At 59.8% G+C, this 57,671-nt stretch carries 54 protein-coding genes and 1 tRNA gene (1 of these 55 running past the window's edge); 31 read left to right on the top strand and 24 right to left on the bottom strand.

Annotation, left to right across the window (positions count from 1 at the left end):
• A partial coding sequence (locus tag ICY20_RS28145) for a hypothetical protein (RefSeq protein ID WP_228758336.1) occupies positions 1–228 on the top strand: 228 nt, incomplete at its 5' end.
• A gap of 36 nt (positions 229–264) precedes the next feature.
• On the opposite strand, the gene tyrS is transcribed toward ICY20_RS28145, so the two are convergent.
• Positions 265–1,464, bottom strand: a complete 1,200-nt coding sequence (gene tyrS, locus ICY20_RS05645; protein ID WP_017739632.1) for a tyrosine--tRNA ligase — start codon at positions 1,462–1,464, stop codon at positions 265–267.
• Between the two features lie 209 nt (positions 1,465–1,673).
• Between tyrS and ICY20_RS05650 the strand changes: the two genes are divergently transcribed.
• Together ICY20_RS05650 and ICY20_RS05655 are read left to right on the top strand one after the other, a co-directional pair.
• The gene (locus tag ICY20_RS05650) at positions 1,674–3,092 is read left to right on the top strand and encodes a peptidoglycan DD-metalloendopeptidase family protein (RefSeq protein WP_159961171.1); all 1,419 of its coding nucleotides are present in this window, start codon (positions 1,674–1,676) and stop codon (positions 3,090–3,092) included.
• Between the two features lie 3 nt (positions 3,093–3,095).
• Complete coding sequence (locus ICY20_RS05655; protein ID WP_194937104.1) at positions 3,096–4,187, top strand: anhydro-N-acetylmuramic acid kinase; 1,092 nt, start codon at positions 3,096–3,098, stop codon at positions 4,185–4,187.
• 65 nt (positions 4,188–4,252) lie between these two features.
• Here ICY20_RS05655 and erpA read toward each other — a convergent pair whose 3' ends face one another.
• Both erpA and argC read right to left on the bottom strand, forming a co-directional pair.
• On the bottom strand, positions 4,253–4,603 hold the full coding sequence (erpA, locus tag ICY20_RS05660; protein ID WP_003176443.1) for an iron-sulfur cluster insertion protein ErpA: 351 nt from the start codon (positions 4,601–4,603) through the stop codon (positions 4,253–4,255).
• 166 nt (positions 4,604–4,769) lie between these two features.
• Entirely contained in the window at positions 4,770–5,804 is a 1,035-nt protein-coding gene (gene argC / locus ICY20_RS05665) for an N-acetyl-gamma-glutamyl-phosphate reductase (protein WP_010206935.1), read from the bottom strand.
• A gap of 135 nt (positions 5,805–5,939) precedes the next feature.
• Here argC and hemJ point away from each other — a divergent pair, with 135 nt between their 5' ends.
• The 6 genes from hemJ (at position 5,940) to coq7 (ending at position 10,365) form a co-directional block, all read left to right on the top strand.
• A complete protein-coding gene (gene hemJ, locus ICY20_RS05670; RefSeq protein ID WP_159961175.1) occupies positions 5,940–6,368 on the top strand; it encodes a protoporphyrinogen oxidase HemJ in 429 nt (142 codons plus the stop codon).
• A gap of 24 nt (positions 6,369–6,392) precedes the next feature.
• Complete coding sequence (locus ICY20_RS05675) at positions 6,393–7,355, top strand: NAD(P)H-dependent flavin oxidoreductase (protein ID WP_194937105.1); 963 nt, start codon at positions 6,393–6,395, stop codon at positions 7,353–7,355.
• A gap of 68 nt (positions 7,356–7,423) precedes the next feature.
• Entirely contained in the window at positions 7,424–8,386 is a 963-nt protein-coding gene (locus ICY20_RS05680; RefSeq protein ID WP_194937106.1) for a DUF805 domain-containing protein, read from the top strand.
• Positions 8,387–8,447: 61 nt separating this feature from the next.
• Entirely contained in the window at positions 8,448–9,236 is a 789-nt protein-coding gene (locus tag ICY20_RS05685; RefSeq protein WP_159961181.1) for an SDR family NAD(P)-dependent oxidoreductase, read from the top strand.
• Positions 9,237–9,282: 46 nt separating this feature from the next.
• Positions 9,283–9,621 (top strand): histidine triad nucleotide-binding protein, encoded by a 339-nt coding sequence (locus ICY20_RS05690; protein ID WP_122487311.1) that lies wholly within the window; start codon positions 9,283–9,285, stop codon positions 9,619–9,621.
• A gap of 96 nt (positions 9,622–9,717) precedes the next feature.
• Positions 9,718–10,365, top strand: coding sequence for a 2-polyprenyl-3-methyl-6-methoxy-1,4-benzoquinone monooxygenase (coq7, locus tag ICY20_RS05695; protein ID WP_017138087.1), 648 nt, complete (start codon positions 9,718–9,720; stop codon positions 10,363–10,365).
• 56 nt (positions 10,366–10,421) lie between these two features.
• Here the strand turns inward: coq7 and ICY20_RS05700 are convergent, their stop codons facing one another.
• Positions 10,422–10,844: an OsmC family protein gene (locus ICY20_RS05700; RefSeq protein ID WP_124364628.1), complete on the bottom strand. Its 423-nt coding sequence runs from the start codon at positions 10,842–10,844 to the stop codon at positions 10,422–10,424.
• Between the two features lie 246 nt (positions 10,845–11,090).
• Here ICY20_RS05700 and crp point away from each other — a divergent pair, with 246 nt between their 5' ends.
• Positions 11,091–11,735: a cAMP-activated global transcriptional regulator CRP gene (gene crp, locus ICY20_RS05705; protein WP_159961185.1), complete on the top strand. Its 645-nt coding sequence runs from the start codon at positions 11,091–11,093 to the stop codon at positions 11,733–11,735.
• Here crp and ICY20_RS05710 read toward each other — a convergent pair.
• From ICY20_RS05710 to ICY20_RS05770, 13 genes are all read right to left on the bottom strand, one after another.
• Positions 11,732–12,427, bottom strand: a complete 696-nt coding sequence (locus tag ICY20_RS05710) for a lipoate--protein ligase family protein (protein ID WP_159961187.1) — start codon at positions 12,425–12,427, stop codon at positions 11,732–11,734. The genes crp and ICY20_RS05710 overlap by 4 nt on opposite strands.
• Positions 12,428–12,587: 160 nt before the next feature.
• Positions 12,588–13,427 carry an indole-3-glycerol phosphate synthase TrpC gene (trpC, locus tag ICY20_RS05715; RefSeq protein ID WP_159961189.1) on the bottom strand — a complete coding sequence of 280 codons (840 nt, stop codon included), beginning with the start codon at positions 13,425–13,427 and terminating at the stop codon, positions 12,588–12,590.
• Positions 13,424–14,473: an anthranilate phosphoribosyltransferase gene (gene trpD, locus ICY20_RS05720; RefSeq protein WP_159961191.1), complete on the bottom strand. Its 1,050-nt coding sequence runs from the start codon at positions 14,471–14,473 to the stop codon at positions 13,424–13,426. Before trpD ends, trpC begins: the two co-directional genes overlap by 4 nt.
• Before the next feature lie 9 nt (positions 14,474–14,482).
• Positions 14,483–15,076, bottom strand: coding sequence for an aminodeoxychorismate/anthranilate synthase component II (locus ICY20_RS05725; RefSeq protein ID WP_194937107.1), 594 nt, complete (start codon positions 15,074–15,076; stop codon positions 14,483–14,485).
• A gap of 10 nt (positions 15,077–15,086) precedes the next feature.
• On the bottom strand, positions 15,087–16,568 hold the full coding sequence (gene trpE / locus ICY20_RS05730; RefSeq protein ID WP_194937108.1) for an anthranilate synthase component I: 1,482 nt from the start codon (positions 16,566–16,568) through the stop codon (positions 15,087–15,089).
• Positions 16,569–16,635: 67 nt separating this feature from the next.
• Positions 16,636–17,454 (bottom strand): phosphoglycolate phosphatase, encoded by an 819-nt coding sequence (locus ICY20_RS05735; protein ID WP_194937109.1) that lies wholly within the window; start codon positions 17,452–17,454, stop codon positions 16,636–16,638.
• On the bottom strand, positions 17,451–18,125 hold the full coding sequence (gene rpe / locus ICY20_RS05740) for a ribulose-phosphate 3-epimerase (protein ID WP_159961199.1): 675 nt from the start codon (positions 18,123–18,125) through the stop codon (positions 17,451–17,453). Before rpe ends, ICY20_RS05735 begins: the two co-directional genes overlap by 4 nt.
• A gap of 242 nt (positions 18,126–18,367) precedes the next feature.
• Positions 18,368–19,192, bottom strand: a complete 825-nt coding sequence (locus tag ICY20_RS05745; protein ID WP_159961201.1) for an ABC transporter permease — start codon at positions 19,190–19,192, stop codon at positions 18,368–18,370.
• Positions 19,193–19,205: 13 nt separating this feature from the next.
• A complete protein-coding gene (locus tag ICY20_RS05750; RefSeq protein ID WP_194937110.1) occupies positions 19,206–20,438 on the bottom strand; it encodes an ABC transporter permease in 1,233 nt (410 codons plus the stop codon).
• Between the two features lie 180 nt (positions 20,439–20,618).
• Positions 20,619–21,659, bottom strand: coding sequence for an ABC transporter substrate-binding protein (locus tag ICY20_RS05755; RefSeq protein WP_194937111.1), 1,041 nt, complete (start codon positions 21,657–21,659; stop codon positions 20,619–20,621).
• A 44-nt stretch (positions 21,660–21,703) separates the two neighbouring features.
• Complete coding sequence (locus ICY20_RS05760; RefSeq protein WP_159961205.1) at positions 21,704–22,816, bottom strand: ABC transporter ATP-binding protein; 1,113 nt, start codon at positions 22,814–22,816, stop codon at positions 21,704–21,706.
• A 225-nt stretch (positions 22,817–23,041) separates the two neighbouring features.
• Entirely contained in the window at positions 23,042–23,671 is a 630-nt protein-coding gene (locus ICY20_RS05765) for a response regulator (protein ID WP_159961207.1), read from the bottom strand.
• An 18-nt stretch (positions 23,672–23,689) separates the two neighbouring features.
• The gene (locus ICY20_RS05770) at positions 23,690–25,684 is read right to left on the bottom strand and encodes a PAS domain-containing sensor histidine kinase (protein ID WP_159961209.1); all 1,995 of its coding nucleotides are present in this window, start codon (positions 25,682–25,684) and stop codon (positions 23,690–23,692) included.
• 77 nt (positions 25,685–25,761) lie between these two features.
• On the opposite strand from ICY20_RS05770, the gene ICY20_RS05775 reads away from it, so the two are divergent.
• Entirely contained in the window at positions 25,762–26,736 is a 975-nt protein-coding gene (locus tag ICY20_RS05775; protein WP_159961211.1) for an alpha/beta hydrolase family protein, read from the top strand.
• A 135-nt stretch (positions 26,737–26,871) separates the two neighbouring features.
• On the opposite strand, the gene ICY20_RS05780 is transcribed toward ICY20_RS05775, so the two are convergent.
• From ICY20_RS05780 to ICY20_RS05790, 3 genes are read right to left on the bottom strand one after another with little or no spacing between them, the layout of a single operon-like run.
• Positions 26,872–27,639 (bottom strand): TerB family tellurite resistance protein, encoded by a 768-nt coding sequence (locus ICY20_RS05780; protein WP_194937112.1) that lies wholly within the window; start codon positions 27,637–27,639, stop codon positions 26,872–26,874.
• Position 27,640: 1 nt separating this feature from the next.
• The gene (murU, locus tag ICY20_RS05785) at positions 27,641–28,324 is read right to left on the bottom strand and encodes an N-acetylmuramate alpha-1-phosphate uridylyltransferase MurU (RefSeq protein ID WP_159961215.1); all 684 of its coding nucleotides are present in this window, start codon (positions 28,322–28,324) and stop codon (positions 27,641–27,643) included.
• Positions 28,321–29,346 carry an aminoglycoside phosphotransferase family protein gene (locus ICY20_RS05790; RefSeq protein WP_194937113.1) on the bottom strand — a complete coding sequence of 342 codons (1,026 nt, stop codon included), beginning with the start codon at positions 29,344–29,346 and terminating at the stop codon, positions 28,321–28,323. The genes murU and ICY20_RS05790 overlap by 4 nt, the downstream gene beginning before the upstream one ends.
• Positions 29,347–29,476: 130 nt before the next feature.
• Between ICY20_RS05790 and ICY20_RS05795 the strand changes: the two genes are divergently transcribed.
• From ICY20_RS05795 to ICY20_RS05845, 11 genes are all read left to right on the top strand, one after another.
• The gene (locus ICY20_RS05795) at positions 29,477–32,293 is read left to right on the top strand and encodes an LPS-assembly protein LptD (RefSeq protein ID WP_194937114.1); all 2,817 of its coding nucleotides are present in this window, start codon (positions 29,477–29,479) and stop codon (positions 32,291–32,293) included.
• Positions 32,268–33,608, top strand: a complete 1,341-nt coding sequence (locus ICY20_RS05800; protein WP_159961230.1) for a peptidylprolyl isomerase — start codon at positions 32,268–32,270, stop codon at positions 33,606–33,608. Before ICY20_RS05795 ends, ICY20_RS05800 begins: the two co-directional genes overlap by 26 nt.
• Positions 33,605–34,594 (top strand): 4-hydroxythreonine-4-phosphate dehydrogenase PdxA, encoded by a 990-nt coding sequence (gene pdxA / locus ICY20_RS05805; protein ID WP_194937115.1) that lies wholly within the window; start codon positions 33,605–33,607, stop codon positions 34,592–34,594. Before ICY20_RS05800 ends, pdxA begins: the two co-directional genes overlap by 4 nt.
• Entirely contained in the window at positions 34,591–35,403 is an 813-nt protein-coding gene (gene rsmA, locus ICY20_RS05810) for a 16S rRNA (adenine(1518)-N(6)/adenine(1519)-N(6))-dimethyltransferase RsmA (protein WP_017739504.1), read from the top strand. The genes pdxA and rsmA overlap by 4 nt, the downstream gene beginning before the upstream one ends.
• 97 nt (positions 35,404–35,500) lie before the next feature.
• Positions 35,501–35,881 carry a Co2+/Mg2+ efflux protein ApaG gene (gene apaG, locus ICY20_RS05815; protein WP_010206973.1) on the top strand — a complete coding sequence of 127 codons (381 nt, stop codon included), beginning with the start codon at positions 35,501–35,503 and terminating at the stop codon, positions 35,879–35,881.
• Positions 35,881–36,729, top strand: coding sequence for a symmetrical bis(5'-nucleosyl)-tetraphosphatase (locus tag ICY20_RS05820; protein WP_194937116.1), 849 nt, complete (start codon positions 35,881–35,883; stop codon positions 36,727–36,729). The genes apaG and ICY20_RS05820 overlap by 1 nt, the downstream gene beginning before the upstream one ends.
• An 8-nt stretch (positions 36,730–36,737) precedes the next feature.
• Entirely contained in the window at positions 36,738–37,067 is a 330-nt protein-coding gene (gene glpE, locus ICY20_RS05825) for a thiosulfate sulfurtransferase GlpE (protein WP_159961236.1), read from the top strand.
• A gap of 285 nt (positions 37,068–37,352) precedes the next feature.
• Entirely contained in the window at positions 37,353–39,275 is a 1,923-nt protein-coding gene (locus tag ICY20_RS05830) for a PrkA family serine protein kinase (RefSeq protein ID WP_105698153.1), read from the top strand.
• Positions 39,276–39,389: 114 nt separating this feature from the next.
• A complete protein-coding gene (locus ICY20_RS05835; protein ID WP_016977872.1) occupies positions 39,390–40,661 on the top strand; it encodes a YeaH/YhbH family protein in 1,272 nt (423 codons plus the stop codon).
• On the top strand, positions 40,658–42,223 hold the full coding sequence (locus ICY20_RS05840; RefSeq protein WP_194937117.1) for a SpoVR family protein: 1,566 nt from the start codon (positions 40,658–40,660) through the stop codon (positions 42,221–42,223). Before ICY20_RS05835 ends, ICY20_RS05840 begins: the two co-directional genes overlap by 4 nt.
• A gap of 63 nt (positions 42,224–42,286) precedes the next feature.
• A complete protein-coding gene (locus tag ICY20_RS05845) occupies positions 42,287–43,516 on the top strand; it encodes a multifunctional CCA addition/repair protein (RefSeq protein WP_194937118.1) in 1,230 nt (409 codons plus the stop codon).
• Positions 43,517–43,559: 43 nt separating this feature from the next.
• Here ICY20_RS05845 and folK read toward each other — a convergent pair whose 3' ends face one another.
• A complete protein-coding gene (gene folK, locus ICY20_RS05850) occupies positions 43,560–44,078 on the bottom strand; it encodes a 2-amino-4-hydroxy-6-hydroxymethyldihydropteridine diphosphokinase (RefSeq protein ID WP_159961244.1) in 519 nt (172 codons plus the stop codon).
• The gene (gene folB, locus ICY20_RS05855; protein ID WP_015886183.1) at positions 44,069–44,422 is read right to left on the bottom strand and encodes a dihydroneopterin aldolase; all 354 of its coding nucleotides are present in this window, start codon (positions 44,420–44,422) and stop codon (positions 44,069–44,071) included. Before folB ends, folK begins: the two co-directional genes overlap by 10 nt.
• A 74-nt stretch (positions 44,423–44,496) precedes the next feature.
• Between folB and plsY the strand changes: the two genes are divergently transcribed.
• Positions 44,497–45,066, top strand: coding sequence for a glycerol-3-phosphate 1-O-acyltransferase PlsY (plsY, locus tag ICY20_RS05860; protein ID WP_122513974.1), 570 nt, complete (start codon positions 44,497–44,499; stop codon positions 45,064–45,066).
• 43 nt (positions 45,067–45,109) lie between these two features.
• Here plsY and tsaD read toward each other — a convergent pair whose 3' ends face one another.
• Positions 45,110–46,135 (bottom strand): tRNA (adenosine(37)-N6)-threonylcarbamoyltransferase complex transferase subunit TsaD, encoded by a 1,026-nt coding sequence (tsaD, locus tag ICY20_RS05865; RefSeq protein WP_159961246.1) that lies wholly within the window; start codon positions 46,133–46,135, stop codon positions 45,110–45,112.
• Between the two features lie 202 nt (positions 46,136–46,337).
• On the opposite strand from tsaD, the gene rpsU reads away from it, so the two are divergent.
• The 5 genes from rpsU to ICY20_RS05890 all read left to right on the top strand — a co-directional run bounded on the left by rpsU (position 46,338) and on the right by ICY20_RS05890 (position 54,780).
• Positions 46,338–46,553: a 30S ribosomal protein S21 gene (rpsU, locus tag ICY20_RS05870; protein WP_002551877.1), complete on the top strand. Its 216-nt coding sequence runs from the start codon at positions 46,338–46,340 to the stop codon at positions 46,551–46,553.
• A gap of 361 nt (positions 46,554–46,914) precedes the next feature.
• Entirely contained in the window at positions 46,915–48,888 is a 1,974-nt protein-coding gene (dnaG, locus tag ICY20_RS05875) for a DNA primase (protein ID WP_194937119.1), read from the top strand.
• Between the two features lie 67 nt (positions 48,889–48,955).
• Positions 48,956–50,806, top strand: a complete 1,851-nt coding sequence (rpoD, locus tag ICY20_RS05880) for an RNA polymerase sigma factor RpoD (protein WP_159961250.1) — start codon at positions 48,956–48,958, stop codon at positions 50,804–50,806.
• A 138-nt stretch (positions 50,807–50,944) separates the two neighbouring features.
• On the top strand, positions 50,945–54,688 hold the full coding sequence (locus ICY20_RS05885) for an EAL domain-containing protein (protein ID WP_194937120.1): 3,744 nt from the start codon (positions 50,945–50,947) through the stop codon (positions 54,686–54,688).
• Positions 54,689–54,703: 15 nt separating this feature from the next.
• Positions 54,704–54,780 (top strand) — tRNA-Ile (locus tag ICY20_RS05890).
• A gap of 45 nt (positions 54,781–54,825) precedes the next feature.
• Here the strand turns inward: ICY20_RS05890 and ICY20_RS05895 are convergent.
• Positions 54,826–55,251: a VOC family protein gene (locus tag ICY20_RS05895; RefSeq protein ID WP_159961254.1), complete on the bottom strand. Its 426-nt coding sequence runs from the start codon at positions 55,249–55,251 to the stop codon at positions 54,826–54,828.
• A 112-nt stretch (positions 55,252–55,363) separates the two neighbouring features.
• On the opposite strand from ICY20_RS05895, the gene ICY20_RS05900 reads away from it, so the two are divergent.
• The 3 genes from ICY20_RS05900 to ICY20_RS05910 form a co-directional block, all read left to right on the top strand.
• Entirely contained in the window at positions 55,364–56,233 is an 870-nt protein-coding gene (locus ICY20_RS05900; RefSeq protein WP_194937121.1) for a LysR family transcriptional regulator, read from the top strand.
• Positions 56,234–56,269: 36 nt separating this feature from the next.
• Positions 56,270–56,716: an Lrp/AsnC family transcriptional regulator gene (locus tag ICY20_RS05905; RefSeq protein ID WP_017138047.1), complete on the top strand. Its 447-nt coding sequence runs from the start codon at positions 56,270–56,272 to the stop codon at positions 56,714–56,716.
• 146 nt (positions 56,717–56,862) lie between these two features.
• A protein-coding gene (locus tag ICY20_RS05910; protein WP_159961258.1) for a flavin monoamine oxidase family protein crosses the window boundary here: on the top strand, positions 56,863–57,671 show its 5' end (the start). Its footprint extends 883 nt past the window's final position; the window shows 809 of its 1,692 coding nt (coding positions 1–809); the start codon lies at positions 56,863–56,865; the stop codon falls past the right edge of the window.

Here is a 57,671-nt window from a genome sequence, read left to right on the forward strand (position 1 = left end):
TTTTCAGAAGCTTTCGAAGATTTCTTCAACAACTTCAACCACTTGCGCTTCAGATCTCTCATCAGCGGGAGGCGAATTCTACAGCGTTACACGCTGCTGTCAACACCTCTTTTTCAACTTCCTGACCACTTCGATGAACTGAAGCAACCTGCTGCCGAAAACCGCGTAACTCATTGTTTACCAAGGAGTTTTCCGTTTCGACTGCGCCGGAAGTGGGGCGAATTATAGACAGATATAATTCGCCGTCAACACCTAATTTCAGACTTATTCGGATTTGAGCGTAATACGCGCAAATGCCTTCTTGCCTGCCTGACAAACGTGGGTAGCGCCCAGCTCGTATATAAAGGTGCGATCCACAACCTCACCATCAATACGCACACCACCTGAACCCAGCAGATCACGCGCAACCGCAGAGTTCTTCACCAGGCCTGCCTTATTGAGGACGGCGGCGATCGGCATGGCCTCTGCTGCAGTAAGCTCAACCTCAGGCAGATCGTCCGGCAGTTCGCCATCCTTCATACGATTGCCCGCAGCACGGTGAGCGCTGGCCGCAGCCTCTTCACCGTGGAAGCGCGCAACAATCTCTTCAGCCAGCTTGATCTTCACGTCACGCGGATTGGCACCCGCTTCGACATCAGCGCGCAACGCATTGATCTCATCCATCGAGCGGAAGCTCAGCAACTCGAAATAACGCCACATCAAGGCATCAGGAATCGAAACCAGCTTGCCGTACATCACGCCCGGCGCTTCCTGGATGCCTACATAGTTACCCAGGGACTTGGACATCTTCTTGACGCCATCCAACCCTTCCAGCAAAGGCATGGTCAGGATGCACTGAGCTTCTTGACCATAGGCACGCTGCAACTCACGCCCCATCAGCAAGTTGAACTTCTGGTCAGTACCGCCCAACTCAACGTCCGCACGCAGGGCCACCGAGTCATAACCCTGAACCAGCGGATAGAGAAACTCGTGAATCGCAATAGGCTGGTTGGTGGAGTAACGCTTGTCGAAGTCGTCGCGCTCAAGCATGCGCGCCACGGTGTATTGCGAGGTCAGGCGAATGAAGTCCGCAGGCCCCATCTGATCCATCCACGTGGAGTTGAACGCCACTTCGGTCTTGGCCGGATCAAGAATCTTGAACACCTGAGTCTTGTAGGTCTCGGCATTATCGAGCACCTGCTCACGGGTCAGCGGCGGACGCGTTGCGCTCTTGCCGCTCGGATCACCGATCATCCCGGTGAAGTCACCTATAAGGAAGATGACCTGATGCCCCAACTCCTGGAACTGGCGCAGCTTATTAATAAGCACGGTGTGACCCAGGTGCAGATCCGGCGCCGTCGGATCAAAGCCGGCTTTAATACGCAGGGGCTGGCCACGCTTGAGCTTCTCAATCAGCTCAGCTTCGACCAACAGTTCTTCCGCACCACGTTTTATCAGCGCTAGCTGCTCTTCAACCGACTTCATAACAGACCCGCAAGGCTCAGATTCAAAAGGGAACCAACCATACAAGATCAGGGACTAATTACAAGTTTTGCCCTGCGCACGGACACCGTTCAGCAAGCCCAGCGTTCGCGAGCTTGCACCACAGATGATTTGGTTATATTTTATACAGTTATTTCATCTTCATCATGTCATTCATCTTTTCCATTTCATCTTCAAAGTCAAAATTACCTATGACCACAGAACCGTCTAAAGCGCCGCCGCTTTACCCGAAGACCCACCTGCTCGCCGCAAGTGGTATCGCCGCTCTTCTCAGCCTGGCACTCCTGGTATTCCCTTCCAGTGACGTAGAAGCCAAACGAACATCCCTGAGCCTTGACCTGGAAAGCCCAGTTGAACAACTGACACAAGATCAAGACGCCTCCGACGCACAACAAGCCACAAATGCACTGACCGAATCGCCGTTCGCACAGATAGAAAGCAGCCCAGAAGACACGCAACAAGCCGCCAAACCCCAAGTGGCACCTGTTGCCGACGCAGCCAAGAACCCTCAGCACCGCGAAGTGATTGTGGCTAAAGGCGATACGCTGTCGACCCTGTTCGAAAAGGTAGGCCTGCCCGCCGCCACGGTTAACGAAGTGTTGGCCAGCGACAAGCAAGCCAAGCAGTTCACGCAACTCAAACACGGCCAGAAACTTGAGTTTGAGCTCACCCCTGACGGCCAACTGCACAACCTGCACAGCAATACCAGCGACCTCGAAAGCATTACCCTGACCAAGGGCGCAAAAGGCTTTGCCTTTAACCGCATCACTACCAAACCGGTGATGCGCTCTGCCTATGTACACGGCGTAATCAACAGCTCCCTGTCGCAATCCGCCGCCCGCGCAGGCTTGTCCCACAGCATGACCATGGACATGGCCAGCGTATTTGGCTACGACATCGACTTCGCCCAGGACATCCGCCAAGGCGACGAATTCGATGTGATCTACGAGCAGAAGGTCGCCAACGGCAAAGTGGTCGGCACCGGCAACATTCTCTCCGCGCGTTTCACCAACCGCGGCAAGACCTACACCGCCGTGCGCTACACCAACAAACAAGGCAACAGTAGCTACTACACCGCCGACGGCAATAGCATGCGCAAAGCGTTCATCCGTACGCCGGTGGACTTCGCCCGTATTAGCTCCCGTTTCTCCATGGGCCGCAAGCACCCAATTCTGAACAAAATTCGCGCCCACAAAGGTGTCGACTACGCAGCCCCTCGTGGCACGCCGATCAAGGCTGCCGGGGACGGGAAGGTACTGCTGGCTGGACGTCGCGGCGGTTACGGCAATACCGTGATCATCCAACACGGCAACACCTACCGTACGCTGTATGGCCACATGCAAGGCTTCGCCAAGGGCGTGCAGACTGGCGGTACCGTGAAGCAAGGCCAAGTGATCGGTTATATCGGCACTACCGGCTTGTCCACTGGCCCACACCTGCATTATGAATTCCAGGTGAATGGTGTACACGTCGACCCATTGGGCCAAAAGCTGCCGATGGCCGACCCAATCGCCAAGGCCGAGCGCGCACGTTTCATGCAACAAAGCCAGCCGCTGATGGCACGCATGGACCAAGAGCGTTCCACCCTGCTGGCCTCGGCGAAGCGCTAAGGGATGCCGCTCTATATAGGTGTGATGTCCGGGACCAGCCTCGATGGCCTGGACATCGCCTTGATCGAACAAGACTCGGCGATCAAGCTGATCGCCACTCACTACATTCCCATGCCTGATGCACTGCGCACCGAATTGCTCGGCCTCTGCGCCAGCGGCCCGGATGAAATCGCCCGTTCGGCCATCGCCCAACAGCATTGGGTGACACTAGCCGCCCAGGGTATTCATGCACTGCTGAACCAGCAAAACTTCAAGCCTCAAGACATCCGCGCGATCGGCAGCCATGGCCAGACCATCCGCCATGAGCCCGCTCGGGGCTTTACCGTACAGATCGGCAACCCCGCCTTACTGGCTGAGCTGACAGGAATTACCGTGGTCAGCGACTTCCGTAGCCGCGATGTTGCAGCTGGTGGCCAGGGCGCCCCGCTGGTTCCCGCCTTTCATGAAGCGCTATTTGGCGAAAGCAACGGTAACCGAGCGGTATTGAATGTTGGAGGTTTCAGCAATCTGAGCCTGATCGAGACCGGAAAACCGGTAGCCGGATTCGACTGTGGCCCAGGCAATGTCCTGCTCGATGCCTGGATCCACCAGCAACGCGACGAACACTTTGATCGTGGTGGCCAGTGGGCGGCCTGTGGCAAGGTCCAGTTACCCCTACTCAATACCTTGCTCAGTGACCCGTTTTTTGTAACCCAGGGCCCTAAAAGCACCGGGCGCGAAGTGTTCAACCTGGGCTGGCTGCAACACCACCTTGGCCGCCTAAGCGCATTCGAACCTCAAGACGTCCAGGCCACACTGCTGGAACTGACCGCCCTGACCATCGTCGAGTCCCTGCAAAGCGCACAACCCCAGACCGAAACGCTGCTGGTCTGCGGCGGCGGCGCCCATAACGCGACACTGATGAAGCGGCTGTCTGCGTTGCTACCCGCGACTCAAGTCGCCAGCACCGCCAGCCACGGCGTAGACCCCGACTGGGTAGAAGCCATGGCCTTCGCGTGGCTGGCCCATTGTTGCCTGGAAGGCATCGCAGCCAACCGCCCCAGCGTCACCGGCGCGCGCGGGCTACGGGTACTGGGCGCAATTTACCCCGCTTAAACCCCAGACAGCAAAACGCCGCTTGGCCTATCAAAGCCAAGCGGCGTTTTTGTATCCGAAATCGATCAGATCGAGAACGAAGACCCGCAACCACACGTGGTAGTAGCGTTAGGATTCTTGATCACAAAGCGCGAACCTTCCAGACCTTCCTGGTAATCCACCTCGGCACCCGCCAGGTATTGGAAGCTCATCGGGTCTACGACCAGGCTCACACCCTCGCGTTCGACGATGGTGTCGTCATCGGCCACATCTTCATCGAAGGTAAAACCGTACTGAAACCCTGAACAACCGCCGCCCGTAACGAATACGCGCAGCTTCAAGCGATCATTACCCTCTTCATCGACCAGGCTCTTCACCTTGTGCGCAGCACCGTGGGTGAATTGCAAAGCCGTGGGGGTGAAGGACTCAACGCTCATGCTGATAATCTCCCGGCGTAGCGCCGCCATATGCGTAATGGCGGGCATTATCCGCTTCTCCTAGAAAAGCGGTCAACTATTGTTACGGTATATCAATCTGCGCTGCCGCCATTAAAAACACAAAAGGCCCGATCAACGGGCCTTTTGCTTAACGGCGCTAACTGCCTTAAGGCAGCATGCCTGCATGGGACAAGCCCAGCTTCTCATCCAGCCCAAACAGGATGTTCATGTTCTGCACCGCCTGGCCCGACGCGCCCTTGACCAGGTTATCGATCACCGACAACACCACCACCAGGTCGCCATCCTGCGGACGGTGCACAGCAATACGGCAGACGTTGGCACCGCGCACGCTGCGGGTTTCCGGATGGCTGCCCGCAGGCATAACGTCGACGAACGGTTCATTGGCGTAGCGCTTCTCGAACAACGCCTGCAGGTCTACCGAGCGATCCACCACGGTTGCGTACAGCGTGGAGTGAATGCCACGAATCATCGGCGTCAGATGCGGCACAAACGTCAGGCCCACATCCTTGCCGGCGGCACGACGCAGCCCCTGGCGAATTTCCGGCAAGTGACGATGCCCTTTTACCGCGTAGGCCTTCATGCTTTCCGACGTTTCGGAGTACAGCGAACCTACCGCAGCGCCACGACCGGCGCCGCTGACGCCCGACTTGCAGTCCGCGATCAGCCGCGAAGCGTCCGCCAGCCCTGCTTCAAGCAGTGGCAAGAAACCCAGTTGCGTAGCGGTTGGATAGCAACCTGGCACAGCAATCAGGCGCGCTTGCTTGATCTGCTCACGATTGACTTCCGGCAGGCCGTAGACCGCCTCTTCCAACAACTCTGGCGCACCATGAGGCTGGCCATACCACTTGGCCCACTCATCAGCGTCCTGCAGACGGAAGTCAGCCGACAGGTCGATGACCTTGGTACCGGCGGCCAGCAACTCACCCGCCAGCGCGTGGGCAACGCCGTGAGGCGTGGCGAAGAACACCACATCACAGGCGCCCAGGGTCTTGATGTCCGGAACGCTGAACGCCAGGCCGTCATAGTGGCCTCGCAGGTTCGGGTACATATCGGCCACGGCCAACCCGGCCTCGGATCGGGAAGTGATCACCACCACCTCAGCTTGCGGATGCTGAGCCAACAGACGCAGCAATTCGACACCGGTGTAACCCGTGCCGCCGACGATACCGACCTTGACCATAAACCTGCCCTCAACGAACCCACTGGAAAGCCGTCGATAATAGGGGCCGTATCGTCCTGCGACAACCGTCAACGTGACGTACGGGCGCATGAGCCACTACTATCTCGGCTACCGTGAACCTGGGAATAACTAAAAATGCTTTATCTATGGGTCAAAGCCTTCCACATCATCAGCATCGTCTGCTGGTTTGCCGGGCTGTTCTATCTTCCGCGCCTGTTCGTCTACCACGCTCAAAGCGAGGACACCGTCAGCAAGGAGCGCTTCAGTCTCATGGAGCGCAAGCTGTACCGCGGCATCATGGGGCCGGCGATGATTGCCTCCCTGGCGTTTGGCATTTGGCTGATCTACCTCAACCCAAGCATCTTTCAATCGGGCGGCTGGATTCACGCTAAATTGACCCTGGTAGTTCTACTGATCGGCTACCACCACATGTGCGGCGCACAGGTAAAACGCTTCGCCCGTGGCGAAAACACCCGCAGCCATGTCTTTTATCGCTGGTTCAATGAAGTCCCGGTTCTGCTATTGCTGGCTATCGTAATTTTGGTCGTGGTCAAACCGTTCTAACTTCAATCACACGGGGTACCTCCAATGTCGCTGCCCGCTTTGCTTGAACAACGTCTGCGCTTGCCGGTAGTGGCGGCGCCGATGTTCCTGATTTCCAACCCGCAACTGGTGCTGGCGTGCTGCCGCAACGGGGTAGTCGGGAGTTTCCCGGCGCTCAACCAGCGCGAAAGCAGTGGCTTCAAGGCCTGGCTGGAAGAAATCGAGGCGGGCCTGGCGCAGTTGGACAACCCCGCGCCGTATGCCGTCAACCTGATCGTGCACAACAGTAACCCTCGGCTTGAGGCTGACCTGGCGATCTGCGTCGAGCACAAAGTGCCCATCGTCATCACCAGCCTGGGCGCTGTGAAAGAGCTGGTCGATGCTGTGCACAGCTACGGCGGCCTGGTGTTTCACGATGTCACCACTCGGCGCCATGCCGAGAAAGCCGCCGAAGCGGGTGTGGATGGCTTGATCGCCGTGGCCGCCGGCGCCGGTGGTCACGCCGGCACCTGGAGCCCCTTCGCTCTGATCGCCGAGATTCGCCAGTTTTTCGATAAGACCCTTCTGCTCGCCGGCTGCCTCAACCACGGGCACGAGATTCTCGCCGCCCAACTGCTGGGGGCAGACTTGGCCTATTTCGGCACACGTTTTATCGGCACCACCGAAAGCCACGCCCCGGATGCGTATAAAGAGATGCTGCTCACATCGCGCGCCGCCGACATCGTGCACACTCCCGCTGTCTCCGGCGTGCCCGCCAGCTTTATGCGCCAGAGCCTGGAAAACGCCGGTTTCGACCTCGCCGCCTTGCAAGGCAAAGGCGAAGTCAACTTCGGTTCCAAGCTCAAGCCATTGAGCGATGAAGCCAAGGCCTGGAAGACTGTCTGGTCTGCCGGCCAGGGCGTGGGCGAGATCAATGATTTGCTCAGTGTTGATGAACTCATTGCCCGTCTGGATGCCGAATACCGCGCGGCTCGCGAGCAGGCCACACAGCTTCGCTGGCCACGCTGACCCACCGCAAGGCCTGCCAATTGAGCAGGCCTTTACCCCTTCCCTGATTAAGTGACAAGGATGCCCGCATGAGCGACAGCCGTTTCAAGATTGTGTTTGATGGAGCCTTGCTCCCGGGGGTCGAAAGCACCACTGCCAAACTGAACCTCGCCGAGTTGTTCAAGAGCGATGTCGAAGCCATCGAAAAGCTATTCACCGGCCGCACGGTCGCGCTCAAACGCGATCTGTCCCGCCCGGATGCCGAAACCTACCTGTCTGCGCTGAAAAACGCCGGTGTAGACGCACGTATCGAAGCCGAACAACCCGTGGCCTTCAGCCTTGCCGAAACCCACGAGACGGGCTCCAGCAACGCTGGCTTCTCCCAGCCTGCAACCTCCCCTTACGCGCCACCGCGCGCACTGGTGGGCGATAACTTGCCCGAGTACGCAACGCTTAACGTCTTTACGATCAACGGGCGCATCGGGCGCCTGCGCTACCTGGCCTGGACACTGGTACTGACCGTCGCGATGCTCGTCGCCGGCGGCATCATTGCCACAGCCGGTTTTGCTGTAGCCACCGCATCGCCAACCGCAGGCATTATTCTCGGCTCACTGCTGGGTTTTGCGCTGTGTATTGCGATCGTCGTGGTCAGCGTGCAAATCGGCGTACAGCGCCTGCACGACCTGGGCTGGTCGGGCTGGCTCTACTTGCTGAACCTGGTCCCGCTGGTGAACAGCATTTTCCCGCTGCTGCTTCTGGTGATGCCAGGTAACCCGGGCGCCAACCAATACGGCGCCCCACCGCCACGCAACTCCACGGCGGTGAAGGTTCTGGCCTCTATGTGGCTGGCCTTCATTCCACTGATGCTGATCATCGTGGTCACCCTGGGCATGAATGGCTATCTCAACCAGCTCGAAGCCAACGTCGACAGCAGTTACGAAAGCAGCTCCATGACCTCCGATGACACCACCGACCAAGGTGTAAGCGTTGATGAAGACGAAGCGCAAAGTGCTGACGAGGCAGCCGAACCTGTAGACTCTCCAGAACAGTAAAGAAACGCCCGCCGCCTGTGATGCACTGTCGCAGGCAGGCGGCGTTGCGATGGAGAAAGGCATGACCCGTTACGCTCTGATCACCGGCGCCTCCAGCGGCATCGGCCTGGCCATGGCCGAAGCACTGGCCCGGCGCGGCCGCAGCTTGATTCTGGTGGCCCGTCAGCGTGATCAGTTGGAAAGCATTGCAATCGAATTGACTCAACGCTTCGGCGTCGAGGTGCTTTTTCGTGCCTGCGACCTGGGCGAGCCGCTGCGTTTGTCCGGGTTTCTGCTGGAGCTTGAAGAAGGCGAACGGCAGATCGACCTGCTGGTCAACTGCGCCGGCATTGGCACCAGCGGGCCGTTCCTGGCCCAGGACTGGATGACCGAACAAGACCTGATCGAGGTCAATATCCTGGCCCTGACCCGTATGTGCCACGCCCTTGGCAACGCCATGGCGCTGCACGGCGGCGGGCAGATCCTCAATGTCGCATCGGTGGCCGCCTTCCAGCCCGGCCCATGGATGAGCAGCTACTACGCCAGCAAGGCCTATGTGCTGCACTTCTCCGAAGGTTTGCGCGAAGAACTGAAAAGCTGTGGTATCAAGGTCTCTGTGCTCTGCCCAGGCCCAACGCGTACCGCCTTCTTCGGCACCGCGCAAATGGACACCGCCAAACTCGAACGCAGCGACAAACTGATGAGCCCCGAAGAAGTCGCGCTCTACACCGTGCGCGCCCTCGACAAGAACAAAGCCATCATCATTCCCGGCCGAGGCAACCGCTGGCTCGCCTTCAGCCCGCGCTTGAGCCCCCGCTGGCTCACCCGCAAGATTGCCGGCGCGATCAACAAGGCCTATTGCCCACGCTGAGCGCCTGAGTACACTCACCCTGCACATTCATAATGGAGAAACAGCTGTGGATACTCTGTTCACCAAGATCATCAACAGAGAAATACCTGCCGATATCATCTACGAAGATGATCAAGTCCTGGCCTTCAAGGACATTAACCCGGCGGCCCCTGTGCATTTCCTGGTTATCCCGAAGAAACATATCCCCACCCTCAACGACCTGACTGAAGAAGACAAAGCCCTGGCGGGGCATATTTTGTTCACCGCCCAGCGTCTGGCACTGGAGCAGGGCTGCGAGGAAGGTTTTCGCGTGGTAATGAACTGCAACCCTAAAGGCGGGCAGACCGTTTATCACATCCATATGCATGTGCTAGGCCAGCGCCAGATGAACTGGCCGCCGGGCTGAGACAGCCCGCCAACCACAAGGGCAAATTGACTCAGCGCAAACGCTCGCCCATCTCTTGCGGTAAACTGGCCGCCGAGATTCTTCCCGGAGGTCAGCATGACTACCCAACGTCACTACTCGCCGATTGACCGTCTGTTACTGCAAGCCGACATGGCCATGCGCACGCTGCTACCCTTCAGCGGGCAGCCATATCGCCCCTCGCCCGCCATCGTGCAGCCTGATGCACAGATGAGCGAGACCGACACCCGCCATGTGGCCGGCTTGATGCGCATCAACCATACCGGCGAAGTCTGTGCCCAGGCGCTGTACCAAGGCCAGGCGCTGACCGCCAAGCTGCCGCAGGTGCGTGCAGCCATGGAGCATGCGGCCGAGGAAGAGATTGACCATCTGGCTTGGTGCGAGCAACGTATCCGCCAACTCGGCAGCCACCCGAGTGTGCTGAACCCGCTGTTTTACGGCTTGTCGTTTGGCATCGGCGCCGCCGCCGGCCTGATCAGCGACAAAGTCAGCCTCGGTTTCGTCGCCGCGACCGAACACCAAGTGTGCAAACACCTGGATGAACATCTGGAACAACTGCCGGCCGAAGACGAAAAGTCCCGCGCGATTCTCGAACAGATGCGCATCGATGAAGAACACCACGCCGAAAGTGCATTGGATGCCGGCGGTTTCCGTTTCCCGGCGCCGGTACGCTTCGGCATGAGCGTGCTGGCCAAGGTCATGACCAAAAGCACGTACCGGATTTAATCCGAAAAAAAGGGCGCTTTCTCAGAGCGCCCTTCTTTTTGCCTGCTGTTAAGCGATCAACCCAACTCTACGATTTCGTAGTCATGGGTGATGGCCACACCGGCTGCGCCGAGCATGATCGACGCCGAGCAGTACTTCTCGGCCGACAACTCGATGGCACGCTTGACCTGGGCTTCTTTCAGCGCCCGGCCCTTCACCACGAAATGCATATGAATCTTGGTGAACACTTTCGGATCTTCAGTGGCGCGCTCGGCTTCCAGGAAGGCTTCGCAGCTTTCCACGGCCTGACGGGACTTCTTCAAGATGCTGACCACGTCGAAATTGCTGCAACCGCCCACACCAAGCAGGAGCATTTCCATCGGGCGTACGCCCAGGTTACGGCCACCAGCTTCCGGCGGACCGTCCATGACCACTACATGGCCACTGCCCGACTCACCGAGGAACATGGCTTCGCCCGCCCATTGGATGCGTGCCTTCATCGCCCAGACTCCACTGTTAAAAAAGGGTCGCCAGCTTAGCACAGGGCCCGATCACGACAGCGTTTCCCACTCAAGCCGATCAACAAAGGGTTTAACCCACAAATTGGCTAATCGAGTCAGGATGTGTCTGGTAAGCTGGCGCCAAATCGATGGCGTATTGCTACCATTTATACAACCTGTATCAATGCCGATACCGACACATATAACAACTCCACCCCCTTCGCGCTGTCTTTTCGGGATACAACCATGGTTGCCCTTACTCCCACACCCAAGATCAAGAATCTCGACAAGCTGCTGATGCATTGCCAGCGCCGGCGTCACCCGGCCAAGCACAACATCATTTGCGCGGGCGAGCGGTCTGAAACGCTGTACTTCATTATCAAAGGCTCGGTCACTATCCTGATCGAGGATGAAGATGGCCGCGAAATGATCATCGCCTACTTGAACACCGGGGATTTTTTTGGGGAGTTGGGGCTGTTCGAGCAGCCGGGCAAAGAGCAAGAACGCAGCGCCTGGGTGCGGGCCAAGATCGAATGCGAAGTTGCCGAGATCAGTTACACCAAGTTCCGCGAGCTGGCCCAGCAAGACCCGGACATTCTCTACGCCCTCAGCGGCCAGATTGCCCAGCGCCTGCGGGACACCACGCGCAAAGTCGGCGACCTGGCTTTTTTCGACGTCACCGGCCGTGTCGCCCGCTGCCTGTTGGAACTGTGCAAGCAGCCCGACGCCATGACTCACCCCGACGGCATGCAGATCAAGGTCACGCGCCAGGAAATCGGGCGCATTGTTGGTTGTTCACGGGAAATGGTCGGCCGCGTGCTCAAGGACCTGGAGGAACGCAACCTGGTCCACGTCAAAGGCAAGACGATGGTGGTGTTCGGTACCCGTTAAACCGGCAGGAAGCTGGCCAGCATCTGACGGTACAAGGTGTCCAGCCGAGTGATGGCATCCGGCACAGGGAAGGCTTCGTGCAAAGCGATATGGCTATCGGCACGTACGCGTTGCTCAAGGCCGCAGGCTTCATTGAAGCGATTGACCGCGGCAATCAACTCGTCACGGTCGTTATCCAACAGCAGTGCACCGTGCACCAAACCCACCGGACGACCACCCGCTTGCCGCCAACGCTGGGCAGTGCCGACCATTTTTCGGCCGTCAAGATTGACGTTATAGCGGCCATCGCAGAACGCGCCGTCGATTTCGCCGACGGATGCGTCACCACCCAACTCGATCAGCAAGTCGCAGATCGGCTGACACAAACGCAGGTAACCGGTTTCGATGCGATTTTGATCACCTTCGCTGCGCGGTGGCGCGTAGACCAAGGCGATGTTGACCGTAGCACTCGACTGCGGCACCGGCTCGCCGCCGGTTTCGCGAAGTAATACAGGCCAACCGGCGGCGACACTGACCTGGCTGGCGGTTTCAAAGGCAGGTAGGCGGCTCAACCGGCGCGGCATGACCAGCGCTTGGTCGCTGGGTTGCCAGAACAGCAAGCCGAACTCTTGTTCGCCAGCGCAGACGGCGGCCAACAAGGCTTGCTCGGCGGCAAGGCCAGCTTCAACAGTCATCACCACTGGCTGAACCATCAAACATCTACCTATCTGAATAAACACAAAACCCAATGTGGGAGCGGGCTTGCTCGCGAAAGCGGTGTATCAGCCAGCACATGTGGCGACTGATGCACCGCTTTCGCGAGCAAGCCCGCTCCCACACTTAGACTGCATTTCAAATATTGATCGCGTTCGATCAATCCAACGTCGAACCGCTGACCACTGCCCCACCCCGCTCCGGGAAGAACAATCGCTGCAACTCCGCCCCCGGGTTCTCCGCCCGCATAAACGTCTCACCCACCAGGAACGAGTACACCTCACTGATCTCCATCAGTTCCACATCAGCGCGATTGACGATGCCACTCTCGGTAATCACCAAACGATCACGCGGAATACGCGGCAGCAAGTCGAGGGTGTTTTCCAGGCTGACTTCAAAGGTGTGCAAGTTGCGGTTATTGACCCCCACCAGCGGTGTGTCGAGGGTTTTCAGTGCGCGCTCCAGCTCATCGCCGTCATGCACTTCCACCAACACATCCAGGCCAACGCTTTTGGCAACGGCCGCCAGCTCGGCCATCTTCACGTCATCCAGTGCAGAGACGATCAACAGCACGCAATCGGCGCCCAAAGCGCGGGCTTCGACGATCTGGTACGGGTCGACCATGAAGTCCTTGCGGATCACCGGCAACTTGCACGCAGCACGGGCCTGTTGCAGGTAAAGGTCGGCACCCTGGAAGTAATCGATATCGGTCAGTACCGACAGGCAGGTCGCGCCGCCCTTCTCATAGCTGACAGCGATCTCGGCAGGCACGAAGTGTTCACGAATTACGCCTTTGCTCGGCGAGGCTTTCTTGATCTCGGCAATCACCGCCGGCTGCTTGAGCTTGGCCTGGGCGATCAGCGCTTTGGCGAAACCACGCGGTGCATCGGCAAGCTTCGCCTGGCTTTCCAGCTCGGCGAGGCTCACACGAGCGCGACGCTCAGCCACTTCTTCGGCCTTGCGGGCCAGGATCTTTTCCAGAACGGTCGGCACACTCATCCTTCATTCTCCATCTTGAATACGGCGGTGAATGCGCCGAGCTCTTCGAGCTTCTCGCGGGCCAGGCCGGTGTGCAACGCATCGTGGGCCAAGGCGACACCTTCCTTAAGACTATAGGCATGGTCGGCCGCATAAAGCGCCGCGCCAGCATTCAAAACAATCATCTCGGCAGCTTTTTGACCGTTCTCGGTCTTGCGACGCCCCAGAGCATCGCGGATCAACTCAAGGGAGGCCGCCGGGCTTTCTACTGCCAAACCATGCAGGCTCTGGCTCTTCATGCCCAAGTCTTCCGGCTCAACCCAATATTCAGTGATCTGGTCATTCTTAAGCTCCGCCACAAAGGTCGGTGCTGCCAGGCTGAACTCGTCCAGGCCGTCTTTGGAATGCACCACCAGCACATGCTTGCTGCCCAAGCGTTGCAGCACTTCGGCCAACGGGCGGCACAGCGCCTGGCTGAACACCCCCACCACCTGGTGCTTCACACCGGCCGGATTCGTAAGCGGGCCGAGCATGTTGAACAGCGTGCGCAGGCCCAAGTCTTTACGCGGGCCGGCGGCGTACTTCATCGCGCTGTGGTGGGTTTGCGCAAACATAAAGCCGATGCCGACATTGTCGATGCAACGTGCCACTTGTACCGGGGTCAGGTTCAGGTAAATGCCGGCCGCTTCCAGCAGGTCGGCACTGCCGCTCTTGCCGGACACCGCACGGTTACCGTGCTTGGCCACGGTGCAACCGGCCGCCGCCACCACAAAAGACGAAGCCGTGGACACGTTGAAGATGTTGGCACCGTCGCCGCCGGTGCCGACCACATCCACCACACCGTCGAGGGTCTTGAGTTCAACCTTGTCGGCCAGCTCACGCATCACCGAAACGGCGCCGACGATCTCGTCGATGCTCTCGCTCTTCATGCGCATCGCCATCATGAACGCGCCGATCTGCGCATCGGTGCATTGGCCGGTCATGATCTCGCGCATCACATCGCTCATTTCAGCGGTGCTCAGGTCCAGATGGCCGACGATACGGCTCAGGGCAGTCTTGATATCCATGGAAAGTCCTTAGCGCGTGCCGCCGCTTTGCTTGAGAAAGTTGGCGAACAGCTCGTAGCCCTGCTCGGTCAGGATCGATTCAGGGTGAAATTGCACCCCTTCGACATTCAGTATCTTGTGACGCAGGCCCATGATCTCATCGACCGAGCCGTCTTCCAGCTGGGTCCAGGCGGTCAGTTCCAGGCATTCGGGCAGGGTTTCGCGCTTGACCACCAGCGAGTGGTAGCGGGTCACCGTCACCGGGTTGTTCAGTGCCTGAAATACGCCCAAGTCTTTATGGAACACCGGGCTGGTCTTGCCGTGCATCACCTGGCGCGCACGCACCACGTCACCGCCAAAGGCCTGGCCGATGGACTGGTGGCCCAGGCACACGCCCAAAATCGGCAGCTTGCCAGCGAAATACTTGATCGCTTCGAGGGAAATACCCGCCTCGGTCGGCGTGCACGGGCCTGGCGAAACAACGATGCGCTCCGGGTTCAAGGCAGCGATCTCGGCCACGGTCATTTCGTCGTTGCGCACGACCTTGACCTCGGCACCCAACTCGCCCAAGTACTGCACAACGTTGTAGGTAAAGGAATCGTAGTTATCAATCATCAGCAACATGGGGGCAACCTCAGGAATTGGGGGTCTGTTCAGCCAGCGCAACGGCGCGGAACATCGCGCGGCGCTTGTTCAGGGTTTCTTCCCATTCGAGGGCCGGCACCGAGTCGGCGACAATCCCGCCACCGGCCTGCACGTGCAGCTCCCCGTCCTTGATCACGGCGGTGCGGATCGCAATGGCCGTGTCCATGTTGCCGTTCCAGGCGAAATACCCCACGGCGCCGCCGTAGACACCACGCTTGACCGGCTCCAGTTCGTCGATGATTTCCATCGCGCGGATCTTCGGCGCACCCGACAAAGTACCGGCCGGCAAAATCGCCCGCAGTGCGTCCATCGCAGTCAAGCCAGCCTTCAGCTCGCCAGTGACGTTGGAGACGATGTGCATCACGTTGGAATAACGCTCAATGACCATCTTCTCAGTGAGCTTCACCGAACCGATTTCCGAGACACGCCCGGTGTCGTTGCGGCCCAGGTCGATGAGCATCAGGTGCTCGGCGATTTCCTTGTCGTCGCTGAGCAGGTCTTTTTCCAGCGCCACATCTTCTTCTTCGGTCACGCCACGTGGTCGGGTGCCGGCGATCGGGCGCACGGTGATCAGGTTATCTTCGACCCGCACCAGCACTTCCGGCGAGCTGCCCACCACGTGGAAGTCGCCAAAATTGAAGAAGTACATGTACGGCGTCGGGTTGAAGCAGCGCAGCGCGCGGTACAGGTCAATCGGCGCGGCCTTGAAGTCGATGGACATGCGTTGCGACGGCACCACCTGCATGCAGTCACCGGCAAGGATGTATTCCTTGATGGTATCGACGGCGCGCTCGTAGTCATCCTGGGTAAAGCTTGAACGAAAGATCGGATCGGCCGCCGGTGGACGGCTGAGGTCCAGGCCGCGACGCGGGGTGATCGGCTGGCGCAGTTTTTCCAGCAGCGCTTGCAGACTGGCCTGGCCTTGCTCGAACGCGTCCGCCTGGGATGGGTCGGCGAGCACTATCGCGTGCATCTTGCCGGCCAGGTTGTCGAAGACCACAACCGCATCGGAGACCATCAGCAGAATGTCTGGCACGCCCAGCGGGTCTGGGTTCGGGCACTTGCCCAAGCGTTTTTCCACATAACGCACACAGTCGTAACCGAAATAACCCACCAGGCCACCGTTGAAACGCGGCAAGCCAGGGATGGTCGGCACGTTGTAACGCGCCTTGAAGGTTTCGACGAACGCCAGCGGGTCTTCTACATCATGGCTTTCGATCTCGACGCCATCATGGGTGATGCTCACATGATGATCGTGAACGCGCATGACGGTGCGGCACGGCAGGCCGATGATCGAATAACGGCCCCACTTCTCGCCGCCTTGAACCGATTCCAACAAATAGGAATTGGGCTCGTCGGCCAGTTTCAGGTAGATCGACAGCGGCGTGTCGAAGTCGGCCAGAGTTTCACAGGCCAGGGGGATACGGTTATAGCCGGCAGCGGCCAAACGCAGGAATTCTTCGCGGATCATAGGTGCCTCGTGGCTTGAGGGTCTAACGGTCAGGTATGCAAACGTGCCGCAGCGCGGCCAGGATCAGTCAGGCGCGCCAACGCCAGCGGGCCAGGGCCTTGATGACTTTCATCCAGAGTTTGCGAGTGACCACCACGATGGAATTTCCAGAAGGGGACGGATCGGTGTCGGGCAACGTTATCTCAGCGCCGGTTCCCAAGCAACCGGGGATTAGCAGTCGCAGGTCATCAATCACCAGCGACGGTGACTCTTCGGCGATGGGCCGCCCATGGTTATAGCCGTAACTGAGGGCCACGCACTGCACGCCAGCGGCCTTTGCCGCCTGCACATCACTGCGCGAATCGCCGACGAACAGCGACTGCGACGCCGGGATATTGGCCATTTTCATCACGAAAAACAGCGCCGCCGGGTCGGGTTTCTTCTGCGGCAAGGTATCGCCGCCGATGATCCAGCGGAAATAGCGGCCGATTTTCATTTGGTCCAACAGCGGCGCGACGAAGCGCTCCGGCTTATTGGTGATCAAGGCCATTTCCACACCCTGCTTGCTCAGCCACTTGAGGGTGTCGCGAACGCCGGGGTAAACCACGGTCAGCTCGTGGCCGTCTTCATAGGCGGCGTTGAACAGTTCCAGGGCGTGCTCGGCCTCGACCTCATCGACCCCTTCGGCATCGATGTGGTTGGCCAGGGCCCGACGCACCAGCATGTGCACGCCGTTGCCGACCCACTCACGCACCGACTCGAGCCCCGCAGGCGGGCGCCCCAGTTTGAGCAGCATCTCGTCCACCGCCGCTGCCAGGTCGGGCACCGAGTCGATCAAGGTACCGTCCAGATCGAACATCACCAGCCGTGGCAATTTACCGGGGAACAGCTGCTCAAAGCCACTCATGGACGTGCCAGCGCCAGCTCGGAACGCATCTTGTCGATGACATCCTGGTAGTTCGGCGCATTGAAGATCGCCGAGCCGGCCACAAAGGTATCGGCGCCAGCCGCCGCGATTTCACGGATGTTATTGACGTTGACCCCGCCGTCGATTTCCAGGCGGATATCACGGCCCGAAGCGTCGATCAGTGCGCGGGCTTCGCGTAGCTTGTCGAGGGTGCCGGGGATGAACTTCTGCCCGCCAAAACCTGGGTTGACGCTCATCAACAGCACCATGTCGACCTTGTCCATTACGTACTTGAGCACGTCCAGCGGGGTCGCCGGGTTGAACACCAGGCCGGCCTTGCAGCCGCCTTCGCGGATCAGTTGCAGGGTGCGGTCCACGTGCAGCGTGGCTTCCGGGTGGAAGGTGATGTAGGTCGCGCCGGCTTCGATGAAGTCACCGATGATGCGGTCTACCGGGCTGACCATCAGGTGCGCATCAATCGGCGCAGTGATGCCGTATTTGCGCAGTGCCGAGCACACCATCGGGCCGATGGTCAGGTTGGGCACGTAGTGGTTGTCCATGACATCGAAGTGCACGAAGTCGGCACCGGCGGCCAACACCTTGTCCACTTCTTCACCCAGGCGGGCGAAGTCGGCGGAGAGAATCGATGGAGCAATGACGAAGGGCTGCATGACGCACCTTTTTTGAGCTAAATCACGATGGCGCGCATTGTATACCGCATGCTTTGCCGTGCGCACCGTGACCTGGCTCAATGGCTAGGCAGACGCTCCCTCAAACAACGCGAAACCACTGTCGGAGATCCAATGTGGGAGGGGGCTTGCCCCCGATGGCAGTGGGTCAGTTGCTGGATGCATTGGCTGACACTCCGCTATCGGGGGCAAGCCCCCTCCCACATTTTGATTTCCAGTAGGCTTTATACTTGGGCGGTACGCAGTTTTTCGCTTCGGCCGCGCAACCATTCCAACGTCAGCAACAGCAACACCGAGAAGGCAATCAGCAAGGTAGCCGCCGCTGCAATCGTCGGGCTGAGGTTCTCGCGAATCCCGCTGAACATCTGGCGCGGCAACGTCGCTTGCTCGGGCCCGGCGAGGAACAGTGTCACCACCACTTCATCAAACGAGGTGGCAAACGCAAACAACGCCCCGGAAATCACCCCCGGCGCAATCAGTGGCAAGGTCACCCGGCGAAACGCCGTGATCGGCGAAGCCCCCAGGCTGGCCGCCGCCCGCACCAGGTTGTGATTGAACCCTTGCAAGGTCGCCGACACGGTGATGATCACAAACGGCACACCCAGCACCGCGTGCACTACGATCAGCGAGAAAAAGCTGTTGCCCAGCCCCAACGGCGCAAAAAACAGGTAACTGGCGACGCCAATGATCACCACCGGCACTACCATCGGCGAGATCACCAACGCCATCACCAACGCCTTGCCCGGGAAATTGCCCCGCGTCAGGCCAATCGCCGCCAGGGTGCCGAACACCATGGCCAACACCGTGGCCGCCGGCGCAACGATGATGCTGTTCTTCAGCGCACGCATCCATTCGGCCGAGGCGAAGAAATCCTGGTACCAGTGCAGAGAGAAGCCTTGCAGCGGGTACACCAGAAAACTGCCGCTGTTGAACGACAGCGGGATGATCACCAGCACCGGCAATATCAAGAACAGCAGGATCAAGCCGCAGAGAATCCGCAAGCTGTAGAACCACACCCGCTCAACGGGCGACATATAAGGGCTCAGCATCGCAACGGTCTCCTTAGCTCAGGCGCAGGCGGCTGGCGCCCACCAGCCGGTTGTAGATCAGGTACAGCACCACAGTGGCCAGCAGCAGCAAGCCGCCCAGCGCCGTGGCCATACCCCAGTTGATGCTGGTGTTGGTGTAGAACGCCACGAAGTAGCTGACCATCTGGTCGTTCGGGCTGCCCAGCAGTGCCGGGGTGATGTAGTAACCGATCGCCAGGATGAACACCAACAGGCACCCGGCGCCCACACCGGCGTAGGTCTGCGGGAAGTACACGCGCCAGAAACTGGTGAACGGGTGGCAACCCAGGGAAATCGCCGCACGCATATAGGTGGGTGAGATGCCTTTCATCACGCTGTAGATCGGCAAAATCATAAACGGCAGCAGGATGTGCACCATCGAGATGTAGACCCCGGTACGGTTGAACACCAACTCCAGCGGCTTGTCGATCAACCCCATGCCCATCAACGCACTGTTGATCAGCCCCCCGGATTGCAGCAATACGATCCACGCCGCCACCCGTACCAGGATCGAGGTCCAGAACGGCAGCAAGACCAGAATCATCAGCAGGTTGCTTTTGCGCGCCGGCAGGTTGGCCAGCAGGTACGCCAGCGGGTAAGCCAACACCAAACAGATGGCAGTGATCACCAGACCCATCCAGAAGGTACGGGCGAAGATGTCCAGGTAGATCGCCTGGTCCGGCGTGGCCGGGGCCACTTCGCCGAGGTCGTCGATACGATGATCGACGGCGGCCAGCAGGTAGAACGGCGTCAGGCTGCTGGTATTGCGCCGAATCGCCTGCCAGTACGCCGGGTCGCCCCAGCGTTCGTCGAGGTTTTCCAGCGCATCTTTATAAGAGGCCGGGGCTTCGGTAAACGGCAGCGCCCGCGCGGTTTTGGTCAGCAGGCTGCGATAGCCGGCCAGTTCCATGTTCAAGCGTTTGGACAAGTCGCCCAGGGTCTGGTTTTTGCGGGCTTCGCCCAGGTCTTCACTGAGGGCCTGGTACACCGGCTCACCCGGCAGGCCACGGCCATCCCAGGCGGTAACCGCCACCACGGTGCGCGGCAAACCCGCGACCACTTCCGGGTTGCCGACGCTCTTAAACAGCAGCGCAACGATGGGCACCAGAAACACCAACAGCAAAAACAGCACCAGCGGCGCAATCAAGGCCTGGGCCTTCCAGCGATTGAGCCGCTCGGCACGCGCCAGGCGCTGCTTGAGGGTGGGGCCTGGAATGGCGATGTCCATGGCAAACTCCGATTCTTGAAATTGAATGCAATCTACTGAACACAGAAGATCCATGTGGGAGGGGCGGTGCGACGGTTCGACTTGCTCCCGATAGCAGTCTGTCAGTTGATGAATGTATCTACTGATGCACCGCTATCGGGAGCAAGCCCCCTCCCACAGGGGTTACAGGTACGACAAGAGTTACTTGGCAGCCCACGAGTTAAAACGCTGCTCCAACTGCTCGCCGTTATCCGCCCAGAAGCTCACGTCGATCTGCACCTGATTGGCGATGTTTTCCGGGGTGGTCGGCATGTCCTTGAGGATGTCCTTGGCCAGCAACGGTACGGCTTGGGTGTTGGCCGGGCCGTAGGCGATGTTTTCCGAGTAGGTCTTCTGCTGCTGCGGCTGTACCGAGAAGGCGATGAATTTCTTCGCGGCTTCTGCACGGTCTTTGGCCAGGCCTTTAGGAATCGCCCATGCGTCGAAGTCGTAGATGCCGCCGTTCCACACCACTTTGAGGTTGCTTTCTTTCTGCACGGCGGCGATGCGGCCGTTGTAGGCCGAGCTCATCACTACGTCACCCGAAGCGAGGTACTGCGGCGGCTGTGCGCCGGCTTCCCACCACTGGATCGACGGCTTGAGCTCATCGAGTTTCTTGAAGGCACGGTCCTGGCCATCTTTACCGGCCAGCACTTTGTAGACGTCTTTGGGCGCTACGCCGTCGGCCATCAGGGCGAATTCCAGGGTGTACTTGGCGCCTTTACGCAGGCCGCGCTTGCCCGGGAATTTCTTGGTGTCCCAGAAATCGGCCCAGCTGGTTGGCGCGCTGGTCAGCTTGTCGGCGTTGTAGGCCAACACGGTGGACCACACGAAGAAACCCACGCCGCAGGGCTGGATTGCGCCTTTTACGTAGTCGGCGGTGTTGCCGAACAGTTTCGGGTCCAGGGGCTCGAACATGTCTTCGTCGCAGCCACGGGACAGCTCTGGCGACTCTACTTCGACCAGGTCCCAGGAGACGCTCTTGGTGTCGACCATGGCTTTGACCTTGGCCATTTCGCCGTTGTACTCACCGGCGACGATTTTGCCGTAGCCCGCGCTTTCCCACGGCGCGTAGAACGCCTTGACCTGGGCCGCCTTATTCGCGCCACCAAAGGACACGACCGTGAGGTCCGGGCCGGCCATGGCCTGGGTCGCGCCCATCAAACCGAGGGCCAGCGCTGAATACTTCAAGGATTTCAACATTGTTGTTCTCTCCACGTGCAGGGTTGGTGAAGCCATGGGGGCGATTAATTCGCCTCTAGAAGTGGGTCGAGTGCGCGAACGTGCTCGACTTGCCAGCCAATCGGTACCACGTCGCCAACCGCCAACGCTGGGTCCAGCTCGGCAATCGGTTGTTTCACAAAAAAATCGGCCTTGCCGCAGACTTCCAGGCGCACCCGCACGTGGTCGCCCAAGTAGATGAACTCAGCCACCCGGCCCGAGAAACGGTTGACGCAGCTTTCGCTGGAGCCATTGAGGCTGACGCGCTCGGGGCGCACCGACAGGGTCACCGGGCCGCCAATCTGGCCGACGTTCACCGCCAGCGCCTCGACCTTCTCGCCCCGCGCCAGCTCCACCACGCAGCGGTCGCCGGTGTGGCTGTGCAGGCGGCCGTTGAGGCGGTTGTTCTCGCCGATAAAGTTGGCAACGAAGGTGTTTTTCGGTTCTTCATACAGCGTGCGCGGCGGGGCGATCTGCTGGATCTCGCCCTGGTGGAACACTGCCACGCGATCAGACATGGTCAAGGCTTCGCCCTGGTCGTGGGTCACGTACACCACCGTCACGCCGAGGCGCTGGTGCAGGTGTTTGATCTCCATCTGCATGTGTTCGCGCAGCTGTTTGTCGAGGGCGCCGAGGGGTTCGTCCATCAGCACCAACTGAGGTTCAAACACCAACGCACGGGCCAGGGCCACACGCTGTTGCTGACCGCCGGACAGTTGCGCCGGGTAGCGCTGGGCGAAGGCGTCGAGCTGCACCATGCTCAGCACGCGTTTGACCCGCTCGCTGATGTCAGTCTTGCTCAAACCACGCACCGACAGCGGGAACGCGAGATTCTCGGCCACCGTCATGTGCGGGAACAGCGCGTAGTTCTGGAACACCATGCCAATGTCGCGCTTGTGCGGCGGCACATTGTTGATGGAGCGCCCGGCCAGCTGGATTTCGCCCGCGGTCGGCGTTTCAAAGCCGGCAAGCATCATCAGGCTGGTGGTCTTGCCCGAACCGGAAGGCCCGAGCAAGGTGAGGAACTCGCCCTTGCGAATCTCAAGGTTGAGGTCTTTGACGATCAGGTTCTCGCCGTCGTAGCTCTTCTGCACGCCACGAAAGCTGACCAGGACCTCATTTGAATCCACCTCGCTCATACCCGCACCTTTGTGTTTTGGACTGCTGTGGCACAAGCGTAGTCCAGCCGCGAGACCCCGGAAATCGGGGGCCGGGAGAGAATTGCATCAGCCGGATGGAAGGTTTGGGGTAGGGAACGCCCTACACGGATGGCGCGTACGGGACGGTGCAGCCACAAGGGCGAAGCTGCAAGCGGCAAGAATGGGATTGAGGGTGTTTCAAAGGTGTCGTTATTAGGTATGTGGTTAGAGCAACTTGTGTTCCATGGCGTACTTCACCAGCTCCGCCAACGAGGTGATATTGAGCTTTTGCATCAACCGCGCCTTGTGGGTGCTGATGGTCTTGCTGCTCAGGGCCAGTTGCTGGGCGATGTCGTTGACGTTGGCGCCCTGGGCCAGGCGCTCGAATACCGAGAACTCGCGCTCCGAGAGTAGAGAATGCAAGGGCCGAGAGTCGGTGAGGCCGACTTCGAAGACCATGCGGTCGGCCAGGTCCGGGTCGATGTAACGCCCGCCCGCCGCGACTTTGCGAATGGCCGTGAGCAACAGCGCCGGGTCACTGTCTTTGGTGGCGTAGCCGGCTGCGCCGACCTTCAAGGCACGGGCGGCCATTTGCGCTTCATCGTGCATCGACAGCACCAGGATCGCCGGCGGGTTGCTCAGCGCACGAATCCGCGCGATGGCTTCCAGACCGTTGACGCCGGGCATCGAGATATCCAGCAACACCACCTCACACGGCACATGGCGCAAGGTCTCCAGCAATTGTTCACCATTGCTCGCCTCGCCCACCACCAGCAGGTCTTTGGCCAGGCCGATCAATTGCTTGATGCCTTCACGAACAATAGTGTGATCTTCGGCTACCAGTACGCGTATCACAGGGGCTTCCTCTTATCGTTATGCATCCAACGGCACCGTGACACTCAGGGTAGTGCCCTCCCCCAACTCGCTGTGCAGGCTCAACTGCCCACCCATGATCAGCACCCGCTCGCGCATGCCCACCAGGCCAAACGACACGGCGCGGCCTTGGGCCTGGACGAAACCGACACCATCATCGCTGATCGTCAGCCTTAAATCGGTGCCTTCCACCGCCAGGGTCAGCTCGACTGTATGCGCCTGGGCATGGCGCATCACGTTGGTCAGCGCCTCCTGCAAGATGCGAAACAAGCCGATGGCCTTGGCATCGCTCAAGGTCGGCAGATTATCTGGAACTTGGACCAGACAGGGGATTTGTGTACGCGCTTCAAAACGCCGTGCCTGCCATTCAATGGCCGACGCAATGCCCGCATCGAGAATCGGCGGGCGTAATGCAGTGGCCACATCGCGTACCAGTTGGAACAGTTGGGCGATCAGGCGCTTCATGCTGTTCAAGCGCTCGTGCAGGCCGGGGTCCAACTGCGCGTAGGCCAGTTCGCACATGGAGGTTTCCAGCTTGAGCACGGTGAGCATCTGCCCGAGTTCGTCGTGCACTTCGCGGGCGATGCGGGCTTTTTCTTCTTCGCGCACGGTTTCCAGGTGGGCGGACAGCTCGCGCAACTGCGCTTCACTTTGCAGCAACGCGGCCAACGTGCGGCGCAGTTCGGTGACATCGTTGAGGTAGACCACCAGGTATTCGGCGTCGGCAAACCGCAGAAAGCTCAAGGAAACGTTGACGGGCAATGTGCTGCCGTCGGCGCGCCGACAATCGGTGGCAAAGTTCTGCGGGCCGTCTTCGCTGGCGCGGGCGCGCTTCCACAGGTTGAGCCAGCGGTCCATGTGCAGCGTCGGGTCGAGGTCGGCCAGCGGGCGCTCGATCAACGCGTCAGGGCCATAGCCGAGCATGGTTTCGGCGGCGCGGTTGGCGTAGCGCACATGGCTGTCCCAATTGACCCACAGGATGCCGACGGTGCTTTGGTCGATAGAAAATTGCGTCAATCGCAGCGCTTCGGCACCGGCGGCGCGGGCCGCGCTTTCTTCGCGGGCGGCAAGCAGGCCGTGCTCAAGCGCCCGTTGCTGACGGCGCTGCCAGAACACCACTGCCAGGCTGGCGAGCAGCAGTAGCGCTAACAACAGGCTGATGTTCTGCCACAAGCCTGGGGACTCGGTCAGCCGAGGGTACTTGGGTTGCAGCCAACGGCTGTGCAGTTGGTCCAGGTCACGGGCGGGGATGGCACGCAGGGCGCTTTCCATGATGCCGGACAGCTCGGGCCAATCGCGGCGGGTGGCTACCCGCAGCAACTGCGGCAGGCCGATATCCCCGACCACCGCCAACCCGGCGAACTCCGCCTCGCCAGACAACCGGCTCAACTGCGCCTCATCCACCACCGCATAACGCGCCTGCTGGCTCACCAGCAATTGCAGGGCCTGGCGCTCGATGGGCACGCCTTGCAGGTTGAGGCTCGGGTAGGTGCTGCGCAGGTAGTCGGCCACGGCGCTGGGCATGCGTACGGCAACGCGCGATTGCTCGTCGAGCTTTTCCAGCTCCACCGCGCCGCCGCCGTCACGAATACCGACGATGTGCTGGGGCACGCGCATATAAGGGTCGGTAAATAACCACAGGCGCAAGCCGGACGGGGTTTGTTGCAGGCCGGGGGCCATGTCTATCTCGCCGTCGCGCAGGGCAGCTTCCAGCTGGTCCTGGTTGGGAAAGTTGCGCCAGGTCAGCTCGATATTCAGCGCCCTGGCCAGCCACTGCATCAGCTCTACATTGGCCCCGGACAACCGCTGCAAGCGTCGGTCGTATTGGGCGAAAGGCGCCTGCAATACCACGCCCACCCGCAGCTCCGGGTGCTGAGCCAACCATTCGCGTTGCTGTGCAGTGAGCTGCGCCTGCGGCACGGCGGGCACAGTCGCGGCATTCGCCATCAAGGCAAAGCATAAACAGCCGATAAACAGCAGACAGCGAAAACCCATGATCCACGTCTCACATCACTGACAAACACTGACCAACCCATTAGGCTGCTGGAATCTCTTCTGGCCGGGAATTAACGATGCCCTTTATTCACCGCTCGGCACTGCCAGCATTGTGCCTGTCGCTGCTGTTTACCAGCGCCTTTTGTGTAAACGCCGCAGACGCACCGCCGCCGGTCGCCGAAAAACCGGTAGAACGCCAGCCTTTGCCAGAGCGCAGCCAGGAAGAAGCCAGCTTTCTTACACGCACAATCCCCCAGCAGGAACAGCAACAACTGCAGGCCGGCAGCGATTCATTCCTCGCCCTGTGGAAACCCGCTAATAGCGCCGAGCCTGAAGGCGTGGTGATTATCGTACCGGGCAGCGGTGAAAATGCTGACTGGCCTCAAGCCATCGGCCCATTGCGCCACAAATTGCCGGACGCCAACTGGGGCACCCTCAGCCTGTCATTGCCGGATGTGAGCGTAGACACCCTGCCACCCCGCGTGATGGAAGCGCCCAAGGCCACCGTCGACACCAGCAGCAAGGAAGCCAGCACCGCCGACAAGCCTATCGAGCAAGCCGCCAGCGCCGAAGCCGAGGGCACTGACCCGTCGGTAGTGCCGGGCGCAGATGAACAGGATAAGACTGATGCGTCGCGCATCTTCGACCGCATCGACGCCGCAGTGGCCTTCGCCCAAACCCAGAGTGCCCGCAGCGTCGTGCTGGTCGGCCATGGCACCGGTGCTTGGTGGGCCGCACGGTATTTGACCGAGAAGCAGCCGTCCCAAGTTCAAAAACTGGTCATGGTTGCCGCGCAGACGCCGAACGGACGTCATCCAGATGTGCAGCAATTGGTGCCGGGGCTGAAGCTGCCGACCGCCGATGTGTTCTATCAAGACAATGCCCAGGCCCGCAAAAATGCCCAGGCACGGGCACAGGCGGCCAAGCGGTTGAAGAATGAGGGGTATAAGCAAGTGTCGCTCAAGACCGTGCCTGGCAACAGTGCGGCGGAGCAGGAGCAGTTGTATCGAAGGGTGCGTGGGTGGTTGAGCCCGCAGGCGGCTACAGACTGATAAACACCGCAGGGTAAATGTGGGAGGGGGCTTGCCCCCGATAGCTATCTGTCAGTTGATACATGTGTTGACTGACACACCGCCATCGGGGGCAAGCCCCCTCCCACATTGAATTGGGTTTGCACATCCAATCTGTCAGCGAAAATCCCGACGCTCACGAATCAACGCATACGCACTGTGCAACTCACGCGTACGCTCGGTCGCCTCTCGCACTTGCGCCGGGCTGGCCCCACTGCCGGCCACCTTGTCCGGGTGATGACGGCTGAGCAGGCGCCGATAAGCCCGCTTGATCGCCGAAGGTTCGGAGGTGGCCGTCACGCCCAGCAGGCGCAACGCGTCCTGATAACTGCCACCCCGACTGACCAACGGCTTGCGCTCCGGCGTGAAATCCGCGGCCAGCGCCTTGAGCTGTTGTGGCGTCCAGCCCAGCCACTTGCCCCACAGGTCGATCAAATCGCGCTCGGCGTCATCCGCCTTGCCGTCCGCCCACACCATGCGCCAGCACGCACGCAACACGCCTTCGGCCGCATGGGGCTGAGCCTTAAGCACGCGTAAGTAACTGCGTACGCGGTCTGAGCCGGACTTGCCGCGATTAAACGCGGCGATGGCACGGCGCTGGGCGGACTCGCTCATGTCCAGCGAGCGCATCTCCTGTCGCGCCTGCTGAATGTGACCATCCACTACTCGACCGTTGCTCTTGGCCAGGCGCCCCAGCAGCACAAATAACAACTCGTCATTGCGCAACGCCGAGCGCCCGCCCAGGCGCTCACGCAGTTGCGCCCAGGTGTACAGTTGCAAGCGGCGATCCAGTGCCTGACCCAGCAGCGCGCCCAACAAAGCCCCCGGAATACTGGCAATGGCATAGCCAGCCCCGGCGCCGATCAGCGTCCCTGGCCACAACATGTTACTGCCCCGCTGTCAGCAGGGTTTCAACTTGCGCCAGGCGCTCCAGCGTGCCGACATCGATCCAACGTCCCGCCATGTGCTCCCCCGTCACCAAACCTTTGGCCATCGCCGTGCGCAGCAGCGGCGCGAGCTTGAAGGCACCGGCGCTGCAACCCGCGAACAGCTTGGGGTCGAGCACTGAAATGCCACTGAAGGTCAGGTTATCGGCACCGGCCGCTGCATCATGAAGCAAACCCTGATCCAGATAGAAATCACCGCCCGAGGGGTGATGCGCCGGGTTGTCGACCATCACCAAATGGGCCAGACCTTGTAGGGGTTGCAGGGGTTGTTTAAGCCGGGTGAAGTCGTAGTCGGTCCAGATATCGCCATTGACCACCAAAAACGGCTCATCCCCCAGCAGTGGCAACGCCTGGAAAATCCCGCCGCCGGTTTCCAGCGGCTCACCTTCCGGCGAGTAACGGATGCGCAGGCCGAACTGCGCGCCGTCCCCCAGGTAGCTTTCGATCTGCTGACCGAGCCAAGCGTGGTTGATCACGATGTCAGTGAAGCCAGCCTTGGCCAGCGCCTCCAGGTGATACTCGATCAAGCGCTTGCCGCCGGCCTGCACCAACGGTTTTGGCGTGTGCAAAGTGAGCGGACGCATCCGCTCGCCTTTGCCGGCGGCCAGGATCATGGCCTTCATACGGGTGCCTCGCCAGGTTGGCGCAGGCTGCTGAGCAGTTCAGCCAGGTCGCTCAGCTCAGGGCGATCCGCCAGCACCGCTTCTATATAAGCAAAGAAGCGCGGCACGTCGGCCAGGTAGCGCGGCTTGCCGTCGCGATGGCAGATGCGCGCAAAGATGCCGATGACCTTGAGGTGACGTTGCACGCCCATCAGGTCGCTGGCTTGCAGGAAGTCATCGAAATCGGCCTGCACCGGGATGCCGGCTTGACCCGCACGCTCCCAGTAGCCGCGCTGCCAGTCGCGAACGCGGGCCTGAGGCCAACTGAGGAAGGCGTCCTTGAACAGGCAGGTGATGTCGTAGGTCACCGGGCCGTAGACCGCATCCTGGAAGTCCAGCACGCCGGGGTTCGGTTCACTGATCATCAAGTTGCGCGGCATGTAGTCGCGGTGCACCAGTACCTTGGGTTGCGCCAGGGCACTGTCGATCAGCAGATCGCTGGCACGCTGCCAGAGGGCTTGCTGGCGAGCATCGAACTCGACACCCAGGTGCCGACGTACGTACCACTCGGGAAACAGTTCCAGTTCGCGGCGCAGCAGGGCAACGTCATAACTGGGCAGCGGCGCGTCCATCGGCAACTGCTGGAAAGCCAGCAACGCATCGATGGCATCGGCAAACAATTGATCGGCGTTTTGCTCGTCAATCACGTCCAGATAAGTCTTTCTGCCCAGGTCATTGAGCAAAAGAAAGCCGCGCGGCAAATCTTCTGCGTAAATTTTTGGAACATTTATGCCTGACTTCGCCAGCAAATGAGCGATATCGACGAAGGGTTTGCAGTTTTCCTGGGGGGGCGGGGCGTCCATTACCACGAAAGTTCGGTCGCTACTTTCCCAACGGAAATAGCGCCTGAAACTCGCGTCGCTACTGGCCGCAGTCAACGTGGCCGGGGGTACAGCGCCCCAGCCTTGAGCGTTGAAAAGGATCGGCAACTGCTCATCCAGCCAGACTTTCAGCTGTTGTAAACGTAGATCTTGGTCGGGCATTACAAGGGTCTCCGACGGCCCTAGCCGTCAAGCGGGTCATGCTTTATTATCACGCATCTTTTTCAGACCATCGAGAGTCGTGCGGCCCACACCGCGGGCAGATGGCACGCAGGAAGCCCGGACTAATAAGATGGCATTGAAATCCCCCGCGTTTCGTAGAAAATTTCCGTTGCTGGTAACCGGCAGTCTGCTGGCCATGCAACCTTTCGCCACCTCATTCGTGGTCGCCGCGGAACAGTATGACTGCTCAGTCTCTGCTTCGGGTGCTTGGGATTGCGCGCCGAAAACCGCCGCTGCCCCGTTGCCACCGCGCCCGGTGCATGACGGCGCAGCCGTCAGCTCAGCCAACGACACGGCGCAAGCCGCTGTCAGCGGCGGCAAAGCCGAGGCCGTGCCGCAGACCGAGCTGGTCACCGACTCCAAGGGCCGTGGCCTGCGTTCGCGCAGCGCTGACTACAGCCACCTGGACTGGGTACCCCGCGATAAGCTGACCGCCGCCCAACTGGCCGAAACCGGCCCGTATTGCGGTGGTGCGTACATCGAGCCGATTCGTCCTGGCATGAACGACAAGACGAACAAGAGCGATGCGCCTACCTTCATCGGTGCCAAGGCCTCTCGTTACGAGCAGGAACAGCAAGTTGCAACCCTGGCCGGTGACGTCGTCATGCGCCAGGGCAGCATGCAGCTGGAGTCCGAGGAAGCCAGCCTGTACCAGGCTGAAAACCGTGGCGAGCTGAACGGCAAGGTGCGCCTGCGCGACAACGGTGCCCTGATCGTCGGCGACCACGCCGAAGTTCAGCTGGACACTGGCGCGGCGCAGATCGACAACGCCGAATACGTGCTGCACAAGTCGCGCATCCGCGGTAACGCGCTGTACGCCAAGCGTGCCGAAAACGCGATCATCCGTCTCAAGGACGGTACGTACACCACCTGCGAGCCAGACAGCAACGCCTGGCAGCTCAGGGGCAACAACATCACGTTGAACCCGGCCACCGGTTTCGGTACGGCCACCAACGCGACGTTGCGGATCAAGAACATTCCGATCCTGTACACCCCCTACATCTACTTCCCGATCGACGACCGTCGCCAATCCGGCTTCCTGCCGCCGAGCTTCAGCTCCGGCAGCGAGACCGGCTTTACCCTGGTTACGCCGTACTACTTCAACCTGGCGCCCAACTACGACGCCACGTTGTACCCGCAATACATGACCAAGCGCGGCATGATGATGGAAGGCGAGTTCCGCTACCTCACCAAGTCCAGCGAAGGCCAGTTCGGCGGCGCGTACCTGAACGACGACAACGACGAGCGCAAGCGTCAGACCGATTACGAAAAAACCCGCTACATGCTCAACTGGCAGCATAAGGGCGGTGTAGATTCGCGTGTAATGACCGAGGTCGACTACACAACGATCAGCGACCCGTACTACTTCCAGGACCTCAAGTCCTATCAAGAAGGCGTCGAGAGCCGCGACTACGTGAACCAGCAAGGTGCCGTGACCTATCGTGGCGATACCTTCCAGGCACGTTTGAACGTACAAGCCTATCAACTGGCGACGATCTCCCAGATCACACCTTATGACCGGTTGCCGCAGATCACCTTCAATGGTCAGCTGCCATTCCATCCTGGTGGCCTGAACTTCAGCTACGAAACCGAAGCTGTTCGGTTCGAACGCAGCCTGGAGAACGGTAACTTCATCAACGAAGACGGTGCCTCTGAGCGTCGCCTGGACACCTACGTTACCGGCCTGACCCGTGCAAACGGTACCCGCCTGAACGTAGCGCCAGCCGTTGAATACCCGATGAACTGGAGCTACGGCTTTGTGACGCCGAAGCTCAAGTACGTTTACACCAAGTACGATTTGGACTTGGACAGCCAGGGTAAGAACGACATCGTCGCAGCCCAAGCGGCAGCGGCTCAAGCCGGCACCCAATATGCGGGCGGCACGTTCAAAAGCTCCCAGGACCGCGCAATCCCGGTTGCCAGCGTCGACAGCGGCCTGTACTTCGACCGCAACACCAACTGGTTCGGTACTGACTATCGCCAGACCTTGGAGCCACGTGCGTTCTACCTGTACGTGCCCAACAAGGACCAGGCTGATATCCCGGTCTTCGACACCAGCGAGTACTCGTTCAGCTACGCGTCGCTGTTCCGCGACAACCGCTTCAGCGGCACCGACCGTATCGGCGACGAAAACAAGCTGTCCCTGGGCTTGACCAGCCGCTGGATCGAAGACAACGGCTTCGAACGTCAGCGCGTCTCCGTGGGCCAGGCGCTGTACTTCAAGGACCGCGAAGTGCAACTGCCAGGTATCCTCGCCGCCGACCGTGCCGACGCGAACACTGACGTTTCGCCAGTGGCACTGGACTACGAGTTCCGCTTCAACCGCGACTGGCGCGCCACCGCCGACTACAACTGGGACACCGAAGAGCACGCTCCTCGTTCCGGTAGCGCGATGCTTCACTACCAGCCGGAAGACAACCCGAACAAGATCATCAACGTTGGCTACCGCTATCGTAATGACCAAGTCGTTTACAACCAGACGACGGGTAAATGGCAGTTCGGTGGCGACTACGGTCAGCCAGGCGACCCGAACTACGTGAAGGATTACTACAAAATCCAGCAACACGACTTCTCGATGATGTGGCCGATCATTCCACAGTGGAACCTGATCACCCGCTGGCAGTACGACTACGCCCGCAACCGTACCCTGGAAGCCTTCGGTGGTTTCGAGTACGACAACTGCTGCTGGAAACTGCGCGTCATCAACCGTTACTGGGTTTCCAACGACGAATACAGCCAGATCGCCCCGCTTAACGAAAAGGGTGACCACGGGCTCTTCCTGCAGATCGTCCTCAAAGGACTCGGCGGCCTGACCGGCGCCAAGGTAGAGAGCTTCCTCGACAAAGGCATTGAAGGTTATCGTGAACGTGAAGACCAAGCTTTCTGATTGTCTGCGCCCGCTAGTGCTGGGCGCGTTGTTCCTGGGCACCGCATCGGCGCACGCTGCGGTTCAAGAACTGGATAAGGTAGTGGCCATCGTCGATAACGACGTGATCATGCAGAGCCAACTGGACAACCGCGTCAAGGAAGTTCAGCAAACCATCGCCAAGCGTGGCGGTGGCGTGCCGCCTACCAGCGTCCTGGACCAACAGGTTCTTGAGCGTCTGATCGTCGAGAACCTGCAACTGCAGATTGGTGATCGTTCCGGCATCCGTATTTCGGACGAAGAACTGAACCAGGCGGTAGGCACCATTGCCCAGCGTAACAACATGAGCATTGACCAGTTCCGTGCAGCCCTGGCCCACGACGGTTTGTCCTATGAGGACGCCCGTGACCAGATCCGTCGCGAAATGATCATCAGCCGTGTGCGTCAGCGCCGTGTGGCCGAGCGGGTTCAGGTTTCCGAGCAGGAAGTGAAGAACTTCTTGGCCTCGGACCTAGGCAAGATGCAGCTCTCCGAAGAATTGCACCTGGCCAATATCCTGATCCCGACACCGGACAGCGCCAACTCTGAGCAACTCAATGCCGCCGCCGCCCGAACCCAGGCTGTCTATGACCGTCTGAAAGCAGGTGCTGACTTTGCCCAGACGGCCATTGCCGTGTCCGGCAGCGACAACGCCCTCGAAGGCGGTGACATGGGCTGGCGTAAAGCGGCTCAGTTGCCACCTCCGTTCGACCGTGAGCTGAGCGCCATGGAAGTTGGCGGTATCACCCAGCCGGCCCGCACTCCAGGTGGTTTCATCATCCTGAAGTTGCTGGAGCGTCGCGGTGGCGAGACCTCGCTGAAAGACGAAGTCCATGTTCGTCATATCCTGGTCAAACCAAGCGAAATTCGCACCGAAGCCCAAACCAAGGAACTGGCCCAGAAGATCTATGACCGCATTGAAAGCGGTGAAGACTTCGCCACCCTGGCCAAGAGCTTCTCGGAAGACCCGGGTTCTGCCCTTAACGGCGGCGACCTGAACTGGATCGACCCGAAGGCACTGGTGCCTGAGTTCCAGGACGTCATGGCCAAGACCCCGCAAGGCGTTCTGTCCAAGCCGTTCAAGACCCAATACGGCTGGCACGTGCTGGAAGTCCTTGGCCGTCGCGCCACCGACAACACCAGCCAGGCCCGCGAGCAACAAGCCCTGAACGTACTGCGTAACCGCAAATACGACGAAGAGCTGCAAACCTGGTTGCGTCAGATCCGTGACGAAGCCTACGTAGAGAACAAGCTGCCAGGCGCCGAGCAAACAGGCACCGACCAGGCAACTCAGTGAAACCCCAGCGTTTCGCGGTAACACCCGGCGAGCCGGCCGGCATTGGTCCAGACCTGTGCCTGCTGCTCGCCTCGCACGCCCAGCCACACCCCCTGATCGCCATTACCAGCCGCGACCTGCTCCTTGAGCGGGCCGCGCAACTGGGCGTGGCTGTCAGTTTGCTGGATGTGTCGCCAGGCAACTGGCCCGACCTGCCCGCCCCCGCCGGCAGCCTGTATGTGTGGGACACCCCACTGCAAGCCAAGGTGGTTGCCGGGCAACTGGATAAGGCCAACGCCGCATTCGTCCTGCAAACCCTGACCCGAGCCGGGCAAGGCTGCATCGACGGCGACTTCGCCGGCATGATCACCGCCCCGGTGCACAAGGGCGTGATCAACGAATCTGGCATCGCCTTTTCCGGGCATACCGAGTTTCTTGCCGAGCTGACTCATACCGAACAAGTCGTGATGATGCTGGCTACACGCGGCCTGCGCGTCGCCTTGGTGACCACGCACCTGCCGCTGCGTGAGATTGCCGACGCCATTACCGTCGAGCGGCTGGAACGCGTCACGCGCATCCTGCATGCCGACCTGCAACAAAAATTCGGCATCGCCCAACCGCGCATCCTGGTCTGTGGGCTCAACCCACACGCCGGTGAAGGCGGCCACCTGGGCCATGAAGAAATCGACATCATCGAACCAACCCTGGAGCGTCTGCGCCAAGAAGGCATGGACCTGCGTGGCCCGCTGCCTGCAGACACTCTGTTTACCCCCAAATATCTGGAGCACTGCGACGCAGTGCTGGCGATGTACCACGACCAGGGGCTGCCGGTGCTTAAATACAAAGGCTTCGGCGCCGCCGTCAACGTGACACTGGGCCTGCCGATCATCCGCACCTCCGTCGACCATGGCACTGCCCTGGACCTCGCGGGCAGCGGCAAGATCGATACCGGCAGCCTGCACGTGGCCCTGGAAACCGCCTATCAGATGGCCGAGACCCGCATATGACCGAGCATTACCAACACCGGGCGCGTAAGCGTTTCGGGCAAAACTTCCTGCACGACGCTGGCGTGATCGACCGCATCCTGCGCTCCATCCATGCCAAGCCCGAAGACCGCCTGCTGGAAATCGGCCCAGGCCAGGGCGCACTGACCCAAGGCCTGCTGGCCAGCGGTGGCCAACTGGATGTGGTGGAACTGGACAAAGACCTGATCCCGATCCTCAACCAGCAGTTCGCCGACAAGCCCAACTTCAACCTGCATCAGGGCGATGCGCTGAAGTTCGACTTCAATAGCCTCAACGCGGCGCCTAACAGCCTGCGTGTGGTGGGTAACCTGCCGTACAACATCTCTACGCCGCTGATTTTTCACCTGCTGAACAACGCCGGGATCATCCGCGACATGCACTTCATGCTGCAAAAGGAAGTGGTTGAGCGCCTGGCCGCTGGCCCTGGCGGTGGTGACTGGGGCCGTCTGTCGATCATGGTTCAGTACCACTGCCGCGTGGAACATCTGTTCAACGTCGGCCCTGGCGCATTCAACCCGCCGCCGAAGGTCGACTCTGCCATCGTGCGCCTGGTGCCTCACGCCGTACTGCCGCACCCGGCCAAGGATCACAAGTTGCTGGAGCGCGTCGTACGCGAAGCCTTCAACCAGCGCCGCAAGACCTTGCGCAACACCCTCAAGGCCCTGCTGAGCAACGCTGAAATCGAGGCTGCCGGCGTCGACGGTAGCTTGCGCCCCGAGCAATTGGACCTGGCCGCATTCGTGCGCCTGGCCGACCAATTGGCTATCCAGCCCGCGCCAGCCGCCGACTGACACCCCTGAGCATGGCCAGACACATGTCTGGCCTAGTGCCCACCTCTTGGCCTAGACTGACTCGCATCTGCTGTCCTCCGCTTTTAAGGCCTCTTGCATGTCTGATCCTCGCTACCAGATCGACGTCAGCGTCGTCACCCGCTTCCTGGCGGACCAATCCCAACCTGAACAGAACCGCTTCGCCTTTGCCTACACCATCACGGTGAAGAACAACGGGCTGGTGCCGGCCAAGTTGCTGTCACGCCACTGGGTGATCACTGACGGTGACGGCCAGGTCGAAGAAGTACGCGGCGCCGGCGTGGTTGGCCAACAGCCGCTGATCGACAGCGGCGCGAGCCACACCTACAGCAGCGGCACGGTGATGACCTCCAAGGTCGGCACCATGCAGGGCTCGTATCAGATGAAAGCCACCGACGGCCAACTGTTCGACGCCATCATCGCGCCCTTTCGCCTTGCCGTGCCCGGAGCCCTGCACTGATGGCGACGTATGCGGTCGGTGATCTGCAAGGCTGCCTGGAGCCCCTGAAGTGCCTGCTTGAACGCGTAGCCTTTGACCCGGTACGCGACCGCCTGTGGTTGGTCGGTGACCTGGTCAACCGTGGCCCCGAATCCCTGGCGACGCTGCGCTACTTATATAGCCTGCGTGACTCCCTGGTGTGTGTACTGGGCAACCACGACCTGCACCTGCTGGCCGCTGGCAATAACATCGAGCGTCTGAAAAAGGGCGATACCCTGCGGGAAATCCTCGAAGCGCCAGACTGTGCCGAGCTGCTCGACTGGCTGCGCCGACAAAAGCTCCTGCATTACGATGAGGGTCGCAACATGGCCCTGGTGCATGCCGGCATCCCGCCCCAGTGGACGCTGAAGAAAGCCCTCAAGTGCGCCGCCGAAGTCGAAAGCGTGCTGGCCGATGACAACCTGTACACCACTTACCTCGACGGCATGTACGGCAACGAACCTGTGAAGTGGGACAACGACCTCACTGGCGTCGCACGCCTGCGCGTGATCACCAACTACTTCACGCGCATGCGCTTCTGTACTGCCGAAGGCAAGCTGGACCTCAAAAGCAAAGAAGGCGCCGATACCGCCCTGCCCGGCTACAAGCCGTGGTTCGCCCACAAAGACCGCAAGACCCGCGAAACGCAGATCGTCTTCGGTCACTGGGCGGCCCTTGAAGGCCAGTGCAATGAGCCTGGCGTGCACGCCCTCGACACCGGTTGCGTGTGGGGCGGCGCCATGACCCTGATGAACATCGACACTGGCGAGCGCCATAGCTGCCAGTGTGAATCCCCCCTTTCCGTTACCCTGCCGGCCGCCAAGCCCTAGGAGCCCCCATGAGCGAATTCAAACGTATCTCTCCCGAACAAGCCCAGGCCTTGCGCGAGCAAGGCGCGGTAGTCGTCGATATCCGCGACCAGCCTACTTACACCGCTGCCCACATCACCGGTGCACAGCACCTGGACAACGTTAACATCGCCGATTTCATCCGCGCCGCCGACCTCGATGCACCCGTGATCGTGGCGTGCTACCACGGCAATTCCAGCCAGAGCGCAGCGGCTTACCTGATCAGCCAGGGCTTCTCCGACGTCTATAGCCTGGACGGTGGCTTTGAACTGTGGCGTACGACTTATCCTGCGGAAATTTCGTCAGGCGATTCGCAATAATTTTTTTCAAACCCCGCTACCCCGCGTGACGCTTGGGCTCGCGCCGTTTCTGACGAACGGCGCAGCCAAACTAATTACGCATCGCGCCTTGACCTCCCGGATTCCGAACTATCCTTAAGCGCAGGCCATCCGAATCAGGGGAGAGCCGGTACACCGGCGTGCGGGTCATCGGTAGCGTTTGAGGGTGTTCTGGGGGGAAAACAGCCATTGGCGTACGCCAATGACTGCCAGCATCGACTGATTGATCCGGCGTCGGCTCCACGTATCGAGCGAGGTGACGACGTCATGAGTATCTTTAGCCACTTCCAACAACGCTTTGAGTCCACACAGCAGGAAGAACTCACGCTGCAAGAGTATCTCGAGCTGTGCAAAAAGGACCGCAGCACCTACGCGTCTGCCGCCGAACGCCTGCTGCTGGCGATCGGCGAGCCGGAACTGGTAGACACCTCCAACAATTCGCGCCTGTCGCGAATATTTTCCAACAAGGTGATCCGCCGCTATCCGGCCTTTGAAGACTTCCACGGAATGGAAGAATGCATCGACCAGATCGTCTCCTACTTCCGCCATGCCGCCCAAGGCCTGGAAGAGAAGAAACAAATCCTTTACCTGCTCGGCCCCGTCGGTGGCGGTAAGTCATCCCTGGCCGAAAAGCTCAAACAACTGATCGAGAAAGTGCCCTTCTACGCCATCAAGGGCTCACCGGTCTTCGAGTCGCCTTTGGGCCTGTTCAACGCCACCGAAGATGGCGCGATTCTCGAAGAAGATTTCGGCATTCCAAGGCGCTACCTCAACACCATCATGTCGCCGTGGGCCACCAAGCGCCTGGCCGAGTTCGGTGGTGATATCAGCCAGTTCCGGGTGGTCAAACTCTACCCGTCGATCCTCAATCAAATCGGCGTGGCCAAGACCGAGCCCGGCGACGAAAACAACCAGGACATTTCGGCGCTGGTGGGTAAGGTCGATATCCGCAAGCTGGAAGAATTCCCACAGAACGACGCCGACGCCTACAGCTACTCGGGCGCACTGTGCCGGGCCAACCAGGGCCTGATGGAGTTCGTGGAAATGTTCAAGGCACCGATCAAGGTGCTGCACCCACTGCTCACCGCCACCCAGGAAGGCAACTACAACAGTACCGAAGGCCTGGGGGCGATTCCGTTCACGGGTATTTTGCTGGCCCACTCCAACGAATCGGAGTGGCACACCTTCCGCAATAACAAGAACAACGAAGCCTTCATCGACCGGATCTACATCGTCAAGGTGCCGTACTGCCTGCGGGTCAGCGATGAGATCAAAATTTACGACAAACTGCTGTTCAACAGCTCCCTGGCCAAGGCCCATTGCGCACCCGACACCCTGAAGATGCTCGCCCAGTTCACCGTGCTGTCGCGCCTCAAAGAACCGGAGAACTCGAACATCTACTCGAAGATGCGCGTGTACGACGGCGAAAACCTCAAAGACACCGACCCCAAGGCCAAGTCGATCCAGGAATACCGCGACAGCGCGGGTGTGGACGAAGGCATGAACGGCCTGTCGACACGTTTCGCGTTCAAGATCCTGTCCAAGGTCTTCAACTTCGACCCCCACGAGATCGCCGCCAACCCGGTGCACTTGCTGTATGTGCTGGAGCAGCAAATCGAGCAGGAGCAATTCCAGGCCGAAACCCGCGAGCGCTACCTGCGCTTCCTCAAGGAATACCTGGCACCGCGCTACATCGAGTTTATCGGCAAGGAAATCCAGACTGCGTACCTGGAGTCCTACAGCGAATACGGCCAGAACATCTTCGACCGCTACGTGCTGTACGCCGACTTCTGGATTCAGGATCAGGAATACCGCGATCCGGAGACCGGCGAGATCCTCAACCGCGTGGCCCTCAACGAAGAACTGGAGAAAATCGAGAAACCGGCCGGCATCAGCAATCCGAAGGATTTCCGCAACGAAATCGTCAACTTCGTACTGCGCGCCCGCGCCAACAACAACGGCAAAAACCCAACCTGGCTCAGCTACGAGAAGCTGCGGGTGGTCATCGAGAAGAAAATGTTCTCCAACACCGAGGACCTGCTGCCGGTCATCAGCTTCAATGCCAAGGCCAGCAAGGAGGATCAGCAAAAACACAACGACTTCGTCACACGAATGGTCGAGCGTGGTTACACCGACAAACAGGTACGACTGCTCTCCGAGTGGTACCTGCGGGTTCGCAAATCGCAGTAAGGCAGCGACGAGCGTGCAGTGCCAGGCCTTTGGCCTGGCTACTGACCGCCTGTCTTTAAGCTTCCAGCTCGCAGTTTGAAGCTTGTAACGTGAAGCTGCCCGGAGGGCTCCCCTATGAGCTATGTGATCGACCGACGCCTCAATGGCAAGAACAAGAGCACGGTAAACCGCCAGCGTTTCCTGCGGCGCTACCGTGACCACATCAAAAAAGCCGTCGAAGAGGCCGTGAGCCGCCGCTCCATTACCGATATGGAACATGGCGAGCAAATCAGCATTCCCGGCCGGGACATCGACGAACCGGTGCTGCACCACGGCCGGGGCGGTAAACAGACCGTCGTGCACCCCGGCAACAAGGAGTTCACCACCGGAGAACATATCCAGCGCCCCCAAGGCGGTGGCGGCGGTAAAGGCCCGGGCAAGGCCGGCAACTCCGGCGAGGGCATGGACGAGTTCGTCTTCCAGATCACCCAGGAAGAATTCCTCGAATTCATGTTCGAAGACCTGGAGCTGCCCAACCTGGTCAAGCGTAACCTCACCGGCACCGACACCTTCAAGACCGTGCGCGCCGGCATCAGCAACGAGGGCAACCCGTCCCGCATCAATATCATTCGCACCCTGCGCTCGGCCCATGCGCGGCGTATCGCGCTGTCAGGCAGCAGTCGCGCAAAATTGAAAGAGGCCAAGGAGGAGTTGGCGCGCTTGAAGCGTGAAGAACCCGACAACTTCGGCGATATCCAGGAAATCGAGGCGGAAATCGAGAAACTCAGTGCACGTATTCACCGCGTGCCATTCCTTGACACCTTCGACCTGAAATACAACTTGCTGGTCAAACAACCCAACCCCAGCTCCAAGGCCGTGATGTTTTGCCTGATGGACGTGTCTGGCTCCATGACCCAAGCCACCAAGGACATCGCCAAGCGCTTCTTCATCCTGCTGTACCTGTTTTTGAAGCGCAACTACGACAAGATCGACGTGGTGTTCATCCGCCATCACACCAGCGCCCGAGAAGTGGACGAAGAGGAGTTTTTCTATTCACGGGAAACCGGCGGCACCATTGTCTCCAGCGCCTTGAAACTGATGCAGGAGATCATGGCCGAACGCTACCCAGCCAACGAGTGGAACATCTACGCGGCCCAGGCCTCGGACGGTGACAACTGGAACGACGACTCGCCCATCTGCCGCGACATCCTGATCAACCAGATCATGCCGTTCGTGCAGTACTACACTTACGTTGAAATCACCCCCCGTGAGCACCAGGCCCTGTGGTTCGAATACGAGCGCATCGGCGAAGCCTTTGCCGACACGTTTGCCCAGCAGCAACTGGTCTCGGCCGGCGATATCTACCCGGTCTTCCGTGAACTCTTCCAGCGCAGGTTAGTGACATGACCGCCAAAAAAGAGCAAAAGCGCCAACCCATTTCCACAGGGTCCGAGTGGACCTTTGAACTGATCCAGGCGTACGACCGGGAAATCAGCCGCATTGCGGCGGGTTATGCCCTGGACACCTACCCCAACCAGATTGAAGTCATCACCGCCGAACAGATGATGGATGCCTACGCCTCCGTGGGCATGCCGCTGGGCTATCACCATTGGTCGTACGGCAAACACTTCCTCAGCACTGAGAAGTCCTACAGCCGCGGCCAGATGGGCTTGGCCTACGAGATCGTGATCAACTCCGACCCGTGCATCGCCTACCTGATGGAAGAAAACACCATCTGCATGCAGGCACTGGTGGTGGCCCACGCCTGTTATGGGCATAACAGCTTCTTCAAGGGCAATTACCTGTTCCGCACCTGGACCGACGCCAGTTCGATCATCGATTACCTGGTGTTCGCCAAGCAGTACATCATGCAATGCGAGGAACGCCACGGCATCGATGCGGTGGAAGACCTGCTCGATTCCTGCCATGCACTGATGAACTACGGCGTGGACCGCTACAAGCGCCCGTATCCTATTTCTGCCGAGGAAGAGCGCCTACGCCAGAAGGAACGTGAAGAGCATCTGCAAAAACAGATCAACGACCTGTGGCGCACCATCCCTAAAAAGACCGGTAAAAACAGCGACAAGGACAATGCGCGCTTCCCCGCCGAACCTCAGGAAAACATCCTGTATTTTCTGGAAAAGCACGCGCCATTGCTGGAGCCCTGGCAGCGGGAAATCGTGCGGATCGTGCGCAAGATCGCCCAGTACTTTTATCCACAGCGCCAAACCCAGGTGATGAACGAAGGCTGGGCTACGTTCTGGCACTACACGCTGATGAACGACCTGTACGACGAGGGTCTGGTGACCGACGGTTTCATGATGGAGTTCCTCACTTCCCACACCAGCGTGGTGTTCCAGCCAGGCTTCGATAGCCCCTACTACAGCGGCATCAACCCGTACGCACTGGGCTTTGCCATGTACCGCGACATTCGGCGCATGTGCGAACATCCAACCGAAGAAGACCGCCGCTGGTTCCCGGAAATCGCCGGCAGTGATTGGCTGTCGACCATCAAGTTCGCGATGAGCAGTTTCAAGGATGAGAGTTTTATCCTGCAGTACCTGTCACCCCAGGTGATTCGCGACCTCAAACTGTTCAGCATCCTCGATGACGACCTCAAGGACGACCTGGTAGTACCGGCGATCCACGATGAGCCGGGCTATCGCACCATCCGCGAAACCCTGGCGGCGCAGTACAACCTGGGCAACCGCGAGCCCAACGTGCAGATCTACAGCATCGATGTACGCGGCGATCGCTCTCTGACCCTGCGCCACCAACAGCACGACCGTAAACCCTTGGGCGAATCCACTGACGAAGTGCTTAAGCATCTTCATCGGCTATGGGGGTTCGATATTCACCTGGAGACCCTGCAGGGCGATCAAGTGATGAAAACTCATCACGTGCCACCACGCAGCGATCACAACGACAACGACTACGGCCGCCTGGACCTGGCCGTCGTTCATCTCTAAAACAGCAAAGCCTCCATTGGCCAGGCACAGGCGGTATCCTGTGCCGCTAATGGAGGCTTTTTCATGAAAATCTACAAAGTCGGCGGCGCGGTACGTGACCGCTTGCTCGGTATCAAGGTCACCGATATCGACCGCGTTGTCGTGGGTGCGGCGGCCGAAGAGATGCTCGCCAAGGGGTTCAAACCGGTGGGCGCAGACTTCCCGGTCTTCCTGGACCCGAAAAACGGCGACGAATACGCCCTCGCCCGCACCGAACGCAAGAGCGGCCGGGGTTACGGCGGCTTTGTATTCCATGCCAGCCCTGAGGTAACGCTGGAAGAAGACCTGATCCGCCGCGACCTGACCATCAATGCCATGGCGGAAGATGACGACGGCAACCTGACCGATCCGTACCACGGCCGGCAAGATCTGGAAGCGCGCATTTTGCGTCACGTTTCCCCTGCGTTCGCCGAAGATCCCCTACGAGTACTACGGGTTGCCCGTTTCGCTGCGCGCTATGCCCCTCTCGGGTTTACCGTTGCGCCGCCAACCCTGGAGCTGATGCGCCAACTCAGCGAATCCGGCGAACTTGAGGCGCTGACGCCCGAACGCAGCTGGAAAGAAATCTCCCGCGCACTGATGGAAAATCAGCCTCAGGTGTTTATCCAGGTGCTGCGCGATTGCGGCGCCCTGAAAACCTTGATGCCGGAAGTCGATGCGCTATTTGGCGTGCCGCAACCCGCAGCCCATCACCCCGAGATCGACACCGGCGTGCATACCCTGAGCGTGCTGGAACAGGCAGCTCTGCATCAACAACCACTGACCGTACGCTGGGCCTGCCTGCTGCATGATCTGGGCAAAGGCCTGACGCCTGTGGATAAGTTGCCGCAGCATATTGCCCATGAACACACCGGCTTGAAGCTGGTAAAAGCGGTCAACGAACGCTTTAAGGTGCCAAAAGACTGCCAGGAATTGGCGCTGTTGGTTTGCCAATATCACACCCACGGCCATCGCGCCCTGGAGCTGAAAGCCTCGACATTGCTGGAGTTGCTGCAAAGTTTCGACGTGTACCGCCGGCCGCAGCGTTTTGAAGAGTTTGTGGTCGCCTGCGAAATGGACGCCCGGGGCCGCAAGGGTTTTGAGCAGCGCAGTTATCCACAGGCAGATTATTTACGCAGGGCGGCGCAGGTCGCACGCGAAGTGGCGGTGGCACCGCTACTGGAGAAAGGCTTCAAAGGCCCGGAGCTGGGGGAAGCGCTCAAGCATGAACGGCTCAAGGCACTGAAAGCCTACAAAGAACAACACACGCTGTAGTGTGGCGAGGGAGCTTGCTCCCTCGCCACAGAATGCTCAGCGCCTACAGAAGCTCATCAGGCGTGAGTTGCTGGCCCTGCCATTCAAACGCGACAGGCGCCAGCACCTGGTCGATCTGCGCATCTCGCCACAGTTCGGCCAAGGTCTTGCCCGCCTCCGGATGCACGCGCTGTGGGGCCATCAACGACAGCGGCCAAAGCACGAAGGCATTCTTGAGGATCTCGGCACGCGGCAGGATCAAACCATCGAAGTTACCCACCAACTCGCCATAGAGCAGCACGTCGATATCCAGCGGCAGGCCCTTGCGGTCCGGCGCGTAGCGACCGTTATCGGCCTCGATGAACTTCAATCGACGATCGAGCTCCATCAACGATAAATCGGTGTAGGCCGATACCACCAGGTTGAAGAACGGCCCGCTCTTGATACCCACCGGTTGGCTTTCAAACACCGCCGAGCAGCGTACATCTGTCAAAAAACTCGCCAACGCATCAAGACCGGCGCACAGATGGCTCTCGCGCTCGATATTGCTGCCAAGGCCAAGGTAAACCTGAGTTAGCGACATCCGCGCTCGATCTCCACGCCCACGCCCTTTGCAGCCGGTACGGCACCGGGCTTGGTCAACTTGAGGTGCAGCCAGGGAATCTGGAATTCGCTCATCAACACTTCGGCCAGACGCTCGGCGAACGTTTCCACCAACTGGTACTGGGATTGCTCGGCAAAGGCCTGGATACGCGCCGACACACTGGCGTAATCCAGTGCCAGGGTCAGGTCGTCACCGGCCGCAGCCGGGCGGTTGTCCCAGGCGAAGCTCAGGTCCAGGCGCAGGCATTGGCGGATTCCGCGCTCCCAGTCGTAGGCCCCGATTACGGTGTCGACTTCCAGGCCTTCGATAAACACTCTGTCCAAGCACTCTTCTCCGCAGCACGACAAGGGCGCGATGCCCCGTTAGAATCAGGGCGTCCTCGCCCGGAATAGTTAGCATGTTTTGGTTACTGGCGACTCTCGCCTACCTGCTCGGCTCGCTGTCCTTCGCCATTTTGCTCAGCCGCCTGACGGGAAACCCCGACCCGCGAATGAGTGGCTCAGGCAATGCCGGCGCCACCAATATGTTGCGCCTGGCTGGCAAGAAACTCGCCGTACTGACGCTGCTGGGCGATGTGTGCAAGGGCCTGCTGCCCGTGCTTATCGCCAGCCTCGCCGGCCTTACCCTGCAACAACAGGCCTGGGTTGGCGTGTGCGCCGTCCTCGGCCATTTGTTCCCCTTGTACTTCCGCTTTCGCGGTGGCAAGGGTGTCGCCACGGCGGCTGGCATGCTGCTGGGCATCTACCCACCGGCTGCGCTGCTGGCCGTGCTCGCCTGGCTGCTGACGTTCTACCTGACCCGCACCAGCTCGCTCGCCGCGTTGATCGCCACCCCACTGACCCTGCCACTGCTGGCTTGGCAGGAGCCAGCGGCGCTGTTGCCGATGAGCGTGTTGACTCTGCTGATCGTCTGGCGCCACCGGGGCAATTTACGCGACCTGTTTGCCGGGCGCGAACGGCATTTTTAAATACCGGCGATGAGCCCGGCTCACGTTGCGGCCCTACAACGGCTCACAACGGCGACAACTGCTCCATCGGCCAGCGTGCCTGCACGCTGATCGCCAAGCTTTCATGTTGCCCGGCCTGCAAGCGCTGGCAACCGGCGTAGGCGATCATCGCGCCATTGTCGGTGCAGAACTCGGGGCGTGCGTAGAACACATCGCCCTTCATGTCACCGAGCATTTTTTCCAACGAAGCACGCAAAGCCTTGTTGGCGCTGACGCCGCCTGCGATCACCAAGCGCTTCATGCCGGCCTGTTTCAAGGCCCGCTTGCACTTGATGGTCAAAGTCTCCACCACGGCCTGCTGGAACGCCAGCGCGATGTCGCAACGGGCTTGCTGGCTGTCGTCCCCGGCGCTGACGCTGTGCTGCCACGTGTTCAACGCGGAGGTTTTCAAGCCGCTGAAGCTGAACATCAGGCCTGGGCGATCACACATCGGGCGCGGGAACGTGTAGCGACCGGCCACGCCCTGTTCGGCGAGACGGGCGATTTCCGGACCGCCGGGGTAATTGAGGCCCATCATCTTCGCAGTCTTGTCGAAAGCTTCGCCGGCGGCGTCGTCCAGAGACTCACCCAACAGGGTGTATTGGCCGATGCCATCCACCTGAACCAGTTGCGTATGACCGCCAGAAACCAACAAAGCGACGAACGGGAACTCTGGTGGGGTCTTTTCCAACATGGGCGCCAGCAAATGGCCTTCCATGTGGTGCACACCGAGGGCCGGGATGCCCCACGCAAATGCCAATGCCTGGGCGCAAGAAGCCCCAACCAGCAGGGCTCCGACCAATCCGGGGCCGGCGGTATAAGCGATCGCGTCGATCTCGGTCGGCACGCAGCCGGCCTCATCCAACACCTGACGAATCAGGGGCAGCATGCGTTTGACGTGATCACGGCTGGCCAGCTCCGGCACAACACCGCCATACGCACGGTGCAGGTCGATCTGACTGAACAGTGCATCGGCCAAAAGCCCGCGTTCACTGTCGTAAAGTGCGACACCGGTTTCGTCGCAGGAGGTTTCAAGTCCCAGTACTAGCATGGGTTTGCGCCTTGTAGAGGCTAGATTCGAAGGCGCGCATAATAGTCGCCGCTCCCCCTCCCGACTAGCGGTTTTCGATCAGAGGCTTTGCATTCCGGTCAATGAGGGGTTAACATCCGCAACCCTTAAAAACCGACGACCTCAGCCGCGAATTTCTTGCGACGAGAACGTTGATCCCGGTAATGAAAGAAGGTAGCTCTGGATGCCAGCCGTCAAAGTTAAAGAGAACGAACCCTTCGACGTAGCTCTGCGTCGTTTCAAGCGCTCCTGCGAAAAAGCCGGTGTACTGGCTGAAGTTCGTAGCCGCGAATTTTACGAGAAGCCAACTTCTGAGCGTAAGCGCAAAGCAGCAGCCGCTGTTAAGCGTCACGCGAAGAAAGTTCAGCGCGAACAGCGCCGCGCCGTTCGTCTGTACTAATACACAGACGTTCGTAGCAAGCTTCTGCCAAGCCCGGCCCTCAGCCGGGCTGTTGGCATTTGCGGATATCGCTTGATGCTTCACTGTTGACGCCGCACATGCGACCGATACAACTGCTTCACACGTCAGGACTGGCTCTTTTGCCAGCGTGCACGTCTCTTCTGACGAGCCTACCAAGGCTACTGACGAGCACACCCCCCTTTTCTTCCATGCCAAAGACTGACCAGAAACTAACGTCAGTGAATGTTCGGCAGATACACTTCAATGCAACCCAAGCAGACGATTGATGGTCGAGCCCTACGACACGTTGGCTTGAGCACTTCACGGGCCCTCATTTACACGCAGTGATGACGAGAACGCCATGGCCGGGCTTATTCCCCAGAGCTTTATTGACGACCTTCTGAACCGCACCGACATCGTCGATGTTGTCAGCTCGCGCGTGCAGCTGAAAAAAGCCGGCAAGAACTACACCGCCTGCTGCCCATTCCACAAAGAAAAAACCCCGTCGTTCAGCGTCAGCCCCGATAAGCAGTTCTATTACTGCTTCGGCTGCGGCGCGGGCGGCAATGCCCTCGGCTTCCTGATGGACCACGACAACCTGGACTTCCCCCAGGCTGTCGAAGACCTGGCCAAAGCCGCTGGCATGGAAATCCCCCGCGAAGAAAGTGGCCGCCCGCACAAACCGCGACAGCCTACTGATTCGCCGCTGTACCCGCTGCTGACAGCCGCTGCCGACTTTTACCGTCAGGCGCTTAAAAGCCATCCGCAGCGCAAAGCCGCCGTCGATTACCTCAAGGGCCGAGGCCTTACTGGGGAAATCGCCCGCGACTTCGGCCTCGGCTTCGCGCCGCCTGGCTGGGACAATCTCTACAAGCACCTGAGCAGCGACACCCTGCAGCAAAAAGCCATGATCGACGCTGGCCTGTTGGTGGAAAACGCCGAGACCGGCAAGCGCTACGACCGCTTTCGCGACCGGGTGATGTTCCCGATACGCGACAGCCGCGGCCGCATCATTGCCTTCGGTGGCCGCGTGCTGGGGGACGATAAACCCAAGTACCTGAACTCCCCGGAAACCCCGGTGTTCCACAAGGGCCAGGAACTCTACGGGCTGTTCGAAGCACGCAAAAACAATCGCAACCTCGATGAAATCATCGTGGTTGAGGGCTACATGGACGTGATCGCGCTAGCCCAACAAGGCTTGCGCAACGCCGTAGCCACGCTGGGTACAGCCACCAGCGAAGAACATTTGAAGCGTCTGTTCCGCGTGGTGCCGAGCGTGCTGTTCTGCTTCGACGGCGACCAAGCCGGCCGCAACGCTGCATGGCGCGCCCTCGAAGCCACGCTATCGAGCCTGCAGGACGGGCGTCGCGCGCGCTTCCTGTTCCTGCCCGAAGGCGAAGACCCGGACACCCTGGTGCGCTCCGAAGGCACCGACGCGTTCCGTGCGCGCATTAACCAACATGCGCAGCCGCTGGCCGATTATTTCTTCCAGCAACTGACCGAAGAAGCCGACCCGCGCTCCCTCGAAGGCAAGGCCCACATGGCCACCCTCGCGGCACCGCTGATCGACAAAGTGCCAGGCGCCAATTTGCGCACCCTGATGCGCCAGCGCTTGCTGGAAATCACCGGCCTGAGTGGCGAAGCGGTCAGCCAGCTGGTGCACAGCGCACCGCAGGATGCGCCGCCACCGGCCTACGACCCAGGCATGGATTACGACGCCATGCCGGACTATTCCGACTTCCACCAACCGCAGGAGGCCTACGCCCCCCAGCAAGAGTGGACACCGAAAAAGCCCGGCGCCGGCGGCAAGCAATGGGATAAGAAACCCTGGAGCAAGAACGGCAAGCGCGGTGACCGCGATGAGGCATACGCCCCGCGCACGCCGGTCGCCGTAGAAGCACCAACGCTGATTGCCCTGCGCACACTTATCCATCACCCGCAATTGGCGGGCAAGGTTGAAAGCGCCGATCATTTTGCCAACGAGAGCAATACTTATGCACAGGTGCTGATCGCGCTGATCGAAGCCGTGCAGAAAAATCCTAAGCTAAACTCTATTCAGCTCATGGCTCGCTGGCATGGCACCGAACAAGGCCGATTGTTGAAAGCACTCGCAGAAAAGGAGTGGCTAATTGACGGCGATAACCTTGAACAACAGTTTTTAGACACCATTACTAGGTTATCAGCGGGTCAGCACACGCAGACCCTCGATGAGCTCATTAAGAGAGCAAGGCAGCCGGGATTAACGGCTGAAGAGCAAATTCAGATAGCAAAACAGATGCGCGACCTCTTAAAACAGAATGTTTCCGCATCAAACCCGACCTCAGCTGGCGTGTGAGGTCATAGCTCGGGTATAATCCTCGGCTTGTTTTTTGCCCGCCAAGACCTTCAGTGGATAGGGTGTTATGTCCGGAAAAGCGCAACAGCAGTCTCGTATCAAAGAGTTGATCACCCTGGGTCGTGAGCAGAAGTATCTGACTTACGCAGAGGTCAACGACCACCTGCCTGAGGATATTTCAGATCCAGAGCAGGTGGAAGACATCATCCGCATGATTAATGACATGGGGATCCCCGTACACGAGAGTGCTCCGGATGCGGACGCCCTTATGTTGGCCGACGCCGATACCGACGAGGCAGCCGCTGAAGAAGCCGCTGCCGCGTTGGCCGCGGTGGAGACCGACATCGGTCGCACGACTGACCCTGTGCGCATGTATATGCGTGAAATGGGTACCGTCGAGTTGCTGACACGTGAAGGCGAAATCGAAATCGCCAAGCGTATTGAAGAGGGTATCCGTGAAGTGATGGGCGCAATCGCGCACTTCCCTGGCACGGTTGACCACATTCTCTCCGAGTACACTCGCGTCACCACCGAAGGTGGCCGCCTGTCCGACGTCCTGAGCGGTTATATCGACCCGGACGACGGCATCGCGCCGCCTGCTGCCGAAGTACCGCCGCCTGTCGATGCCAAAGCCGCGAAAGCGGACGATGACTCCGACGACGACGAGGCTGAAGCCAGCACCGACGACGAAGAAGAAGTCGAAAGCGGTCCAGACCCGATCATCGCTGCCCAGCGTTTCGGTGCGGTTTCCGATCAAATGGAAATCACCCGCAAGGCACTGAAAAAGCACGGTCGCTCCAACAAGCTGGCAATTGCCGAGCTGCTGGCGCTGGCTGAGCTGTTCATGCCGATCAAGCTGGTACCGAAGCAATTCGAAGGCCTGGTTGAGCGCGTTCGTAGCGCCCTTGAGCGTCTGCGTGCACAAGAGCGTGCGATCATGCAGCTCTGTGTCCGTGATGCGCGCATGCCGCGTGCTGACTTCCTGCGCCAGTTCCCGGGCAATGAAGTTGACGAAAGCTGGTCTGACGCACTGGCCAAAGGCAAGGCGAAGTACGCTGAAGCCATTGGCCGCCTGCAGCCGGACATCATCCGTTGCCAGCAGAAGCTGCAAGCATTGGAGACCGAAACCGGTCTGACGATTGCCGAGATCAAGGATATCAACCGTCGCATGTCGATCGGTGAGGCTAAAGCCCGCCGCGCGAAGAAAGAGATGGTTGAAGCGAACTTGCGTCTGGTGATCTCCATCGCCAAGAAGTACACCAACCGTGGCCTGCAATTCCTCGACCTGATCCAGGAAGGCAACATCGGCTTGATGAAGGCTGTGGACAAGTTCGAATACCGTCGCGGCTACAAGTTCTCGACTTATGCCACCTGGTGGATCCGTCAGGCGATCACTCGCTCGATTGCCGACCAGGCCCGCACCATCCGTATTCCGGTGCACATGATCGAGACGATCAACAAGCTCAACCGTATTTCCCGGCAGATGTTGCAGGAAATGGGTCGCGAGCCGACCCCGGAAGAGCTGGGCGAACGCATGGAAATGCCTGAGGATAAAATCCGCAAGGTATTGAAGATCGCTAAAGAGCCGATCTCCATGGAAACCCCGATCGGTGATGACGAAGACTCCCACCTGGGTGACTTCATCGAAGACTCGACCATGCAGTCGCCAATCGATGTCGCCACTGTTGAGAGCCTCAAAGAAGCGACTCGCGACGTACTCTCCGGCCTCACTGCCCGTGAAGCCAAGGTACTGCGCATGCGTTTCGGCATCGACATGAATACCGACCACACCCTTGAGGAAGTCGGTAAGCAGTTTGACGTGACCCGCGAGCGGATCCGTCAGATCGAAGCCAAGGCGCTGCGCAAGTTGCGCCACCCGACGCGAAGCGAGCATCTGCGCTCCTTCCTCGACGAGTGATAACAGAACCCCCGGCCCAGGCCGGGGGTTTTGCTTTCTATAGACGGCTTTTTTCCATAGATAAACCTCCCCGCAATACCCCTCCCCCGCAATGCCCGTCTACACTCGAACCATTCCCCGTGCCATAACGAGACCGTTATGCCCAGATTGCCGACTGTGTTGCTGCTGTCGCTGCTGACCTGGACCGCAACGGCTGGCGCGTTGACGCTTTCTGATGATGAGCGTGCCTGGCTGTCGGACCATCAGGAGCTGCGGCTGGGAGTGGATGCGTCTTGGCCACCCTTCGAATACCGTGACGAAAATGGCCGCTACCAAGGCCTGGCAGCCGATTACGTGCGCCTGATCCAGGATCGCCTGGGTGTCAGGATCAAGCTGATAGAGCCACCCAGTTGGGGGGCTGTGCTGGAACTCGCCCGCACCAACCAGCTCGATCTTATCTCTAGCATCATGTCGACGCCCGAACGGCAGAATTATCTAGCATTCACGCGCCCTTACATTGACTTCCCAATGGTCATTCTTGCCCACGAAGGTGGCCCACGACCGCGAAACCTCAAGGACCTTTACGGTCTTAAAATCGCGGTGGTAGAGAACTACGCCCCCCACGAACTGCTGCGCACCCACCACCCAGATCTCAATCTGGTCGCCCTGCCCAACGTCAGCTCAACGTTGCAGGCCCTGGCAACCGGCGAAGTGGACGCCGTGGTCAGCGACCTGGCCTCCAGTGTCTGGAGCCTGCGCGAACTGAAGCTGGATGGCCTGTACGTCAGTGGCGAAACGCCGTATCGCTATCAATTGGCGATGGGCGTGCCGCGTGATGACAAGATGCTGGTGGGCATACTCGATAAAGTCCTCGCCGACCTCAGCCCGGATGAAACCAGCGCCATTCAGCAACATTGGGTCGGCAGCTTCACCGATAACCGCACGTTCTGGACAGACCTGCTGCTATACGGGCTGCCCGCCGTACTGCTGTTGGTCACCGTATTGGCCATCGTGATTCGGATCAATCGTCGCCTCAGCTCAGAAATTTCCCGCAGGGTCGCCCTGGAGCAGGAACTGCGCAGCAGCGAATACCACTACCGCGGCCTGGTGGAGAGCCTGTCCGCCATCGCTTGGGAGTCCAACGTCACCGACTTCACCTACAGCTACGTGTCACCCCACGCCGAAGAACTACTGGGCTACCCCCGGGCCCATTGGCTGATCCCCGGGTTTTGGCGCAACATCATCCACCCTGCCGACCTCACCCGCACCGAAGCCTTTTGCATGCGCGAAACCCGCGCCAATCGCGACCACAGCGTCGACTACCGGGTAATCACCGCTGACGGCCGCTGCCTGTGGGTACGGGACATCGTCAGCTTGATCGAGCACGGGCATGAGCCGGTGCTGCGCGGTCTGATGATCGACATTAGCGAAGCCAAACGTACAGAAGAAGCCCTGCAACTGTCCGAGCAGAAGTTTGCCTCGGTGTTCCAGCAATGCCCCGACATCCTGGTGATCGCACGGCTGTCCGACGGCTGCCTGCTGGAGGTCAACAAGGCGTTTGAAGATCAGGTTGGCCTGCGCGCCGAAGATGTCGTCGGCAAAACGGGCACTGAGTTGAACATCTGGGGGATCAAAGGTATTGGCCCGGATTTGCTGCAACGCGTACAGACGTCCAGCATTCGCAACCTGGAGATGCCTTTTCTGCGCAGCAACGGCCAAGCCTTTACCGGCCTGATTTCCGCCGAGCCGTTCCAACTCGACACTATTGAAGCCATCGTAGTGGTGGTGCGCGATATCTCCCAGCTCAAGGAAACCCAGCAGCAGCTGCAAACCTCCGAAGAAAAATTCGCCAAGGCCTTCCATGCCTCTCCGGACGGTTTGCTGCTGAGCCGCCAGAGTGATGGCCTGCTGATAGAAGTGAACGATGGCTTCAGCCGTATAACCGGCTTCACCAGTGCAACCTCCCTCGACCAATCGGCGTTGGACCTGGGCATCTGGGTCGACCTCAACGAACGCAAACACATGCTGGAGCTGATGCAGCGCGATGGCTTCGTTCGCGACTTCATCTGCCATATCCGCCGCAGTGATGGGCAAATTCGGCTCTGTGAACTGTCCAGCCGCCCACTGCCTATTGGCGATGACGACTGCATGCTGACCATCGCCCGTGATATCACCGAACGCCAGTTAATGCAGGAAAAACTGCAACAGGCCGCCACCGTATTCGAAAGCACCGCCGAAGGCGTGCTGATCACCGACACCCGGCAGAACATCAGCGCCGTCAACCGCGCCTTCAGCGAGATCACCGGCTACAGCGAAGCCGAAGCCCTCGGCCATACGCCGCGTCTGTTGGCCTCCGGGCTGCATGACAGCGCGTTCTACGCAGCGATGTGGCATCAGTTGACGGCCCAAGGGCACTGGCAGGGCGAGATCTCCAACCGGCGTAAAAACGGTGAGTTGTACCCTAGCTGGCTGACCATCAGCGCCGTGCGCAATCGCGAGCAACTGATCACCCACTTCGTGGCCGTATTTGCCGACATCTCCAGCCTCAAGCTGGCCCAGGCTCGCCTCGACTATCAAGCGCACCACGACCCGCTGACCGGCCTGCCCAACCGCACACTGTTCGAAAGCCGCCTGCAATCGGCCCTCAACGGCCACCAGGAAACCGGCAAACAGGGTGCCGTCTTGTTTCTCGACCTGGACCGCTTCAAACACATCAACGACAGCCTTGGTCATCCGATTGGCGACCTATTGCTCAAAGACATCGCCGTGCGCCTCAAGGAACAATTGCGCGACATCGACACCGTGGCGCGCCTGGGTGGCGACGAGTTCATCATCCTACTCCCGGGCCTGCAACATGCCGGCGACGCTCAACACCTGGCGAACAAACTGCTGGCCTGCTTCACCCCGCCGTTCCAGGCGGGCGAGCATGAGTTCTTCATCAGCGCCAGCATCGGCACCAGCCTCTACCCCCAGGACGGTACCGACGTCGCCACCCTGGTCAAGAACGCCGATGCCGCGATGTACCGCTCCAAAGCCAAGGGCCGCAACCGGGTCGAATGCTACACCCAAGACCTCACCGCCCAGGCCAACGAGCGCGTGGCGCTGGAACATGAACTGCGCCGCGCCATCGAGCGCAACGAACTGAGCCTGTGCTATCAGCCCAAACTGAGCCTGATCACCCAAGAGCTGATCGGTGCCGAGGCGCTGATTCGCTGGCACCACCCCACCTTCGGCGACGTGCCGCCCGAACACTTCATCGCCCTGGCCGAAGAGAACGGCATGATCCTGCAGATTGGCGACTGGGTACTCGAACAAGCCTGCCAGCAAATGCACGCCTGGCAACGCGCCTTCGATGATTTCGGCACCCTCTCGGTCAACCTCGCCGGCGCACAACTGCGCCACCCCAACCTGCTCTCACGCATCGAACAGTTGTTGCGCGACTACCGCCTGGAGCCCGGCTGCCTGCAATTGGAAATCACCGAAAACTTCATCATGAGCCAAGCCGAAGAAGCGCTGGAGGTGCTGCACCAACTCAAACGCCTGGGCGTGCAATTGGCGATTGATGACTTCGGCACCGGCTACTCATCCCTCAGCTACCTCAAGCGCCTGCCGCTGGACTTCCTCAAGATTGACCAATCCTTCGTCCGCGGCCTGCCCGACGACCCCCATGACGCCGCCATCGTGCGCGCCATCATCGCCCTGGGCCACAGCATGCAATTCACCATCATCGCCGAGGGCGTGGAGAACCCCGCACAACAAGCCTTCCTGGCCGCCGAAGGCTGCGAACAGATGCAAGGCTACATCGTCAGCCTGCCCATGCCGCCCGAGCTTTTTGCGGCTACCTTCCTTCGTAGGCGTGTTGAGGATTTTTCGGATAGCACAGCGGGTAAACCATCGCTATAATCCGCGACCAGATAAGGGCCTATAGCTCAGTTGGTCAGAGCAGAGGACTCATAATCCTTTGGTCCACGGTTCAAGTCCGTGTGGGCCCACCAAACAAGAAAGCCGCGCATTGCGCGGCTTTCGTGTGTCTGGCCACTTCACTTCGCAAACAACTGCCCGATATCCCTGAACGCCTTGAACTCCAGCGCATTCCCGCACGGGTCAAACAGAAACAACGTCGCCTGCTCCCCCACCTGCCCCTTGAATCGAATGTGCGGCTCCAGCACGAATTTCGTCTGCCGCGCCTGCAAGCGTTCGGCCAGCGCATGCCAATCATCCCAACCCAGCACCACGCCAAAATGCGGTACGGGCACATCGTGGCCGTCCACGGCGTTGGTATGTGCTGAATCTTGGGATGCGGTTTTCGGGTGTTCGTGAATAACCAACTGGTGCCCAAAAAAGTTGAAGTCGACCCAATGGTCGCTGGAGCGGCCCTCTTCCAGGCCAAAGACGTCACCGTAGAAGTGCCGTGCAGCGGCCAGGTCGTATACCGGGATTGCCAGGTGAAAAGGCGCGAGTGTCATCAGGTCTAACCTCTGGGGGCATTAAGTACTTCGAGTCTAGCCTTGCTTGCTTCGATGAAAAGACGATAGTTTTTGCGCCGAGCTCAAATTATTTCGATCAGTCGGGACGCCTATGCTGCGGGAATTGAAGACCTTTATCGCGGTAACCCGCCACGGCACGTTCGCGGCGGCGGGCATGCATATCGGGCTGACGCAGTCGGCGGTGAGTGCGCAGATCCGGCAGTTGGAGCAGGCCCTTGGCGTGCAGTTGTTCGACCGCACCGGGCGTCAGGCCACGCTGAATGCCGCCGGTTTGCGGGCCTTGCCTCTGGCCAAGGAGATCCTGGAGACCTTTAACCGCATGGCGGTCCCGGTAGACGCCAACGAATACCGTGGCGAACTGAAGGTCGGCGCCATCGGCACCGCGCAAACCGGCCTGCTGCCTCAGGCGTTGCTGCGTTTGCGCCTGGCTGCACCGGCCGTGGAGTGCAAGCTGGTGCCGGGCGTGTCCCTGGAACTATTGAGCCAGGTCGACGCCGGCGAGTTGGACTCGGCAATCATCATCCGCCCGCCCTTTGATCTGCCCAAGGAGTTGCATGTGCAGGAGGTGCGCAAAGAACCCTTTGTGCTGATCGTGCCCGACTCGATGGTGGGCAACGACCCCTCGCACTTGCTCAACACTCAACCCCACGTGCGCTACGACCGTGCCTCGTTTGGCGGTCGCTTGGTCAGCCGCTTCTTGCGGGAGCAACGGCTTGATGTACAGGTGGCACTGGAGTTGGATGAACTGGAAGCCATCGTCAAGATGGTGGAATGTGGCCTGGGGGTTTCGCTGATTCCTCAAGCTGGCCTGTGGCTTGAACATTCACCGAAGGTGCGAATCATCCCGCTGGGCAGTCTGACGTTTTACCGTGAGATCATCCTGCTCAGTCGCTACAGCCAACGCCATTTGCCGGTGCCGCAACTGTTTGCCCGCTGCCTGCTGGCCGATACAAGCCTGTAACATGCCTGCCCATTGCCGCCCGTATCGGAGCTTCCCTTGCCCGTCCTAGATGAAATCGACCGTCAACTGATTGCAGCCTTGCAGATCAACGCCCGTGAAAGCGTGGCCATGCTCGCCCGGCAGTTGGGGATCGCGCGCACTACGGTGACGTCGCGTCTGGCTCGGCTGGAAAAAACCCAGGTGATCACCGGCTATGGCGTGCGCCTTGGCCAACGTGTCGTCGACGGCGGTTTGCAGGCCTATGTGGGCATTACCGTGCAAGCGCGCTCGGGCAAGGAAGTGCTGCGCAGGCTCAGTGCCATGGCGCAGGTCCAGCAGTTGTGCGCCGTCAGCGGAGAGTTCGATTACGTGGCCTGGCTGCGCACCGATTCGCCGGAACAGCTTGATCAGCTGTTGGACCAGATCGGCAGCGTCGAGGGCGTGGAAAAAACCACCACCTCGATCATCCTCAGTAACAAATTGGATCGCGGCCAGCCAGTCTGACCACCAGTCTCGTCACTCTGACTAAAAACAATCCAATCCGACGACACTTTGCGTCTTATTAACGAACGCTACGCTCCCTAAACTGGCTGCCATCTTTTCCTATACTCAGCGGGTCGTGCCCCGCCGGGTATCCAGCAAGGTCAGCCATGAATACGTTCAACAAAAACAATCGCCACCCTGCAGACGGTAAAAAACCCATCACCATCTTTGGCCCGGACTTTCCGTTTGCCTTTGATGACTGGATTGAACACCCCGCCGGCCTGGGCAGTATTCCCGCCGTCAACCATGGCGCCGAAGTGGCGATCGTCGGCGCAGGCATCGCCGGCCTGGTGGCCGCCTATGAGTTGATGAAGCTGGGCCTCAAGCCAGTGGTGTACGAAGCTTCGAAGATGGGCGGTCGCCTGCGCTCACAGGCCTTTGAAGGCGCCGAGGGCATCATCGCAGAGCTGGGCGGCATGCGTTTTCCGGTGTCGTCCACGGCGTTTTACCACTACGTCGACAAGCTCGGCCTGGAAACCAAACCCTTCCCCAACCCGCTGACCCCGGCCTCTGGCAGCACGGTGATCGACCTCGAAGGCCAGACCCACTACGCGCAAAAACTCTCTGACCTGCCGGTGCTGTTCCAGGAAGTGGCCGACGCTTGGGCCGATGCACTGGAAGCCGGCTCGCAGTTCGGTGATATCCAGCAGGCCATCCGTGACCGTGACGTGCCGCGCCTCAAGGAGCTGTGGAATAAGCTCGTACCGCTGTGGGACGACCGCACCTTCTACGACTTTGTCGCTACCTCCAAAGCCTTCGCCAAATTGTCGTTCCTGCACCGCGAAGTGTTCGGCCAAGTGGGTTTCGGCACCGGCGGCTGGGACTCAGACTTCCCCAACTCGATGCTGGAAATCTTCCGCGTGGTGATGACCAACTGCGACGACCACCAACATCTGGTCGTCGGCGGTGTGGCGCA

Source organism: Pseudomonas pisciculturae, assembly GCF_015461805.1.
Classification (GTDB): Bacteria; Pseudomonadota; Gammaproteobacteria; order Pseudomonadales; family Pseudomonadaceae; genus Aquipseudomonas; species Aquipseudomonas pisciculturae.

Excerpts from the sequence above, each read along its gene's own strand:
- rpe (WP_159961199.1), bottom strand. The coding sequence starts at position 18,125 with ATGCAGCCCTTCGTCATTGCTCCATCGATTCTCTCCGCCGACTTCGCC.
- ICY20_RS05650 (WP_159961171.1), top strand. The coding sequence starts at position 1,674 with ATGACCACAGAACCGTCTAAAGCGCCGCCGCTTTACCCGAAGACCCAC.
- ICY20_RS05750 (WP_194937110.1), bottom strand. The coding sequence starts at position 20,438 with ATGGACATCGCCATTCCAGGCCCCACCCTCAAGCAGCGCCTGGCGCGT.
- ICY20_RS05845 (WP_194937118.1), top strand. The coding sequence starts at position 42,287 with ATGAAAATCTACAAAGTCGGCGGCGCGGTACGTGACCGCTTGCTCGGT.
- trpC (WP_159961189.1), bottom strand. The coding sequence starts at position 13,427 with ATGAGTGTGCCGACCGTTCTGGAAAAGATCCTGGCCCGCAAGGCCGAA.
- dnaG (WP_194937119.1), top strand. The coding sequence starts at position 46,915 with ATGGCCGGGCTTATTCCCCAGAGCTTTATTGACGACCTTCTGAACCGC.
- ICY20_RS05840 (WP_194937117.1), top strand. The coding sequence starts at position 40,658 with ATGACCGCCAAAAAAGAGCAAAAGCGCCAACCCATTTCCACAGGGTCC.
- hemJ (WP_159961175.1), top strand. The coding sequence starts at position 5,940 with ATGCTTTATCTATGGGTCAAAGCCTTCCACATCATCAGCATCGTCTGC.
- rpsU (WP_002551877.1), top strand. The coding sequence starts at position 46,338 with ATGCCAGCCGTCAAAGTTAAAGAGAACGAACCCTTCGACGTAGCTCTG.
- plsY (WP_122513974.1), top strand. The coding sequence starts at position 44,497 with ATGTTTTGGTTACTGGCGACTCTCGCCTACCTGCTCGGCTCGCTGTCC.
- murU (WP_159961215.1), bottom strand. The coding sequence starts at position 28,324 with ATGAAGGCCATGATCCTGGCCGCCGGCAAAGGCGAGCGGATGCGTCCG.
- trpD (WP_159961191.1), bottom strand. The coding sequence starts at position 14,473 with ATGGATATCAAGACTGCCCTGAGCCGTATCGTCGGCCATCTGGACCTG.
- ICY20_RS05795 (WP_194937114.1), top strand. The coding sequence starts at position 29,477 with ATGGCATTGAAATCCCCCGCGTTTCGTAGAAAATTTCCGTTGCTGGTA.
- ICY20_RS05900 (WP_194937121.1), top strand. The coding sequence starts at position 55,364 with ATGCTGCGGGAATTGAAGACCTTTATCGCGGTAACCCGCCACGGCACG.
- crp (WP_159961185.1), top strand. The coding sequence starts at position 11,091 with ATGGTTGCCCTTACTCCCACACCCAAGATCAAGAATCTCGACAAGCTG.
- ICY20_RS05835 (WP_016977872.1), top strand. The coding sequence starts at position 39,390 with ATGAGCTATGTGATCGACCGACGCCTCAATGGCAAGAACAAGAGCACG.
- ICY20_RS05885 (WP_194937120.1), top strand. The coding sequence starts at position 50,945 with ATGCCCAGATTGCCGACTGTGTTGCTGCTGTCGCTGCTGACCTGGACC.
- ICY20_RS05775 (WP_159961211.1), top strand. The coding sequence starts at position 25,762 with ATGCCCTTTATTCACCGCTCGGCACTGCCAGCATTGTGCCTGTCGCTG.
- ICY20_RS05770 (WP_159961209.1), bottom strand. The coding sequence starts at position 25,684 with ATGGGTTTTCGCTGTCTGCTGTTTATCGGCTGTTTATGCTTTGCCTTG.
- trpE (WP_194937108.1), bottom strand. The coding sequence starts at position 16,568 with ATGATCCGCGAAGAATTCCTGCGTTTGGCCGCTGCCGGCTATAACCGT.
- ICY20_RS05680 (WP_194937106.1), top strand. The coding sequence starts at position 7,424 with ATGAGCGACAGCCGTTTCAAGATTGTGTTTGATGGAGCCTTGCTCCCG.
- argC (WP_010206935.1), bottom strand. The coding sequence starts at position 5,804 with ATGGTCAAGGTCGGTATCGTCGGCGGCACGGGTTACACCGGTGTCGAA.
- ICY20_RS05675 (WP_194937105.1), top strand. The coding sequence starts at position 6,393 with ATGTCGCTGCCCGCTTTGCTTGAACAACGTCTGCGCTTGCCGGTAGTG.
- ICY20_RS05700 (WP_124364628.1), bottom strand. The coding sequence starts at position 10,844 with ATGAAGGCACGCATCCAATGGGCGGGCGAAGCCATGTTCCTCGGTGAG.
- rsmA (WP_017739504.1), top strand. The coding sequence starts at position 34,591 with ATGACCGAGCATTACCAACACCGGGCGCGTAAGCGTTTCGGGCAAAAC.
- ICY20_RS05755 (WP_194937111.1), bottom strand. The coding sequence starts at position 21,659 with ATGTTGAAATCCTTGAAGTATTCAGCGCTGGCCCTCGGTTTGATGGGC.
- ICY20_RS05830 (WP_105698153.1), top strand. The coding sequence starts at position 37,353 with ATGAGTATCTTTAGCCACTTCCAACAACGCTTTGAGTCCACACAGCAG.
- ICY20_RS05780 (WP_194937112.1), bottom strand. The coding sequence starts at position 27,639 with ATGTTGTGGCCAGGGACGCTGATCGGCGCCGGGGCTGGCTATGCCATT.
- glpE (WP_159961236.1), top strand. The coding sequence starts at position 36,738 with ATGAGCGAATTCAAACGTATCTCTCCCGAACAAGCCCAGGCCTTGCGC.
- erpA (WP_003176443.1), bottom strand. The coding sequence starts at position 4,603 with ATGAGCGTTGAGTCCTTCACCCCCACGGCTTTGCAATTCACCCACGGT.
- ICY20_RS05745 (WP_159961201.1), bottom strand. The coding sequence starts at position 19,192 with ATGCTGAGCCCTTATATGTCGCCCGTTGAGCGGGTGTGGTTCTACAGC.
- tsaD (WP_159961246.1), bottom strand. The coding sequence starts at position 46,135 with ATGCTAGTACTGGGACTTGAAACCTCCTGCGACGAAACCGGTGTCGCA.
- ICY20_RS05710 (WP_159961187.1), bottom strand. The coding sequence starts at position 12,427 with ATGGTTCAGCCAGTGGTGATGACTGTTGAAGCTGGCCTTGCCGCCGAG.
- folK (WP_159961244.1), bottom strand. The coding sequence starts at position 44,078 with ATGTCGCTAACTCAGGTTTACCTTGGCCTTGGCAGCAATATCGAGCGC.
- ICY20_RS05735 (WP_194937109.1), bottom strand. The coding sequence starts at position 17,454 with ATGAGTGGCTTTGAGCAGCTGTTCCCCGGTAAATTGCCACGGCTGGTG.
- rpoD (WP_159961250.1), top strand. The coding sequence starts at position 48,956 with ATGTCCGGAAAAGCGCAACAGCAGTCTCGTATCAAAGAGTTGATCACC.
- ICY20_RS05655 (WP_194937104.1), top strand. The coding sequence starts at position 3,096 with ATGCCGCTCTATATAGGTGTGATGTCCGGGACCAGCCTCGATGGCCTG.
- coq7 (WP_017138087.1), top strand. The coding sequence starts at position 9,718 with ATGACTACCCAACGTCACTACTCGCCGATTGACCGTCTGTTACTGCAA.
- ICY20_RS05820 (WP_194937116.1), top strand. The coding sequence starts at position 35,881 with ATGGCGACGTATGCGGTCGGTGATCTGCAAGGCTGCCTGGAGCCCCTG.
- ICY20_RS05790 (WP_194937113.1), bottom strand. The coding sequence starts at position 29,346 with ATGCCCGACCAAGATCTACGTTTACAACAGCTGAAAGTCTGGCTGGAT.
- ICY20_RS05895 (WP_159961254.1), bottom strand. The coding sequence starts at position 55,251 with ATGACACTCGCGCCTTTTCACCTGGCAATCCCGGTATACGACCTGGCC.
- ICY20_RS05760 (WP_159961205.1), bottom strand. The coding sequence starts at position 22,816 with ATGAGCGAGGTGGATTCAAATGAGGTCCTGGTCAGCTTTCGTGGCGTG.
- apaG (WP_010206973.1), top strand. The coding sequence starts at position 35,501 with ATGTCTGATCCTCGCTACCAGATCGACGTCAGCGTCGTCACCCGCTTC.
- ICY20_RS05685 (WP_159961181.1), top strand. The coding sequence starts at position 8,448 with ATGACCCGTTACGCTCTGATCACCGGCGCCTCCAGCGGCATCGGCCTG.
- tyrS (WP_017739632.1), bottom strand. The coding sequence starts at position 1,464 with ATGAAGTCGGTTGAAGAGCAGCTAGCGCTGATAAAACGTGGTGCGGAA.
- ICY20_RS05725 (WP_194937107.1), bottom strand. The coding sequence starts at position 15,076 with ATGTTGCTGATGATTGATAACTACGATTCCTTTACCTACAACGTTGTG.